Source organism: Methylobacterium sp. SD274, from assembly GCF_017355285.1.
Lineage (GTDB): Bacteria > Pseudomonadota > Alphaproteobacteria > Rhizobiales > Beijerinckiaceae > Methylobacterium.
The window spans coordinates 54,115-106,058 of sequence record NZ_JADIJP010000018.1 but is presented as its reverse complement, the minus strand read 5'-3'; the positions used below and the strand labels follow the sequence as shown (position 1 = coordinate 106,058).

Below are 51,944 nucleotides of genomic sequence, written 5' to 3'. Positions count from 1 at the left end.
GTGATGTCGAACGTTGTCGCCCTGCCCTCTCCCTCACAGTCCTACGACGCGAAGACGCTCGCGCTTATCCGCCGGACTGTCGCCGCCGATACCAACGACGACGAGTTCAACCTCTTCGCGCACACCGCGCGCCATTTGAGGCTCGATCCCCTTCGTCGGCAGGTGTTCGCGATCGTCCATAACAAGAGCAACCCGGAGAAAAGGAAGCTCACGATCATCACGGCGATCGATGGTCTGCGTTCGATCGCGGATCGCACGGGCGCATATCGGCCCGATGAGGAAGAGCCGACCTACGATACCGATCCGGCCCTCAAGAGCACGAACAACCCGGCCGGGCTGATCAAGGCCACGGTGCGCGTCTTTAAGCATTCGCACGGAGCTTGGTTCAAGGTGACCGCCTCGGCCTATTGGGAGGAGTATGCTCCCCTGCGGGACGAATGGGCGGAAAACCGGGAGACCGGCCGGCGCGGGCCTACCGGGAACAAGACCCTGGATACCTCCGGCCAGTGGGGGAAGATGCCAAGGCTCATGCTGGCCAAGGTCGCCGAGGCCCTGGCGATCCGCAAGGCATGGCCGGATGACCTGTCCAACGTCTACGTGGCCGAGGAGATCGACCGCACCCGCGTCGTTGACATGCTGCCCTCCGAAGCTGCCGCCGAGGGCGCCGCTCAGGATCGCCTGGAGCGCATCGGAGCCGGCAAGACCATTCTCACCTCGTGGGAGCCCATGGACGCGCTTGAGCCTGTCCCCGTGGGCGTCTTCGCCGATAAGGCCGTCGCGTTCATCCTGAACCACATCGACGAGCCCTCGGCGATCCGAGGCTGGCAGATCCGCAACCGGGAGGGGCTCAAGCAGTTCTGGGCGCACGCCCCCGGCGATGCCCTGGAGGTCAAGAAGGCGATCGAGAAGGCTCTAGCAGCGGACGCCGCAGCGCCATGAACGGCAGCACCCTCTTCCTCACCGCCGACCATGTCCGCGAGCGCGCCGCGACGTGGATTCGAAATGCTCCGCACGGGACGCGTGTCGAGTTTCGCGAGGCCAAGCGATCGGACGAGCAAAACCGGAAGCTGTGGGCCGCTCTGAGCGACGTGTCCCGTCAGGTGGAGTGGTACGGCGCAAGCCTCTCGCCGGACGACTGGAAGGACATCTTCACCGCCTCGCTCCGCAAGGCCCGCGTGGTGCCCGGCATCGACGCCGGAACGGTCGTCCCCCTCGGCATGCGCACATCGGCCATGACGAAGGCAGAGTTCAGCGACCTGTTGGAGCTGATCCACGCATTCGGCGCCGAGCGTGGCGTCGTGTTCGGTGATGGCGAGGGATGAGCCGCCGGGAATTCTCGAAGAAAGTGAAGCGCGATGCATTCGTTCGCGCCGCCGGCCACTGCGAAGGACCGGGCTGCGGTGCGAAGCTGAGCCTCGGGAAATTCGCCTACGACCACGTCAATCCGGACGGCCTCACCGGAGAGCCGACCCTGGAGAACTGCGCCGTCCTTTGTGACCCCTGCCACAAGGAGAAGACCAAGAACGACGTGGCCGACATCGCCCGCGCGAAACGTCGGGAAGACGCCCACCGGGGCATCCGCCCTCCCCCGCAGATCAAGTCTGCCGGATTCCGCCCTGGATCTCCCCGGCGCCGCGCCACCACCCCCATCGACAAACTGAAGATCGGATACAGACCCCATGGACGAGACTGAGACCGACAAGCGCATCGTGGCCGCGCTTGGCACCATCGACCTTGAGCTCGAGGCGGAGGAGTACGAATTCCGGGCGGACGAGGGCGATCACACGCCCACGGACGCCGAGAAGGCGCTCCTGATCGATTTCGGCGCCGGGCTTATGCACGCCGTTCACGACGCGATCCGACCGCTTCTGGCCTCGACGCCGGCCGCACCAAACAGCGACCTCGCGACGGCTCTCGCGCGGCAAATGGTTTGGTCCCGAGAAACGTTCGGCCCCGCCCCGCGCACGAAGGGAACGGTCGCCCATATCAAAAAGGAGCTGAAGGAAATCGAGGCAGATCCGACCGATCTAGTCGAATGGATCGACGTCCTGATACTCGCTCTCGACGGGTACTGGCGCCACGGCGGCAAGCCCCAGGATCTGCCCCGGATGCTCAAGGAGAAGCAGCTCCGCAATTCGCGCCGCCGCTGGCCCGACTGGAGGAAGGTCGCCGAGGACCAAGCCATCGAGCACACCCGCGACGGAGAAGGCGATGCCCTCGCCGCAGCATGATCCGGTGAACCACCCGAGCCACTACACGTCCCATCCGAGCGGTGTTGAAGCCATCACGATCACCCGGCACATGACATTCTGTGTCGGGAACGCGGTGAAGTACCTTTGGCGTGCGGGGCTAAAATCACCCTCCCCGATCGAGGATCTGAGGAAGGCCAGGTTTTACGTGGACGAGGAGATTCGCCGCCTCTCGGAAGGCGCAGGCGCCAATGCGACGCCCGCGCCGGCCGTGGGTAAGCCGGGCTAGCCGAACTTACCGGAGCGTCGGAGTTCCGGGCATGATTCTCACTCGACGTGCCATGATCGCCTCACGGTGATGGGCCTGCATCGGCAGGATTGAGAGGATGCTACCGCCACCGCCCAGGGACGCAAGATGCTGGAATCGCCTTGGGCTCAGGAGCCCGAATCCAGTTGCCCACGGACAAACCCAAGGGAGACTTTCCCGATCGCGGCATCCAGCTTTCTCTCCAGGGTGAGGATGTCCTCGACAGCGAAGAGAAGCGCGGTGGAGACGTCACCACCAGCGGCCTCTTGGTATGCGATGGCCACGTGCTCGGCGTCCGACAGTTCTGCGACCTGAGCAATCTGGGTGGCTTGCATAATCGGAACCTTCATGAGAACGAAAAAAGAACACCGATACGATTCGGACCACGGGATCAAGCAGGCATGACCATCGTTTGGTCCCGCACCTACCCTGCCACCGCGCGTAGCCACGATTTCCTCGCTCACGATGACGGAGCCCTCGTCGGCCGGATCTACCGGATGGACGGAGGGCCGCAGAGCGGTCGATGGTTGTGGTTCGCTAACGGCATTGAGGCGGCCCCCGGAACGGTCGGATGCGCATTGAATGGCGAGCATGCCACGAAGCAGGAGGCGGTCGACGCGGTGAAGATGGCGTGGACGCGGTGGCGCGAGATCCGAAGCAACCATGGGGGCCTTCAGCCTCCACCACAGGAGCGTTGAGCGCCCGTCAACAGGAAGTCTCGAATGGCCCACGGCGCGACGAAAACGACGGCGCGGATCGTCCTCTCCTCATCCCGCGTGCCTTGGGGCTCTCATACGCACTCGATCGGGGGAGGAACGGCAATGGCAATCGGATTGACGGCCAAGGATAAGAAGCGCGCTAAGGCCCTGAAACGCGCGGTGGTCAGGAAAGGACGACCGAGCGAGCCGCCCCAGAACACATCGTCGGCGGGATTCGCGTTCGTCGTAAAGGTCGGCCGCGATCCGAAAAATGCGGCCTGGAGGTACGTCACCCCCGATTACGGTCGATCACTCGGCACCTCATCGGTACCCAGAGCGGTGTTCCCCTCGATCACCCCTACCCTCCACAGCATCTGGAAAGCTGCCGTGATTGACGGTGCCTTCCAGTGGGACGATCCGTTTGTGCAAAGGGATACGCTACGCCTCGTGGAGGTTCACCTGTCCTCGCGCGACGTGACGGAGAGGCTGTTCCCGGACGACGAAGCGTTCGCAGATTCCGTGAAGATGGCCGCGCTGGCGAAGCTCTCCCCGGCGGAAGCGCGCGTCCTCGGGCTGGAGACCGAGTACACCATGCTCCGGATCGTTCAGAGCAATCCGAGCGAGAACGAAACGGAGGAGCTGACCGGCGAAGGGCGTCAGCAGCTTGAAGAGATCGGATTGACCCGGTTGAATTGAGACTGGCATACCATAAGTGGTGCCCCTCTCCGCCCTTACGGCGGCCGGCAGTGAGGAGAATACGGATGGACACACGGTGAACTCGTACGTGGGGGCGATCATGACCTCGATCGCCGTAGTCTACATCGGCTTACTCCTCTTTGCGTTCCTCAGCGATCTGCCTTGGCTGCTCACCCTGTTGGCTTTGCTGGCCGTCTATGGGTTTACCCCCCGGCACTGGTTCAAGTGAGCGAGATCGTCCTGGGGTCGGCACCTATCCTCTGGCGCGCAAGAACTCCAGGAACGCGGCTGCGTCGACCGACCAACTGTCACCTTCGCCAAGCTGCGGCTCCAGCCAGGCCTGGTAAGCGAGGCCACGTGCGAGACACAAACGAGCATAGTTGAAACGAAGGCTATAAGTACCGTCTTTAATAGGAAGGATTTCGCTTACTTTCGTCCCAGGATTGCAGAGAATAATATGAGATAAGCCGGCCCCATGAGGACCAACGATCTCGCGAGCATTTGAAGCTATGAAAAATTGCTGCCATAGGGGCATCCCAGTAAATGTAACGATGTTGAAACCGTTCTCACTGAGTGCGGACTCGACTTGCTTTTCATTTACCAAAGTTCTCCGTTTTGCGTCAGCCCTTGAAATGTAGATTTTGTCATATGGTTCGAGCGAATGCGTTTTCGCAATCGTGTTGGAAATGTGCTTCAGACGGTTGAAAACCGGCGCGACTTGATCCCAGTACATGAGACCCGCGAACCCGATTCGAGGGATAATCAATTTCTCGACGAACGCGGCATCGCCTACATTTGCAACTTGGTCAGAGAGGCCGAGCAACTTCAAAGTTTCTGCTTCGAATGCGGGGGCTTGATCACTTAGTAGAATGTGAAAATCACGGTGATCACCATCACGCATCCATGCGTAGCTCGAAACCCTATCTACGAGCCAATGATATATTCCACGTGTTGCCTTTATTCCAAAAAACGCTTGGGCATGATGCGGTACATCCTGTCTTTTTACACTAGAAATTGGTTTGCCGGATGTCTTAATAATGGCACCATCTTCGCTCCATATTTGACCATAACGATCAACAAAGACATTGTTGAATTCTCTAAGCGAAGGTCGTCTGGCAGCCATAAGAGCATCGCTGGCCTCTGCCATAGCGCTTTGAAACGCGGCGAGATGACGGGGGTGCGTGCGCGGGCTTAGTGCCGCGATGGCAGTACCAAGAGAGCTGGATTTGGAGTTCTTAGCTGAGAATTCCCACGTTGATACCAAAGGTTCTATCGACAGGCCGCCCTTCATGGCCCGCGAAATTGCCTGCTTCATTTCCCCGCGCAGGCCTTCGTCCCTTGTAATGGCTAAAATCTGCCGGACCTGTTTCACAAATGCCGGATCAGCTGCCGCATCCCCGCCTGCCTGGATTGTTCTCCATGCTAGGTCGCAGCGCTTAACAGCGCCGAAGGTGCGCGCGAATGAATACCGATGCGGTTGTTGCCATCTGGAAGACAAGACCAGTTCAGCCGCCTTCTCTAATCCGGCTTCGAAAGACAGTTCATAAGACGCGGCGATGTAGGCCTTTAGAATGTGGTGACTCTGATATAAAAACTCGTCATTTTCACCCCAACTAAGAATTTGTTGCCAGTTTTCGTTGGATGCCGCTTGCCGAGTATCGGCCAGGGTTGCCAACGAACGCTCGTTAACTTTCGCCATTGGAACTATAATCCCGTCTATCGCTTTGATGTCTACGCTAACGCGACGCAGGCGACAATGCTGTAACGATTATGTCCCACAAAGGTTTGCTTTGAGGCGAATAAGGACGGAGATCGCTTTTGACTTGGCTCAATTCTAATAAAAATTTTTCTGGATTTCCCAACGGTAGATTATGTAGATCGCGCAATTCATAGTTCCACCATTGCGACTCTATCAATGCTTCGCGAAGTTCGGGCGGAAATCTATACTTGATGATTTTTCCTGGATTACCTCCAACAATACTATAAGGCGGTACGTCCTTTGTAATAAGGGAGGCTGAAGCGATTACAGATCCATGCCCAATGACAATTCCTCTATTGAGCTTCACATCCGATCCGATCCAGCAATCATGCCCAATCGTAATATTCGTACCTTTCTGTGGTACTGATACTTTTTGGAATTTATCATGGAAATCTTTACCGTCAGATCTTTCAATGTCTTCTATATAAGCATTGACAAACTCTCGATGCGGATTGAAGACTGCGGACGACATGGAAACCGCTTCAATGGGATGACGGAATCCGCCTATAGAAACGCCTGAAGCGATTGAGCAATACCGGCCTATCGACGCATTCGTGTGAAACTTCGACATTACAGACGAAAATGATCCGACCTGAAATATCTTAGCCCCTGCTCCAAATGTAGCGTAGGGCTCCACTATTGCATGTTTGCCAATTTCTAAGAGGGTTCCGGGCTTCCACCTTGCGATATACGGATTCTTAGTATCATTTCGCGCGACTCTGCGTCTGGATTGAAAAATCCGCATTTGATGGAAGAGCTCATTCAAATCTCGGCTGACTTCTACAACCGCCGTGTTTGAGTTCTCAGACTTTATATTAAGCAAAGCCACGACTCCTAGAATAAAATCTACTGGTGACTAATTCGTCTTAAGTTTTGGGTTATCTATCGCTATTCATTAATTTGAAATATAATTCGTCCTCAGCTTCCCAAAGGTTTTCTGCAACGTCTATTCCACAAGGATCCCATCCGTACTCGAACAGGCCATCAATCTTTGCAATTAAATAGTAAAGGCCCTTAAACAGGTAGCAGTAATTTTCTGAGGAATGAGGTCGAACGAATCCTATTAAGTCTCGAGTTTCCTTGTCACTTAACTGACGTCTGGAGTTTTGAAAATCAATGAATTCCACTACTAAACTCCAAATAGGTTCCTGACGCCAAAACTAGCTCCAATACCTAAATTTGCTGCATTTAGATATTTAGTTGTGTCATAATTCGACCTGGTTGTATCGTCAAGGAGTCTATTCACGATTATGTGAGACGTGGCGCATTCGCAACATATTATCGCAAGCGCCATGCAATTGGCCCGATCTAGTATAGTAATTAGCCCCATCACTGATCAGATAGCTTTAGCTTGTAGAAGTCGGGCGGTAATATAACAATCTCATTCCATGTTTTTACACGAGATCCGCGCCAGATAAATATGAATCCGCAGCTCATTCCGATTGTAACCTCGCTCCCCTTCTCAAGTAAGGCCTCGCCGCCTTTGACGATTCTTCCACGAATTTCTTCTATAACTATTGCTTTGCGATGGGGGGGATACGAAAGTTTGAATAGTTCGGGATCGCATGCTCGATATGATTTGGTCAAGCGTCCGTTCCTTAATCAGAGTTGCTTGAGGAATATCGGTACACTCGCTGCCTGAACGAGCGATATGCTCCTCTCAGATTCCGGTATAAACCTTTTGTGATGCAGTGAGCGAGCGTGAATCCAGTCTAAAATGGAGAGGACGCAGCCCAATAAAGGCAGCGGGGTGTGGTGCATTTGGGATCAGCCCATTAGAATGGGCTCCCCTCGACATTGAACCGGATGACCGTCTCGTCGCGCGTCAGCGGCCATAGGTAATGATGGACGAGGTTGCAAGCGTAGACTGGCACCGCGCGGTAGCTGGCGTCTCCCGCCTTGAAATAGCTCGGCACATCCTCGACGAAGGTGATGACGTGCTCGCCCAAGCCGCGCGGTGGGCGCTCGTAGTCGACGTCGGCCAGCCACTTCCGGTGGGTGTGGGCGTCGTAGAGAACGCGGTCGACATGGCCCCGGCAGTCCCGCGTGTAGCGGATCGTCTGCCGAATGATGAGTTTGCCGCCCGGGCGGGCCACTGGTGTCAGCACCTCCGTATTGGTTACGTCCACCGGGATGTGCCGATCGGAAAGCCAGTAGCAGAGCAGGCCGGCAGGTATGATGATGGCCGTGCAGATGAGGCCGAGGCAGACGTACCCGAAGATGCGCAGACCCATCAGCCACCTCTCACGGTCTTGAAGAGATCAAAGCCGCCCTTCGCCAGGGCAATCGCGCCCAGCACTGCGGCTGTTGCTGTCCCGCACACCCACATCAGCACCTTGGCGGCGGTCCGGGACGACGAAACGAACTCGACGACCCCGTCCATGCTCTCAAGCTCCTTCGCGCTTTTGCCAGAAATCCAGTTGACGGTCTCGGGTCGGAGGGCAGGAGCTTCTCGATGCGCTCCACATCAGCCTCGCTGAGTGCGGAGAAAAGCCGCCGGAGGTGCACCGGGAACCGCATGACGCGACGGTCGTCGTCATCGTCCAGATCGTAGGCTCGGCGTATGCCGTCTTCGCCCAGCCCCCGCTCGGGAAGCGGGAGCCGGTCGCGCATTTCGGCGCCAACGGTCTGTGCTGTTGCGATACGGCTCTCACGGAGTTCCTCACGGCTTGGCCTGCACGACTGGTTCATGATGTCTCCGAAGGCTCCGACCGCGTGCGGCGTTGGCCTATGCGACGTGGGAGGCCGCGCGGATCTCCGACAGGCTTGCGAGGGCAGGCACCACGACTGCGTCGACCGTGATGCCTTGATTAAGCTTCAGCATGCGGAACAGCTTGTGCGCGACCTCTTCCGGGCCGCCGGCTTGGTCCATTGCCCAGCTGCTGACCGCGTTCACATCCGCCCGGTTGACCGCGCGCTGGAGCGCGTTGGCGACGACCTCCGCCCCGACCGGCACGGTCACGGTGTTGTCCTTCATCGCGCCGGCCGTGGCGTTTACACCGAAGTCGAACCACTTCCGAACGGTGCGCTCGACCAACGCTTCCGACACCAGCATGCGGACCATGGGATAGGATTTGCCCAGCAGCCCCATGATGACGGCGACGAGCAAGGGCACGAGGATGTCGCCCAGCAGCTGAGACACCGCTACGACATACTCGCCGTAGGGGATCACGACGGCCGGGGTGACGCTCGGCGTGGTGGTGACCTGCGCGAAAGCGGCCATCGGAATGAGGATCGAAACGGCGAGGCAGGCGAACGCCAGCGCCGCGAGCAGAAGCTTGCGGGTCATGATAAGCTCACGATGTGGGAGGGGTGCGCGGCGGGCCCGGCCGGCTCGGGTTAGACCTACGGGAAAGCGTAGGGGTTCAGCGCTTGGAGCCGAAGGTGTCGTCGAGCCAGACGAGGAAGCGGGCCAGCAAGTTTGGCTGAGCGACGACTGCGGGTTCGGCGAGCGGCTTGGTGGCCGGCACGGGCACGGGCGACGGTGCCGGCGGCGTAAGCACGACGGGCGCAGGCGGCACGGCGATGATCGGTGGCACGTCGATCGGCGTCAGCGTCGAGAGCGGCGCGCTGACGGGCTTCGCGTCAGTACTCCGGGCCTTCGGTGCCGCCTTGCTGTAGGGTGTCAGGAACTGGGCCCGCTCAGCGGTGCGTCGGAAGATGATTTCCTCCGGCTTCTTCCACATCATGATTGCCTCGGCGCAGCCGGCGCGGTCGCCCGCGTTAAGGCGGCGGAGGAACGTCGAGCCGGTGAATCCGCCCACGCCGATGTTGAAGGCGATGGAGATCAGCGCGTCCCGCTCGTGGTCCGCCACCGGAACCTTGATAGCAGACAGGATCGGCAGGGCGTGCGAGGCCAGGTCTTCGAGGAAGAACGCATCGGCCTGGGCCTGCGTGATGACCTGGCCGAGCTTCACACCCTTGATGTGGCCGTAGCCGATCGTCGGCACGCCGACGCTGTCGAGGTAGGCCTTCAGCCGTACACCTTCCCGCGATTTGAGCGCGGCAAGGCCAAACGGCGTCATGATGGCAGACGCGCCCATGTTGGTCTCACGATGTCGGTGGTTGCGCGGCGACCGGCCGGCGCGGAAGTGGTAAGTCGCCAGAATGGACCAGCTTCTAAGACTGACGATCATCCTAAGCCGGTGGACGCGACGGCGCTGGACGAAGACAGAGGCCATCGTGGCGCTGACCGTGATCGCTGTCGGATTGACGTTCGCGCTCGTCGAGTGGGCAGGCTACTGGCCTGAGGCTCTGACGGCCACGAAAGTGCGGCGGGCACCGATGCGGTTCTAAGTATTTCTCCACGACAGCGCGCAATGCTATACAAAGCCTGCGGTATTGTGTCGAACCGCACAGGCTTTGTAGGGGAGCATACTAAGGGCGGAGGCTGGGCTGCGGCGATGGATGAAGACGACGAGATTCCATCGGATTTCAGGCTCACATGCTTCGAGATACTTATGCCGGCGGGCGACACAGTCACGGCCTCGATATGGCCCGCCCGCGAAGGCGGTTGGCGATATGCGGCCTACCTCGACGAGTTCGTCATACGGGAAGGGTGGTGCCCGACGATCGAAGCTGCACGGGCGGAGTGTTGGGCCGCAGTTTGAACACTGCTGCTGGCCCGCTCAAGACGGGCTGGCAGTTGACGCCGTAATGCCGCGCTGCCTTAGCTTCTGATGCCGCTCCGCTGTAATCAATCAGCCGGTGAAGAGGCAGCGGGTTGGGCATCCTCCCCCGGCTGCTCAGCCCGCTTTCTCGCCCTCCCGCCGGCCTTGAGGTTCGACTGGGGTGCGTGTTGTCTAGGGAGTCACTATCGGAGGCAGACGGTTGATCTACCATCGCGGCATTCTTTGAACCAATATCTTTGCGTGAGCATCGAATTACTAGGGATCTCCAGGCTATAGTCTTGAAGAACAACCTCATTAAGTTGCTCTGTCGCAAAAGTACGCAGCGCCATTTAGTCGCTGAGCACTTGCGGGTTGGTCCTCGAAATAATGGCAAAGGCGGCTATGGCATGGGCTGAAAGTTTGCATGGACTAGGTATTGTGTTGACGGGCGTGAAAAAAACGGCGATCATTAGTCTAAAAATACAATCAGCAATAATTCAGCCTGATGAATCAAAAGGTTTATTCATGTCAGTAAATTCACAAGACAACGCAATCCAGTCGGGCAACCAAACGGTAAAAGTTTTAGATATAATTTCTTATAGCATAATTCGTCTTCCGGACGTAAACTCTATTTGGTTCCTAGAAATCGAAACAAGTGACGCGTCGATCCATTATATGTTAACAAAATCGAAAGCGGAAGAAATCGGTCAAGCATTGTTGCAATCATCGAAGATGATGGTGGACAGAAGCGAAATGTCATGAGTTCGGCGGCTGCTTGCTGTTAGCGTTGGTCATAGTCTCCTCTCGATGGGGGTTTGCGCGGCGACCAGCCGGCTCGGGAGGGGATTCTTCAGGACGCGATGCGTGCTATCGATCGCGGATCAGTGCGGCGGCGGGGTTAGGCCCGACGTGGAAGACGAGAAACTTCCTCGCCTCACGCCTTGGGCTTGATGTGGTTCAGTGCCCATTTCGGCATGCCCCAGACGGACACTTCGAAGGTGGTCGCGCCCCGGACGACGGGTTGATACCAGAGAGCAACCGGGCGACGGAGATCGTGGAAGCACTCCACGCGCTTGCCCCGGTTCCCACCAAGGCCGCCGATGACCGTCGTCGGGATCAAAGCGGCAGCGTCGGCCCAGACGCCATTGACCGGCGGAGCAGCGTAGATCGCGCCTGAGAGGTTGGCCGGAGAGAGCGAGCCGTCAGTGCCCGTCACGAAGCGTTGGAAGCTCACGTGCGTCCACTGGACCTCGTCCATGCCGCCCATGATCTTTATAAGCGTCGGTGTGGTCGCGTTGCCGTTGATCGTCGCCACCGCGAGCTTCGTGATGGTCGGCTCGGTGTACCAGATCGGTGACTGCGTCTTGCCGTTGGCGTGGATCGCACGCAACCCGCCCTCGAAAATGATGTCGCGCGGCACCGCACCGGCAGCGGACCCGAACAGCATGCCGAAGCCGGCCGAGACGGGATAGGACGCGCCGCCCTGAACGATGATGGTCGTGGTTCCGCCGACGCTGTCATCGGCCAGGATATCGAAGCCAGCCATTATGCAGCCCTCGGAAGCGAGATGATTGCGCCTTCGGCCAGAAGCGCAGGCTTGAGCTGCGTCTGGTAATCGAGGTCGCCCGTGAAACAGTCGTTGTCGTTGGCCACAGACGCTGCGATGCCGACCGCGTTCGCGATCTTCATCCAGCACATCTCCAGGCGGACCGTGATCCAGCCCATCTTCGTGCCCGAGATGCAGCGGACGACCGTAAGGTTGCGCGCTTCACCGACGCGCGCCTTGACCGCCCCCCACTTCATGAAGGTGGCGACGATTTCCTGTCTGTTATCGAGGCCGGAGCCGCCTTCGAACGCGACGTTGCCGTCATCGTTGGCGACACGCATCACCCAATGCGCATCGGCATGCGGGTAGCCATAGGCCGTGATCGGCTCGGCGATGTCCTGCTCGGGAGCGACGCAGTCGTCCCAAATCATGTCTTCCTGCCCGACGATGCGGAAGCTCTCGCGGACGTACATGGCCGGGCTCATGCCGGGAATGATGCTGTCCGGGAACAGCCCAGGCACCAGCCCCCACTGCTTCGTCACTTCGACGATCTGAGTGTCGGAGATCAGGACCCCGTTCTCGTCGTACTTTTTAGTGCGCGGGATCGTGAGCCAACGAGGGTTGGTGCAGATGTCGTAAAACAGGCCGATGGTGCGAAGGGTGTACTTGTTCTTGTACGCCTCCCGCTCGGCAAAGGTCATGTACGGCCAGTCAAGCCATTTGCCGATCCAGTTCGAGCCGATCTGTAATAGACCGCCATTGTTCATGTCGAACTGTGCATACGTCCCAGGCGGACGAAGCGGCGCGTTGCTGATCGAGCCGGGGATAACGCCATAAAGCTTTTCCAGAGCGATACGGAATTCGTTGTCGTAGTCGGACGGTTTGTAGAAAGCGGCGAAGGTTGGGTTGTTGATATGGCTCGCCCACGGAATGCGGTTGGCGTCGTCCGTGACGATGATGCGTTGGTTGAACGCCATCGTCCGCGCGTCGGCATCGCCGATGTTCTGATAGGGGCGCGCGTCGAGGTCGGGCCACCGCTCGCCGGTAGCGGGGTCGTATGCCAAAGCCGTGTTGGCGGTGACGGGCCGGACACCGTTCGTCGGCTCACCCACGAGGGCAGAGCTTTCACGGCCGATCCGCATGGTGGCGCCAGCCAGACGCGCGAGATCGCCCTCGTCCGAGCAATCTGTGTAGTTCTGGCACTCGAAAGTTTTGCCACCACAGGTGACGGACATGATCGTGTCGCCCTTGCGGTTCTTCGTGACCGCTTGCAGTGGCGCGTTCTTGACGACCGTGATCTTGCCGGTGCGCTTGCCGTTGACGACCTTCGCCTCGGCATACTTGGCGAGTTCGTCTTGGAAGACGGCCAGGACCACTTCCATGGTCGGGAACAGGACTTCCGGAGGCTCCTTGTTCGGATTGACCTCCACGCCCGCGCGCACGGCAAATTCTCGCGTGAACTGGATCAGGATGCCCCAGCGCAGGCTGGTCGTGCTCAAAAGCTTGAACGTGCTTTCCCGATCGGTCTGACCGAGGCCAGCAGCCCACATGGCTCCCAGGACTGAACCGGCGCCCGCAAGGATGGCATCGGTCCCACGCTTGGCGGCAGCGCAAGCGGCTACGATGCCGGAGGAGTTCGGCTCCCAGACGAAGTATGTCATGGCTTAGGCCCCCGCGATCGTGGCCATGACGGCCTGGATGCGCTTGTTCGACTGGATGACATCGACGACAGAGCCATCGAGCAGGCCGAAGCCCGCGACGGCGCCGTGCAGCGGTTGAGGAGAGCAGGCGCCGTAGCCAGGGGAGGCGTTGCCGGCGAGCAGGTTGAGCGTCCGCGTAGGAAGGCCCGTCAGCACGCGAGGGCGGGTGAAGATCTTGGTCTCGTCAACGAAGCCGGTGAGGTTTGCGGCTTCGTTGGAACGAACCATCGCGCACCACCGGTCATTCGGCAGCGGCGTATCGTTCACTTCCAGACCCGAGCCCGAGCGGAAGGCGTACTGGCCATCGTTTCGGCCGGGCTGGAGGAAGTAGTTGATAGAATTGCCGACGACATATCCGTTCGAGTAGAACCCGCCGCCGGGGTAGATCTTGGCGGCCAGGAAGTGCCCATCGACGGTCAGGCCGATATCAGCAGGCAGGCGTTGCGTATCGATGTACTGATCGACACCGTTGCCTTTCATGTACTTGTAAGGCGCGGTCTCGATGCTTCCGCTCGCACCATCATGCGCAATGAACAGCGGCCCATCCGGGTCGGCGAGGTTCACCATGTTGTTGGCGCGCGAGGCGCCGGGCAGGAACCAGACCTTGAGCTTCTGATAGATGCCTTTCTTGAAGAGGAAATCGACTTCGGCGCGGATCGCGTCCCTGAAGCGAATGTCGGAATCGGTCGTCCACCGTGAGAAGATCGCGTCCGCGAGCTTCGACGGCATCGGCGTGTTCACGCGGCGGCGAACGCGAAGGTTGACCCTGGCCGTCAGGGGGCTGGTGTTGCCGTCGCCGGCCACGCGCCGCACGACGCCGGCAACCGCCTTGGTGCCGACATCGCCATGGTTGACCCACTGGCCGGACTTCTGGCCCCAAGTACCCGGCACATCCATCACGGCCGGGTTGCTGGAGAAGTTGAACCCAGCATCGGCCTTGTCGATAATCTGGATCAGTAGATCGCCGGAACGCTGTGGATCTTCCGGCAGGATAATGGAGGAGGTTTCCTTCAGCACCACGTCAGTAAGATCGGTCGGGTATAGGGTGGGCACGGCGATCTCCTGAATGAAGGCGGCGCTGTCGGATGGGGAGAGGACGGTCAGCCGCTTCGTGTCCGGGTCGCGGAAGGCGAGCTGGAGCGCTGTGGCGCGGGTGAGCGGGCTGAGCGGGATCGCGTCGCCGACTTGCGCAGCGGCGGCGGAGGCCGTGGACTGGCCGATACGTTCCCAGCCGATGGGCGCGGTGACGCGGCCAGCGAAGGTGCCGGAGTTCGGAACGGTGCCGCCTACGACCGGATCGGTGTGAGTGCCGGTGTCGCTGTCGAGGACTTCAGCGCGGGCGTTCGCGGTTGGCGTCAGCGCCGCAAGCACGGCCCAGGTATTGGCAATGATAGTGCCCGAGGACTGGCCGGCGGCGATGGCCGCAACCTGCGTCTTGACCCCGGCGACATCGGTGGCAACGGTCGCGGTCGCCGTGCCCACGACCCCGATTTGCTCATCGACGTAGGCTTTCGTGGGCCGGCCATCGAGCGTGATCGCAAGTGGCGCGATTGCCGCGTCAATATCGGCGGGCGTAGCCTTTTGGGCCAGAGCTTCCGCGATGACGCCCTCGGCGACCATCTCGTCTTCGGACTTGTTGGCGACGCGATCGACCTGAAGGAGCGTCCGAGCGGCAATGACCGTCAGATCGGCAAGACCCGCACCGTTATTGCCCTTGATCGTATCGGGAGGAGCGGCGTCGAAATCGTCGTTCTTGACGACCTCCAGCCCCTCCAAGCGCCAGAACGAACCATCCGGATCGTAGAAGACGCGGGCCAGCCGGCCCTTGCGGAGAGCATTGGGGAGAAGAGGAAGCCCGTTCCGGTCCCGGAGAGAAAGCGAGACGTATCCATCGACGGACAAGCTTGCCGGGCCAAGGTTTGCCCGATCCGCGATGAAGGAGAGCGAAGAGCCCCGACGATACGGCGCAGAGCCGCCGAAGGTCTGGACGGTATAGGCGTCGTCGATTCCACCGGAAACAATGGCGCCGCCCACATCGTCAGCGAATCGCCGAATACCCGCCATCACCGCGCGTTGGCCGCGCTGGTAATCGCGCGCCGCAGCGCCATCGGTTGCAGGAATGGTGGGGTCCGCCCGCCCGTTTTCGTCGGGATCTCGGGACCATGCTTGAACACCCATTCTGGGCTTCTCCAGGCGTGCGAAGGCCACCTCGATCGAGCGAGGCGAGCCGGGATGGCGGTCGGGTTGGGGTGGGGGCGGGGGCGCTTAGGTCTTGATCGCGAAGGCGACGACGGCACCCGGAGGCATGTTCGCGTGCGCGGAGCCCAAGCCCGTGTCGTTCAGCGACAGGGGGTGGGTGTGGTCTGCAGCAGCCGCGATCGAATGCGTGTGATCGGCAGCAGCACTGATCGTGTGGGTGTGGCCGCCAACCGGATCGGTCGAGAATCCGTGCTGGTGCTCGCCGCCCGCGCTGATGTTTAGAGCGTGGGTATGGGCACCGGCAGCATCAGTTGTCCCGTTCCCGCCCGGCTGGCCGATGCTGATTGCCGCGTAGATGTCGGGGCCGCCGGACAGCACGGTTTGAGAGAACTTGACGTTGTGCGCGTGAGTGCCGTCCGACGCGGCCGACCCAGCATGCGTGTGCGACCCGCCAGCATTGGTCGTTCCGGAATGCGCGTGACCGCCGGCCGACGCCGTTGCGGCCCCATGGTCATGGTCGCCTGCCGACCCTGTCGAGCCGCCGTGGTTGTGTCCGCCCGCCGCCGCCGCAGTACCCGTGTGCGAATGGCTCGGCATCTGCGCGGTCGTCAGAGCAACCGTCTGGGCACCGCCCGAGCTGCCGAGCGCACCAGCCAGACGCGTCGCACCGCCCGCACCGGTCAGAACATTGGCCGCCGTGCCGCCGAGGTTGTCGGCCCCGAACATGGACCGCCCGCGTAGGTCGGGGACGTTGAAGGTCGTTGAGTTGTCGCCGTTGCCCCAGGTCGTGCCGATGATCGAGAACAGGGCCGAGTAGACGGTGCGGGAGAGCGCGCGACCATCACAGGGAAGCCAGCCCGGCTCCATCGCAACGTCAGCCTGAGCGACGATCCGCCCAGGGCGATCGATCGTCGGCGAGACGATGAGATAGGCGTCTTCGGTCGGCACGTAAGCCACCGAGTAGATGATGCCCGAAGTGATATCGCCGGGACCGCACTGCCGAAGCTTGTTGCGAAGGATCGGCTTTGCGGCCTGTCCATCGAGCGAGAGCGTGGCTGGACCGGTATTGCTGGACGCGACGCGGAAGGAGATCGTGTGGCCCATCGCAGCCGCAGCCGCAGAGAAGCCCTGAACGGTGGAGACCTGATAGGCGTCGCCGGCCGCACGCGAAGCGGATTGAATGCCGATATTGTCGTCGCGCCAGTTGGCAACCGACGCCATCATGGCTCGCATGGAGTTGTTGACCGCAGCAGCGGCCATGCCCTCGTTCAAGAGGATCGGAGGATCGGAGACATCGTTGGACGATGCATTCCGGGACCAGTTGTTTAGACCGGGCATCGCGGCTCCAGGCACAGGCGAGCGACGGCGCACGCTGGAGCGTGGGCGACCGAGGCAGGCATCAGGGATTGAGGGTGGTTAGAGGCGTTTGCGCTTGAGCAGGGCGTAGAAGGCCGCCGGGTCGAACGGTTGTGCCGGACGCTGCAAAGGCTGAGTCATCGGAGGTGGAGCCGCAGGAGCAGCCGGAGCCGCCTGTTGCCCGCCCTGGCCCATGAGCGTCTGTAGAAGCTTGTTCGTATCGAGCGGCGCGTCGGGCTCGGAAGCGGGCGTCGCCATTACCGGGGCCGCGTTGGTCGAGGCTTCAACCCCGGAGATGCCGAACCGACCGGACTGGCTCGTGTCACCCGGCATGGTCATTACCGGACCGGAACCATCGAATTTCCCGGTCCAGCGGGCCGCGAACTCCGCCGCTGTCATCCCTGGAGAGCCGCCGTTCAACGCCACCGCCTTGGCCCCGACCAGCGACGCGGCAGGCGCATCGGGGTTCGAGAGGATCTTGGCTGCTCCACCCGCGCCCTGCTGGTGAGCGAGGTAGAGTTCTCCGGCCGAAGGAGTGCGTCCGAGCGTCTTCGTCAGATGCGCGCCGTTATCTCGGGCCAGACGTGCCGCTGCGTCCGAGGCCGCGACGGGATCGAACTTATCGGTCAGTCCATATCGGCTCGCGGTACTATCGATGAACTGATAGAGACCGCCCGCCGAAGAACTAGGGTTTTTCGCGTTGGGGTTGCCCCCGCTTTCGATCTCGGCCTGACGGACCATGTACGAGGGGTCTTGCCCATACTGCTTGGCCTTCGCCACGATGATGGCGGCAATGTCAGGACTCATGGCCATTGACGCGTGATCCCGTGATCTGTTGCCGTGCAGTCATCGACTTCAGTGCCCCCCCATGGCCATTGTCTGACCGCAACGGTGGGGTGCTCGGCGATGAAGAAGCTTGTTGTGGGAGCCATGTTCGCAAACAGGCACATCGTTGGACGTCGTCCGCGCCTAGTCGCTGCCCTTTTGCTGCTTCCGTTCACGGGGACGGCATGGGCGCAGGGCACTACCCCTGAAGGTATCGTTCGTGCCGCAAGCGTTCAGGCGGCGATCCTACAATTCTGCGGTCCGTACCATCCTTTGGATGGCCCCAAAGCACTTCAGATCGGCAAGGCGTTCAACGATATGGCGTATAGTGTCTTCCCGAAAGGGAAGGCGAAACCTGCTATCGATCGCGAGTTCAAGCGTCGTTTTCAGGAGGTAAAAATCACTGGACCGCAGATGTGGTGCCGATATCAGCGCGAGACTCAGAAATCGATCGGGAGCGGAGTGTTCCTGGATTGATTCAGCCCCAGCGCCAACGCCCGCTTAACGACGTCTAGTGGTCAAAGATCTAACGAATGGTACCCGCCCTGAGTGTCCGATATGGGTGGGGATCGAACTCTACCCCTCCGGCCTAAAGCGGACGTTCTAGATACGATCCTGCTCGGCCATTCGTCCTGCCCATTGGCGATATCTAAGAAATGAGGTGTTCAAGGCTCACACGCAGGAACGATTGATAAGCACGCTCAGGGTGGATCCACCTTGCAGAACGGCCTTGGCGATGCCGCCGAGATGCCCTGTGGTGTCCGTTAGCCCACTTGCCACCTTTCGAGCGAGGCTGAGATCGATCTCCGAGATCGCAAGAAGCGCATCGCCCCTGAAGTATTCCAACTCCGCGCTGTTCCTAGCGATCATCTCAAGTACAGGTAGGGCTTCCCGGTAACCCCCCTCTCCAAGGAACTCGATGGCGTAGCGGCGGCGGGGCATCGCACGGTTTGGCAGTTCCGCGATGATCAGAGGTGCCACCGCCTTTCCCGCTCGGTGCAGGGGGGCGGTGAGCATGCATTCCGCATCGGGTTCGCTGCCATAGAAAACCGCAAGAGCCTCGTTGGGGCGGTCGAACGGTTTGCGGGTCAAAGCCCATGTACCCCCTGCAAGGAACACGAGAGTGAGAGCCAGCCCCGCCCATGTGCCCCAGCGTACCATCGTCAGCTCGTTTTCATCGTCCAACGCGGCTTCGCCAAGTAGGTTTAGTGGACGTTTCTAGCGCCCGCAAAGGGCGGATACCAGACATGCGTATGTCAGAGGCTCAAAGCGATGCACTCGGACGTGCTGCACTTCATGCCGCCGATCAGCGGCGCATTCCGCCAGTATTTCACTGTTCCGATACCGCAGATGGGACATGGCGCTTGGGAGGCGAACGGTTGACGATCCCGCTCCTGCTCGAAAGCCTTCATCAAGTCGTAAGCCGGTGCCATCGCCTTCTCGACGCGATCGCCAAACCCTGGATGGGGCTCGCCGGAGCGGTTCGATAGTTCGGCCTTGAGGTCGTCCCAGAGGGCTTTCGCATCGGTCGTCATTGTTCACTCATAGCGCACGGCCGCTATGGGTCGAAAGCGGCCCCGGCATCGGCCCACCAACCCGGCAACCTGTTTCTGATCTACCGCATCGGGGCGGGGAGGCGCGGACGCTCACCGGTCTGAGATCCGGCCGAACCGAGAGCTAGAAGCCGCGTCAGCAGCATCTGAGCGCCAGGACCGGAGCCGCCCTGGAGCATTGCTCGAAGCTCCTCGATCGATACGTTCTTATCGGTCAGAGCCCGTGCGATGTCCGAGGAGTTGCGCTGAACCCGCCGCTTAAGAAGCTCCTCACCCGCAGCCCGTTTCAGGCCGAGGAACGTGCCGCCGACCGCACCGCCGACGCCGCCCGCCGCTCCACCGGCCGCGCCGAGCGCGACGGCTTCTGTGATGGCCGAGGAAAGCGGTCCGTCACCGTTGGCGAGAGCTTTCGTGATGACCTGATTGAACGCGGTGTCCGAGCCCTTTTGCGGCTTGTATCCGGTCGCTTCAAGCGCGGTCAGCAGACGATCCACGGCCGAGGCTTTGACGTCGCCAGCAGGCAGCATACGCAGAGCCGCGTCGAGGTTCTTCTCCTGTTGAGCCTGCCCACGAACGGCCGAGGCGAATCCAGCACCACCGTACTGCGCCGGGCCGCCCTTCAGATCCCGTGTGGCGGAGTTGAAGGTGCCCTCAAGGTACTGACGGGCGAGCTGTTGCGCCGTGGTCGGATCGTTGCGCGCGATGGCGCCCATGCCGGCCGCGACCTCGCCTTCAGATCCAGCCAGGGCCTCGCGATCAAACAGAGCCCGCTGAGCGGCCTTCGTGTCGTCGGTCAGAGCGAGCTGGCCAAGGGGCGTCTTATCGAGGCGAGCCAGCCCGTCACGGGCGCGAACGATGCCTTCGAGCTTCTGGTACACACCGGGCATCTGCCCGACGATGTCCGAATGGTCCCGGAGCAATTCATTCAGCCGGTCGGCATTGACGTTGCCGCGCGCATCCGTGGCGCCATCCAGCAGCTTCGAGACCCAGAACTGTTCGTTTGCTTGCCGTGCTTGCGGGGTGACGTTAGCAAGCATTTCCCGCGTGGCAGACGGACCTTGCACAAGGCCCGGTACCTGCTCCGAAGGGTATGCCATGCGCTTCGTCAGCGGATCTTGCTGAACGACGAGGCCGAGGGGCGTGTTGCCGGCGAACGGCTCCAGCGGCTTCGAATTCGCGGCGAAACGCGCGTCAGCGGCGGCCACCTCGGGCACCTGCTTGAGCTGATTGTCCAGCGCCGTGCGGGAGATCGTGAGGTCACGGACCTTCGTGCCATCACCGATCGCATTGGCCTGCTGGATCTGGAAGTCCAGACGCTCACGCGCCTTCAGCAGACCTTCCACGGACATGTCGGTTTGAGCGCCGCCCGGCTCGAAAAGGTCTTTGCGCGCGGCTCCGAGAGCACCACGAACATCACCCTTGGCAAAGCGGGCCTGATCGTCGATCGCGGCCAGCGCGGGCTCGGGATTGACCTGACCGAACCGCACGTCGGGAATCTCTTCCGTGACGGTCGTTGATTTCACATACGGGTCGAGAGGCCCCTTCATCGCGTTGACGGTGCGCTCGTAAGCGGTCAGCGGGTCGGTTTCTTCGCCGCGCATCAGGGCGCCGACGACACGCTCGCGGATGTCCGGATGAAGGCTCATCGGATCGACCTCGACCCGCGTCAGATCCTCGTCGAGGCGGCTCTTGGCCAGCGACCGGGCGTTGGCGTATTCGTCCGCCGCCTGTCCGCCCGCCGCACGGCCCTTTGATCGGCCGGCACTATCGAGCGGGTACGAGGGGAAGCCGCGCTGCTCATTCTGGAGCTTGCGCAGGAGTTCGGACGAGATGTCCCGCGCCATGCCACCATCGGCGTCGGGCCGGAAATACCCTTCTTCGATCAGCCGCTCGCGCCAGAAATTATCGATGCCCTTGCCGTCAGATCGCGCGACCTTGCCGACACCGGGCACCATGAAGCGCTGAAGGTCGGTTGCCGCCGCGTCACCGTCCAGGCGAATGCCGCCATTCTTCGCAATGAACCGGGCGAGGCTTTCTGCACCGGGCTCAGCCGCACCGGCAGTCGCGCGCTCGAAGGATTCGGCCGGACGCGGCGCATCGGCCTCGAATTGCGGGCGTGCATAGGCCGGCTGTGTGACGATCGGATCGCCAGGGCGTTCGACCTGAATCGTGCGCTCGATGCCGACGTTCTCAGGCACCTCACGGGCGAGCCGGTAATCGCGGGCAGCATGACCCTGACGGACCGCCTCGCGGAGATCCGCAGTGGCACGCAGCGCCGGCTGAATCACCTGACCGGCCATATCCGCGGTCATTCGTGGGCCGGCAGCTTCCCGAGCTTTCGCCAGGGCAATTCCTTCGGGGGTCTGATCCAAGCCGCGACGTGCCGCGCTCTGGACGTCCAGGCCGAGCGCCGAGGGCGACGGAGCCAAAGGGCCGAACATACTGAAGGTGCCGCGAGCCGCCGCGTCCATCTGGGCAGGACGCTGCGCATAGAGGTTGGTCAGCGTGTTGCCGCCCTCCCCGCCCGAATTGGCGACCACGCGCGAGAGCTGCGATAGGCGACCCGCCCGGCCATCCGTGACCTTGTTTAGGGCTTCGTCCAGAGGGAGATCGATACCGCCGTTCGGAAGACCACGGGCCTCCGCACGCAGCGCCTGAGCCGCAGCCAGATCCTCGGGAGAGAGGCCGCTCATTGCCTCCTTCATCAAGACGCTGCCACCGCGCGGAGCCTGAGCGACCGCCGCGCCGACGCCACCCAGAAGCGCCCCGGTGAACCGAGCGACAGGCTCGGCCTCGGGAAGCAGCTTGCGGGAACCCTGCCCAAGCCCTTCGGAGACCACGGCCGGAGCCACGACCTGTCCGATACGCTGAGCGGCAGACCCACCACCGAGCGCGGCGTTGGGGGCGAATTCGATGAGGGTGTTCGCAAGCTCACCCGGCATGGTCTGGGGCTTGTACAGCTCCGGCAGACCACCCTTGCGAAGAGCCGCGTCGGTGCCCTCCTTCAGGAGATCCGACGACGGGAACAGCCCGCGCATCCGGGTTTCGTTCGGCCCGTCGAGACCGGGGACCGGTTCTTTGAGTTTCGCGACCTGTGCCGGGGTGAGCGCGCCTGTCTTTTCCAGAAGGTAGCCCGTGGCATGTTGCCAGCCGCGATCGATAAGGTTCATCGCGTCGGCGGGCAGACCCACCAAGCTCATCGCCCCACGGGCCAGCCCGCTCGGAATCGTCTTGACGACGTCCGATGCGATTCCGGGTCCGGCAGAGGACGGCACGTCCTCGATCAGCGTGCCCCCGAAGCGAGGGCCGACCGGAGCATTGGCCTGTACCGGCTCGTCAACTGGCGTGCCGGAGAAGCGTGGCGGCATCGTTATTTCCGATACTTCTTGCCGTCAGCCGGATCGACATAGACGGAGCCACGGGGCAGCGCGTCGAACTCGGCCTGTGTGGTCGGAGCGGCGAGGCCGCCGGCACCGGTCGCCCCCGTCTGCCCAACAGGACGCGCGGTGGAGGCAGCGGACGCGGCAGGGAAGAGCGGGCTCTTGTTGGAGAAGTCCGTGAGCACGTCGTCGAAACCGGAATCGATCCGGCCATTGTTTTTTGCGGCGTAATCGCGGGCGAGCTTGGCGACGTCCTGTTGACGCTGCGCAAGGGACCGGGCGATGCCGATAAGTTCGAGGTTGCCCTCTTTCGTGCGCGACAGACCGGGAGCCACGCGGCCCAGGTAATCACGGTCAGTGTTCGAGATGCCGGGGCCGAGCGACCCGCCGAGGCTATCGAGAACGACCTTGTTGGACAGGGCCTCGAAGACCTCAGTCGGCTTCGTGAAGCTGGCATCCTTCACGCCCAGGGCGACCATGAGCTGATTCGCCGTCTTCAGCCCCTCGGCACCGACACCGGAATAGAAGTTCGGATCGCGTGCAGCCTGCTCCATCAGGGACAGGGTGTTGAGGGTCGAGCCCGCATTGCGGCCCTTGCTGGCAAGATCGAGCTGATACTCGCCGTAGCCCTTGCCAACGGTCGAATCCTGAGCCTTTTCGGCGCCCATGTTGATCGTCGTGCCGGCCGGATTGACCGCCGAGAGCTTGCCCTTGGAATCCCGCTGATACGCGCCCGCCGGCAGGCCGAGGGAGACACGCTCCGCCTCCGGGATCTGCGTATAGGTTTCGTCCGGCTTGCCCGCTGCGGTACCTTCCGCCTGCGCCTGGGCCTTCGCCCTGACTACCTCCGGGCTCACCTCGGCAGGACCGAGCATGTTCGATGCGGCCGGCTTCTCACCGGGCTTCAGCTCGTAGATGTTGCCGCCGATGGTGACGCGGGACGGATCTTTGTTGAGCTGAGCCAGCGTCGCCGACAGGACGGTCGGATTGGACATCGCCGCCTCGGAAAGGCTGGCATCCATGCCCTTGCTGCGAAGGTAATCGCCCGTCGCGTTCTCCCCGCGCATCTCTCGGGCAAGCTTTTGCTGCTTGAGGAGCATTTCGGTGTTGGCGAGCCCCGTGGCGGTCGAGGCCGCACCGGCTCGTTGCATGTTCTCGAAACCCTTGGCCCACCCGGCACCGCCACGTGCGAAGAGCAGGCCGGACGACAGGGCGAGGAGCTGATCGCCAAGGCCGGAATCTGCAACCGCCTTCCACTTCTCCATGAAGCCGAGGCCATCGCTCGCCTTCGTCGCGGCAGTCGGCACCGTTCCCGACGCAGGTACGGCGTCGGCGGCCGGCATGTCCGCAGCAGGGGTCGGAGGCGTGAGCGAACCGAATGACAACGGGCGCGCAGGCGGGGTCGGAGTGTCCGCAGGCAGAGGCGCGGGCTGGAAATCGGGTAGGACCGGACCGCCCGCAGCCGCCGGCTCGGGAGCCGCGACGACGGGAGCGCGAGCGCCGCCCACCTTGCCGGGCAAAGCACCGAAGCCCAGAGGCGAAGCCACCGGGGGCTGAAGAGGAGCGACCGGAACCTGGAGCTGATCGGCCGGCGGGACGGCACCGGTCGAGGAGCCTGAGAAGCCCTGCCCCGCCCCCATGGGAATCCGGCTGAAAAGACGCGCGATATCCTCCGGCGACAAGCCAGCCGACGCGCCAGGAAGGGGGCCGAACCCGAAGCTCATGAGCGCGATCCCATATTGGCTGAGCGCTCTGTGGCGCGACCGTAATCGACGCCGAGCAGACCGTTGGAGAACTGGCCCACCGCATGCGGCGCGGCGCGGGCTACTTCCTGAGCGAGCAGGCCGATCTGCGGGGTGCTGTCACCCTTGTAGGTGTAGGAGTAGACAGTCTGACCGTCGTTCAGCGCGCCCACGGGCGTGACGTTGTCTTTGGCCCGCTCATCGGAGAGCATCGCCAGCATGGGCGCGGCCTTCCCGATATTGGCGAGAGCACCAGCACCACCCGTGATGCCGCCCAGAATCTGCTGAAACATGCTCGGCTGCGGGATCTGCTGTGTCGTCGTGCCGATCTGGGTGCCGCCAAGGCCCGCAATCGGACTGGCGAGCCCGGAGAGCAGGCCGAGCTGCTTCCACTGCTGCTGCTGTTGCTCGTTGAAGAGCTGCTGCTGAGCGTCAAGCTGATCCTGTCGTGCCGCGTCCTGAATCGCGCCGACCTGAGCGAGCGTCCGGCCGGGAGACAGGAGATTCTCTTGGACGCCGCCCACCTGACCAAGGCCAGCCTGAGCGGACGCACGATCGCCCTGAGCGGACTGAAGCGCCGTACCGTACTGTGACAGGCGCTGTTGATTGTTCTGAGCCTGGAGCGCGGCCAGTGCGCTCGCGCCGGTCAGCGCGGCGGTATCGGCGCCGGACGAGAGATTCGCCCCCGTAACGGCCTGATTGGCATTGGCCGTCCGCACGTCGTTCTGAGCGCCGAGGAGGCCGGAGAGAACGCCCGTGCGCGCGTTGGCCTGGCTATCGATGGCATTTGCCGCCGCCGCCTGCCGTTCACGCTCGTTCGAATAGTCATTGTAGCGGAGATTGGTACCAACCCGATCGGCGGCATCCGCTACCGCGCCCGCGAAGCGTCCCGAACCGTACCGGCCGGAAGCTGCGAACTGCTGAGCAACCTTGCTAGCCGCGTCCCCTGCCCCCTGATCGATCATGGCCGAGGTGTAGGGATTCGACGCGTCGAGGAACTTGCCCGAGGCGACGTCCTGCAATGAGCGTTGGGTCTGGGTGCCCTGGCCAAGGCCGTTCGCAAGGTTCGAGTAGCCCGAGCCGTCAAGATTGTACTGACCGCCGACCAGACCCTTGCCCACCGACGACGCGGCGTTGTTCGGATCGGCCATGCGGTCGGCTGCGGACTGGACGCCTGCCGTGTTGACCGTGCCGACGCCGAGGACGTTGTTCAGGGCCGACTGAGTGCCAGCGGTCGTGCCGCCGTTGCTCAGCAGTCCGTTGAGGAAGGTGTTTCCGGCCTGTGCCGTGGCCGCCGCGCCATTGGCGTTCGCAGCCATGCTGTTGAGGCCGGCTTGCGTCGTGTCCCCGAGCCCGGCCAGCCGAGGGCCGGTATAGACCTGAGAGTCCACGCCCGAATTGTACGCATCGGTCGCGCCCTTTAGGATCGTCTGAAGCGCGGGCTGAGCCGGAGCCCAGGGGTCGGACTTCTGTTCCTGCGTCGTGGTCTGCGTCTTCGATCCGCCGCCCATCGCTACAACCTCTTCGAGTAGTGGGTGCCGGTGGCGCAGGCTTCGGCGAAGTAGGAGGGGAGCAACCGCTCCCACGCCCGTCGCCCCACGAATTCGACCGTCTCACACCCGACATGGCGGGCACCGGCCTCGACGTGCTCCAGCGTGTGGAGCCATGCATTCGAGCGATGACCGCCGAGGGCCAAGATCCAGCAGGACCGGGCGCCGTTGGCCTGTTCCCGCACTTGGGTGACGCCGGCCGCGACGGGCCTGCCATCGTTGTCGAGGATCGCGATCAGCGCGGCTTCGCCGGCAAGGCAGGCCGCACGCAATGTCGTTTCGGTATGGTCGCAACCGGGTCGTTCGCAGGCCCTGGCAATCATCCCGCCGAGGTCCGGCCATGCCCGAAGGATGGCGCTCGGGGGAATCATCGCGAGGCGCATTAGTTTCGGCGTAGCTCGTACCGGAACAGCGCTCCGGGGATGTTGGCGGAGTGCCCGATCTCGAATGCGCTCTTCCGAACCGTGCGAACGTACCAACCCGAGATAGCAGCCGCCGCGTTCACCGGAACCAGAACCGGCATCGAGCGCTCCGAACACAGTGCGTCGTTGACCACCGTGAACTCCGCACTCGAATCGAGTTCAACGGTACCGACCCGGACCGCATTCGAGTTGCCCACGGCGAGATCCGCGATGGCCTGAATGATCTTAGGCAGATCGGTTTCCGACTTCGCGGGGACGTTCATCGAGCGCCCTCTTCAGTCGCGTCGGGCTCGGCCCCGGACACGTAGCTCCAGGCGGTACCAGCCGGGATTCGGATGCGAGCACGGTGATATCGGCCAGAGGCACGGCACGGGGCCATGCGCTCGGGATTCGGCCGGGTCTCACTCTTCCAGACTACAGGATCAGCCTGCCTTAGCGTTTCCCGCGTGCCGATCTGGATGCGCCAGTCATCGGCATCGGAATCGAGGCGCATGCCCCGGAGGAAAGACCGGTTTGGGCGCGAGAGCATCGCGTCGGGCGTCTCAAGCGTGGCCTGTAGCGGCGATCCGGTGAGAAGCGAGAGCTTGTTGTCGGCGGTGATCAGGCCGAGCGTCGGAGGACCACCGGCATAGCTCGGATCATCCAGCGGCTTCTGGCCGGTATCGTCGAGCGAGCCGGGAATGTCGTCGATGGAGACCGCGAGTGTAGCGCCCACCAGCCCGTACCGAACCGGAACGTTGAGAAACGTCCACCGATCCAGCAGGTAATCGTAGATCAGGCACTCATTGAGCAGCGTCGGGTCATTGGTTGGTGCGGCCAGCGTCCGGTACGCGAAGAGAACACGTGGTCCGGTCGCATCGCGGATGCAGATCGTCGACGTCACGCGGATCGGATCGACCCTGCCGGCGAAGAACCGGTTCACCCGCTCGGCACCGATCGACGCGGAAGCGCCACCAGTGAAGAGGAAGAACCCCTCACGGTCGAGAAAGAAAACCCGCGCGCCGACCTTCACCAGCGACCAGGGAGCGACCGCGCCACGATTCTCTTCGAGCGTCGAGAAGTCGAACACCGTCACCGAACCCGGCGAAAACACCATGCGGCGAATCTTGCCCTCTTGGAACACAAGGCCGAACTCGCCGCCTGCGAATCCCGTGACGGGACCGCCTTCGGGAAAGATCTGAAGGTCCGAGGTGTGGCCGCCTGACTGAACGCCCGGCTCCCAATAGGTGATGTCGCCGAGGTCCGACCAATGCACCGCGTTGGGATCAGAACCGAGGCCGGCGAGCACGAGGAACTCACTCACCACGCCCATATGCCGGGCACGCGGAGGGTCGCCGCCGAGGTCTGCGAAGGCTTTGCCCGCGTCGATGTCGATGACCTGAACGACTGTTCCGAGGCACGTCGCGAGAAGCTTCGTCCCGTAGACCGCGAACGACCAGTAGTCGCCCGGCGGGATGCTATAGGTCGAGCCCGGCTTCGAGACGTTCAGCCACCGGCCATTCGCGAACTTGAACAGCCCGGTCGCAGTGCCGGCGAAGTAGATGGGAAACCCGTAGGCGGGAGACGGAACCTCAATCGCCCCGAGGCACGGCGCAGGAAGGGCCGTGGAGAGCGCGACCGGCGAGCGAATCGGCGCGTATCCATCCTTACGGGGGATCACATTCGTGGCGACCGAACACACCGCCGCATCGACAGCCGCGACGTCGGGCTCCCAAGGAGGCAGGGCGATCCGGGCCATGGATTAGTTCGGGGCCTTGGCCGCGATGACCTCGGCCTCGATCTCGGCATTGCGCTCGGCACGGCGACCAACCTTGGCAGCACTGGATTCTTCGATGAAGAGCTTGAGCCGTTCGTCCGCAGCCTTGCCCCATTCGGCCGAGCGGGCTTCGTCCTTCTGGAACGAGTAGGCTTCGGCCAGCACACCATACAGGTAGAGCTGTGGGGCCTTCGTAATCAGCCAGTTCGTCGGATCGGCCGAGGTGAGAGGCGGAACGCGCTGATAGAACACCGTCTCGATCGTACCCGTGCGGGCGGGAGCCAGACGGATCTTATTGCCGGCGACCGTGTAGTACTGAGCTGAGCCGTTCGGCCGGTGGCGATGCGTGAACTCTGGTGAATTCGCCTCGACGTACCGCAGTCGCTGAGCGCGCGCGGTCGGAGTAGAGCGCCAGGACACTAAGATCCACTCGACATAGGCGGAGGGGGTGGAGACGGTCCCATCGGCGCTGAGCGTCAGCGTGGTTTCCGTCTCCATACCCGGCACCTTGAGCGCCGAGTTCAAACGGTTTTCCGTGAGCTGAATGAAGGTCGGGTAATAGTCCTCAAGATCGTTCCGAGCGATGTAGTCGGACACGTTGAGGACGAGGCTATCGTAATCGGTGATCGGGGGCAGTGCCATCGTGCAGCTCCAGCTTAAGGCGTCGGTTCAAAGGAGCGCATGCGAGCGCGGCCCCAGCGGGATTCGCGGTCGAGGGACGTCACGTCACTGATCGCCGTCTCAAGCATCGACTGCCAGAGCGAGACGCGACGGTCGTTCTCAAGGAACGGTTCGGCTTCGAGCAGGGAAGCGTACAGGTAGAGGTCGGGATTGCGGGCCAGCAGCCAATTCGAGGCGCGGGTCGGGCCAAGCGATGGAATGCCTTGGCGGTAGAGCAGGCTGATCTGTCCGGTGCCGGCCGGGGCGGTGAGCAGGAACGGCTGATTCAGTCCATTCGGCCAGACCGACACGTCCACGTCTATATCGTCCAGCGGGATCGAGCCGAGGATCGTGTACCAGCGCGGACGGCCACCCCCGTCGATCCCGCCCACGCCATCACGGACGTCGTCGTATCCGTCAGCCTGACCGAGCCGGCGCAGACCGAATCCGCGCCCGTAGGCACCTAGGAAGACATGTGGCGGGACGTATTCGAGATCCCAGCCCCGAGCACCGGTCACGCCACGGACAGCGGCATAATCATCCGGGAGAGGAGCGCGGCCGGCGACGAGATCCAGACGGGCCTGAACCTCGTTTTCCGCAAGGCCGAGGCGACGCGACAAACGAAGCTCGGCGAGCCGAACGAAGGTGCCGATACGGTCGAGTAAATCCGCCCGTTCGAGGTAATCCTCGATCGATGCGACGAGATCCTGATAGGTGTCGAGCATCACTCGAGTTCGCTCTGGGCATCAAGGATCGTGTGATCGACGAAGCCGACCGCGAAGACGTCAGTGGCCTGCCGGATGTGCTGGACAGGCGGAGCGTTCAGCCGTGGCGTGCGGAAGAAACCGGGCTCATTCGGACCCTGCGCATAGGCCCATCCTCGACGCTCAGGCTCGCGCAGGGGACGCCCGGACGGATGGGGGATGCGTGCGAGGGGAGTGAACCGAGGCAGCATCAAATGCGCCCGCCACGAACGCGGAATTTGCTGTGGTCGGGGTCGTTGAGCCACCGATCGAGGTACGCGTCGTCGCCCTGTCTGAGCGCTTCCATCAGCCGGTTGTGCATGATGTGCTCGGGGATGCGTGCCACCAGACTAAGCCCGTCAGCGTGACGAGAGCCAGCCAGATCCGCGCGCAGGACCGCGTTGTCTTCGAGGAGTTCGTCGACCGGCGCGAATTCACGCACGGTCATTTTGTTACCGTCGATCTTGACCCACACCTCCCGCCCCGTCTCCGGGTCCGAAGCCATCTGGCGGAACCCGTCCGAGGCGAGAGATGCAGAATCGTACATCGATCAGCCCTCGCGCTTGTTCGCGCGCTCGGCGACGTCGTTTTCCATGAGATCCATCGCCTCGTTCGACGGCAGCTTGACCGTCTCTCCAGCGCGGACACGCCATTCGGCGCCGTCGTCGAGGCTGGTCGGGCGGTACTTATTCCCGTCGCGGGGCCATAGGTCTCTCTTCGCGACCATCTCGATATACCGAGTGGACGGCTTATCCTCGACCGGCTCAGGGATCGGGGGATTCAGCGGCTCGTTGCTCGTGGGAGCGCGGAGCGTGACGCCGTCCTCGGCGGTGAGGCTATCGTCGCGATTCGTCACCGGATTGACGCCGGGCGTGCCGGGCTGATCGGTGAGTACGCCGGGATTGATGTCGCCGCGCGGATCGGGACGCGCGCCGGTCAGCTTGGTCGTGTCAATGACGGGCGGGACCGCCGTCTTCGCGGCAGGGAGGTTGGACTGTGCCATGGGAGTGTCCTCGCATAGGCAAGCGACCGGCCTCGCGGACCGGTGCTCACGTTGATTTCGGGATCGGTGGAAGGGTTACCGCTTACGAGAGGTCAGCGATCAGGCCGTGCGCGGCTTCGTTCGAGACTTCGAGCGTGTACTCGACGATCATCGCGCGCTTCTCGGCATCGCCGGTCTTCGCGGGTTTGTCGACGAACAGCGGACGAAGCGTGCGCAGCTTGACCATGTCCGGGTCGATCACGAGGACGTTGCCGTTGGCCATCTGACGGTTCGGGACGGCAGCGAGGCGACCGAAGTCACCCACGTAGACGTCAGCCGCAGCGACGATGGTCGCGGCCTTGTCGCCGGTATCACGACGCTGCTGAGCGAGGCCGGCGAAGCTGGAGAACACGCGCTTCTGCTGGACGGGCATCATCAGCATGCCGGGGTTGCCACCGGACTGATACGCGGCCTGCTGGACGTCCTTGAGCATGTTCTCCGTCCACGCACGGGCGGTGCCTGCGGTGGGAGCCGTCACGAGGCCGGAGGTGGCGTTGTAGCCGCCGTTAGCGCCGCCGGCACCACGGGAGACGTTCGAGGTCAGCCACGCGGTGAAGCCGCCGAGACGACGGGCAGCGGCACCAGCGGCGCCGCCAGCGTTCGACGCCTGAGCGGAGAGGAGGATGCCCTCCATGTCCTTCTTTAGTTCCAGACCGCGCTTGACGGACTGGTACTTGACCTCATCCTTGCGTCCGGCCTTGTCCACGACCTGTGCGGTACCGGAGACGAGGACGGTCTCACGCGAGATCTGGCAGTAGTTGCCCGCGCGGACGGTCGGCGTTACGTCGGCGTAAGCGTATTCGTCGCCTTCGAGCACCGCGTTATTCAGGTTGGCAGGCGCGAGGGTATCGGTCTGCCACTCGTGCTTCACGGCAGATGCCTTGCCACGACCAATATTGGCCATGAATGGCGTGTCCGCCTTGTTGAGGAGGAAGATCTTGTCCTGAAGGTCTTCGCGACCCCCACGGATGTCATAGGTATCGGTAGTGCCGGCAAGCTGTGCCATGTGGTCCTCGGATGGGGCTGGACCGTTCAGGGGCCGCTATGCGGGAAGCCTGACCTGGTCATGATCAATCGATCCCGAACAGAGAGTCCGGGAGAGCTGCCACGGCGCCATCGATGGTCGGGTTACGACTGAACGCGTCACGTGCTTGTCTGGAGGCTTGGCCCTGCCGTGTGCCCGGTGACTGCCTGACGGCGGCCCGGATCGGAGGGGCGTTGCGGAGTTTCTGGAGAGCTTCCGGCTTCTTCGCCTGGAGCTTCTGGTACGCGATGGCGTCCTTGAGCACGCGCAGGGCGCGGTGATCCTGAATGCCCATCACATCATTTGCGGAGAGGTTGTAGCGCTCCCCGAATTTCGTGGCGTCCGCGAAGAACGCCTGTTGCCCCTCGGGTGTGCGAAGCTCCGGCATGGTCTCGGCCATAAGCTGGGCTTCGCGCTGAAGGGCCTCGGCGGTCTGAGCCTGCCGGGCGCGCTCGGACTGTTCCTGCGCGGCCTTCTGCTCTTCGGTCTGACGCTGGCCGGCGCTCTGTTGCGCGGAGAGGAGCTTGTTCACCTCCTCGACCGCTTCCTGATACGCCTGCTGCTGCTCCATGAAGCCCATCGGATCGGTCCGGATCATGTTGCGATCCGGTGGCGAGGGCATGCGGGTCCGAAGCACCTCGACCGCGATGTTCAGGATGTTGCCGAGTTCACCGCGCTCGGCCTCGGTCTGTTGCCGAATCGTCTGAAACTGTCGGACTTCCTCGGCGTGGGCCTGCGTCTTCCGCGTGTAGTCGGCCTGCCGCATGAATCCGCGACGGACTTCGTCGATCGGGACTTGGTGGCCATCGATCTCGACGACCTTGGCGGTGTCCTTGGCCTCGCCGTCCTTGCCCTTGCCATGCTTGTCGGGCTCGCCGTCAGCATTGGCTTCCGGGCCATCCGCATCGGTGCCATCGTCTTCCGGCTCGACGTCGGATTCGTCACCGTCCTCGCCGTCCTCGTCGTCCTGCGTCGGAGGCTGCGGATTGCGCGGTGCGAACCGACCCTTCTCCCCGCGAGGCTGCTCGATCACGCGCTCGGCGTGGTCATAAGCCGGGTCTCCGGGATTCGGATCGCCGTCGTCCTCGTCGAAGTCGAAGTCGTTGTCGGCCAGCGTCAGGGCGACGTCATGGGCGCTCGGCTCGCGATCGTAATCGCGCACGGGGGCGGTCTCAGCCGGAGCCGAGGTATCGCGTTCAGACATGTGGGGCTCGTTCGGTTGGCGTGCCCGTGCCGTCAGGCGACGGTGGGCGGAACGCGTTGTGCGGCCATGCCGGTGGTCACGATGGATTCGGCGGCTTCACGAACGCGGCGGGCGGCTTGCAGATCGGCGGTCGCGCGGATCAGGGAAGCCGGGTTGGAAACGTCAGCGGCGGCGAGGGCATCGACAGCGTCGGCCTCGATCTTGGCGAGGAGGGCGAGGAAGGTCTCGTTGTCGAGGAGCTGTTGGGCGGCAATGGCCTGAGCGACGCGGTCGGCCATCACTGCCTCGGGATATTCGTGGAGACGCCCTGGACGCCGGTCGCCATCGAGACGGCCCGGAGCTGCGCCTCGTTCTCCATCTCAGCGCGACGAAGTTCGAAGTCACGGTTCATTTGCTCGACCTTGAGCGCGTGTTCCTGCTCAAGCCGTTCGCGGGCCATCTGTAGCTCCGCAGCCTGCTTGGCCTGATCCATGGCGACATCGGCCTGGATGCGCTGTTGATCGCCCTGAGCGCGGGCCTGGAGCGTCTGTTGATCCATCTGCGCCTTGGCCTGGATCGCCTGGAGCTTCGGATCGGGCGGAGCCGGCGGCTTCGATGCCTGCCACTGCGAAAATTCCTCGGCGGTGATCGGCCGGAAGAACTGTTCCGGATCTTTGACGCCAGCCGCCTCGACCATCTTATGCTCGGCCGCGACGACCATGGATGGAGTGACCACCGGGTTTTCGAGCCCGAGTTGTTCGATGATAGCGTTCTGACGAGCGCGGATACCGGACAGCATCGTCAGGTCGCGTTCACGGGAGCCCGTGCCGAGGCCGACGTTGATCGAGACGTCCATCGCGGCATTCCAACCGACCGGATCGAACGCCACCCACTCATCGCGCAGGCGAACGGTGCGAGGCCGATCCTGATTGCGGACGATGATGCGCAGGAGCTTCGAGAAGAGAGGCTTGAAGCCCATCTCGGCCATGTTTCGCGCGATCAGCTCGACGCGGGCATACGAGGCATCGTGTTCGAGGGACGCGGCGGTTGCGGTCTGCGGCTCCAGGGCCGTGGAATCCAGTGACGCGGTGGCGGTGGAGACGCCGGTCCGACGCTGGATCACGCTATCGATGTACTGAATGCCGGCGAGGATGTTGCCCGAGATGTTGGGCGCCACGAGATCCTGAATCGCGCCTTGAGCCGTGTGGCCCTTCTTGATCCGGATGACGCCGCCATAGGTCGGGTTGAGCACCTCGTCAGGGTTGATGATCGCTTCGTCGACCACGCAGCGCTGCGGGCGATTCTGTGAATAGATGTTATCGAGAACGCCGCGCAGGAGGGCGGTCTTGACCCGCTGTAGGTCGCCGACGTTGTCGAAGGTCGACCGGCCCATCCACCGATGCGGCACCGGCTGGCCTGTCATTGAGACGAACGGGACTTCCTCCGTCCACGGCTCATTCGAGAGCGGCTCGCGACCACCGGACGAGCCAGCGACCACGACCTTGCGCATCTCGGCGATGCCGTCGTCGTCATAGTCGAAGCGCACATACGCCTCGATCACCTCGACCTCGGCGGTGGCGCCGGTCTCACCCGCGAGCGAGCTTCGCGTATCGTCGTCCTCGTATCGATCCGCGTCGCTCCGGGACTTGCGGGAGCCATACGCGGGCAGATCCTCGACGACGTCGCGGGGATAGCCCTGCTTCACGAGGTCCGAGCGCGTGACCCTGGAGCGATGCCAGACAGCGCGGGCCGTCTCGATCGAACTCGCGCCCTTCGAGATGCCGAAATCGTCCGGAGGGACGTTCTCGACCACGAGCTTGCCGTTGGTGGTCGCCCGGTTGATTCGAACGTCATAGACCGTCAGCGGAACCATCTGGCCCGAGGCGGGATCGTGGATGATCTGATCGCGCCCATCAGCGCCGATAAGCTTGACCTCCGGGTCTTCGAGCAGCGCGACGATCTGGTCCTCATCGAGGCCGCGTAGATCCTCGCTCTCGTATTCCGGGGTTGAATCCCAATACGCTTTGACGATGCCGTTGCGGACGTCGAGGGCGTCTTTGATCCACGTGTGGGTGATCTGGTACCCGTTGATCTCGTTGGCCCAGACATAATTGATGTAGTCGGTGGCCTGCGATGCGGCCTCTTCGTCGCCGGGCTTATTCGGCGCGTAGACGGCGACTTTGTCCGCGCCTGCGAACACACGCATCAGGCCGGGGAGCATCGTGTCCGTGACGTCGGCCACATCGCGAGAAACCGCAGAGGAGCGACCTTGCTCGGATGGCAGATCCTCCATCACGCCGTCATAGTAGTCGAGTGCCGCGTCGCGTTCGCCCTTGCGACCACGGATCGACTTGTCGCCAACGAGGTCGTCGTTTTCGAACGTGATGCCGTTCGACACCTCATCGTCGATCAGGCGCAGCAAAGCACGGTCAGCATCGCGGCGTGAGGAATCACCCCCCCTCGCGGCGAGCTTCGGCGATGCGGCCATGTGGTTTCCTTGTGCCCGCAGCGACGGGTTTCCGAGCAAGCAGGGCTTAATGGGCACGATCGGCCGCTAAGAGATTGATCTTCATGCCAAAGTCATCACCGTTGGCAGAACAGCGGTTCAGTCCAAAATCTAGCTATCTCGACCCAGCCTTGGAGCAGGCAGGCTCTCGTGGCATGGTCGGACTATGGTGAGGTGCGATATGGTAGACGGCTGGGCAATTGAGGTAACGATGGGACGGCTTGGTGGCGGCCCTCCATTCACGGAGGTATGGTATGCTGCCATCGAGGACAAACAGACTGCAGTCGACGCGATTATGCAGGTTGCTCAGCGGACGCCCGATGTGAAGGTGGAGGCGAAAGAGCGGCTTTCAGCTAGTGCGCTGGCAGGCGTCGGCCTTGAGGCTGGCAAAGTTGGTAGATGGCTTTGACCAACTCGACGCACGATCGATCAGCCCATCACACGCGGGTGGTACGGTATCGCCCTCGGAAACGGAGCGTGTAGGCCGTGCCCGAGGTGAACGCGGTGATCTGAGCGCCCTGACCTCCCGCGCTTGTCTTCTGGCCCAGGATAATTGCGGTGCTGGTGCCGGACTGAGGCGCGAGCGCGATTTGCGTGGCCGTATTGGGCCAGGGAAACGCACTTCCGATCGCCATCGGGATCAAGTTCGAGGCGGTGTCGCCGTCAGCGGGAAGCGGTAATCCGGTGAGGATGAAGTTGCCGGCGGCAGTCGTGTAGGTCGGCGTAAACGCGAACCCCATCGAGACGTCCACGAAGTCACCGAGCTTATCGTACCGGCATGTCTGGGAGGAGATGGATACGGACAGGTCGCCGGGCGTGGCCGACGTGATTCCGATGGTGAAAGGCTGGTTGACGATTCGGTCGATCGCCGCGCCGCCCGAGACGACCGGGAAGTAGTCGCTCATTTGGAATACTCGACGTTGAGGATCGCGCCGGCCGATTGCTGAATGAACCGGGCCGCCGAGATCTCCGCCCCGTAGAGCTTCACGCCACCACCGACAGGGATCGGCATACCGACCGCAGTCGTGGGAGCCGTCCCATCCTTGCGCATGCGGACGCCGGCACCATCGGGGATGACCGTCGCGACCGTCGCGTCGCCGGGGATGTTGGGGAGCGCAGTCGACGTCGAAACGTCAGTGACTTGGCGGTAGGTGAGCGGTGTAGAGCCGGCCGCCGCAGCAGAACCGGTCGGGATCGGATTCGAGGCGCCGTAAGGCAGGCCGGTCGCGGGATCGCTCAGGAAGACCCGCTGCGATCCGGGAATGTCGGCGGGATAGGGCATCGTTCAGTCCTGTCGGGTTACACGACCCAGCGCCTGTCCGGCGGCTTCCATTCGGTCTTCTTTGGCTCGACGATGGCGTGACGGCGCATCATCACGGCGTACCGTGTGGCCGAGAGCAGATCGTCGTTGAGCTTCACCACGCGTCCGTTGTCGCGGTGGTACATTCTGAATTCTTCGAACCACTCGTCGAGGTGAGCAAAGACGCGGAATCGGCCGGTTTGCATCCGGTCCAGCATTTCCATCAGGCCGGCTTCGACGCCGTTGCCGCCATCCTCGTGCGTGGCGTGTTCGGCCAGCATCTCCAGGCCCTGCGAACGGTACTGCTCAGCGAGGGCGAGGCCGCTCCCCTTGTCGTGTTGCAGCCCGTCATGGGGCCAAGCGCACGGAATCCAGCTTCCCCACGACTTGATCGCAGCGGAATGCAGGACCGGAGTGGCTTCCTTCTTCCTGTAGCAGGCCGTCAGGTACCAGACGTCATTGTCGCGATCCCAAGCGCAGCGCACGGCGGCGAACGGGTGATCGTATCCGAAGTCCACCCCGACGATCTGAACCCAGCTTGGCGGGATCGGGAAGGCTTTGACCCGGATCTCTTCCTCGGCGATCGGGAAGATGCGACCGGACCCGAGGGCGGGAATTCCTTTCGTGCGAGCGTCCCGCATGTGCGCCGGAATCGCGTCCCAAAGTTTCTGCTTCTGATCGGCGGTGAGGTGCGGAACGTCGTCCCACGTCGCCTGAACACAGAAGGTCACGGCGTCTTCACTGTCCCGAGATAGCGCATCGTCACTTCCGTCATGCCGCTGAGCGGGGTGAAGGTGCAGAGCATCAGGCCGTCCGTGGTCATCAGACGGAGCATGCATTCGTCGAACACGTCGGAAGGCGGCTCTTCGTCGAGCCAGACCCCGTGCTTGGCGGTGCCCTGAAACTTCTTCCGGCCCTGGTCGAAGCTCTTGAAGCCGAGGAGCGAGGCCCCGCCGGTCACATGGCGGACATGGACCTGATCGAATGCACCGGTCACACCGGAGCGTCGCGATGGACTGCCGATGATGTCCGCTTCTTGAATCAGCCCCGTGCCAACGCTCTCCAGCGGACCCATCAGAATCGCCTGGACGATGTCGCGGGTCGTCTCCGAGGTATCGCCGGCCGCCCACCATTCAACAGGGTGAGCGAAGCGCCGGCCGTCCCACCATTCGGGATAACGGCCGGTCAGGTGCAGCGCGGTTTCGTATCCACCCACACCGAACGATTTGCCGACACGATTCGCGGCAAGCATGCAGCGATCATATTCCGTCGCGCCGGCCCGGAAGAACGCTATGTGCTTCGGGTAAAGCTCTCGGCGGAGCGGGCCTTCGTCGGGGTAGAGGCGGAGGAGCTTCGTGCGCTCGCGGCGCCGTGCCTTCTCGGCCAATAGGACCGCGAGTTGCCGCTTCGCATCGAGACGCCCGAGGGACGCGGCGTCAGTGCTCAGTAGCTCCATCGCCGGCCAATCCTGCCGCAACGGCCATCATGCGGATCTGGGCGTCGAGGTCGTCCTCGGACACGTCCTGAATCGTCGCGGTGACCTTGGCCTCGACACTGGAGAGCGCCGGCTTCTCGTATTGAATCGCCTTGGACGCGGCCTGGACCCGAAGCTGCCATTCCTGAGCAGGATCGCGGTACACGGCCATGAGGAGCGCATGAGCGTCGCCGTCGAACGCGCCAGGGATCACCGCTGCAATCGTCTGGGCCGCGCGCTGCATCGCCTCTTCGCGCTCAGCGGTACGGCGATTGACCGAGCCTTTCTGCCGGCCGCCCGTCTTGCGCCCTTGTGCCATCTATGTTCGTCTATTCTGGGTTGAGCGTCAGGAAATAGACGCGCCCTTTGCGCATCACTCCCCGGATCGAATTCGAAACATGAACACCGCGATCGCGATATTCTCACTCATCGTAGCGGGATTCTGGATCGCGTCGGTACTCGGGTCGTTTTCTAGGCAGGGAATGGTGAAGCCGTAATGTCCGGGCGCCCCAGAATTTCCAGTGCTGTGAACTCGCTTCGCAGCCAGATCCTAGATCACGGATTCGAGCCTGAATTGATCGAGGACGTGTGCCGGGAATGGCGGGTGCGCCGGGAGATTCTGATCGACAATTTCGTCCGCACGTACGGGAAGGAACCGGCGATGCTGGAGAAGGCCGATCGACCGCGAGCCATTGTTGACCTGAAGACACTTATCGCCAAGGCTGTGGAAGATGCCAAGAACGTTTCCATGGACGAGCGTGGAAAGTCGCTTATCGGTCAGGTTTTTGTCTTCAGCGGCCACAAGTTCGTGTACTCGCACTACAACAAGTATCGGAACGTCGCATACGTTTATCGGTGTGATACCGGGCTACGCGTCTACGTGAAGGGGGCGACCCTGGCACGGATGAACCTTACCCTCGATACAATACGTCAGACGCGGCGGGACGCCTGAGTGTCTGGCGAAAGTCCTTCGCTTCGCCCTTTAGCTGAGGCGACGAGGCTCACGCCTTCAAGTCGCAGCTCTCGCTACTCTATTCGCCTGACATATACGCAACGTTATAACGTGTCAATCACTATCGACGCGAACGGCGGTCGTTCCACAGATTGCTCAAGGCATTCAGGGCGACGCGGAGAGATCCGAGAACCGCATCGTCGCCGGGCTCCCTATCAAGGACACACACGTGCATGAGGGCTGAGGAGCAGGCTTGCCATTCGCACGTATCGGCCAGCGCCGTCTGAGCCTCGTTCCACGAACGCTTCAGCGCCACGGCTTCCTCGTATGACATCTCGGCCGCACAGGAGATTCCGGACGCGACGTCGTTGATGGCCGCCGATGGGAAGCGGGGCAAAACGCCCACAATGTGGAAGCCGTGCCGCAGAAACAGGCTCGTATACTTCTGGCCCGCTTCGAGCTGGTCGCGGCTCAGCGTGCTGTGCAGGAAGAGGCGGCCGAGGGCGAAGCTAGCGAGCGGGTCGCGAGGGTCCACGTCCTGCCGGCGCCCATCGTCTCGAATCCGCGTTTTGGGCAAGCTTCTGCGATGAGGCTGGGCCAACGCGACCGCCATGATCTGATCCTCAGATTCTTTCCGGCGGCTTTCGAGGTCCGCCTTCGTCGAGGATCGCTTATGCCGGCCATTGGCCTCACGATGCACCAAGTTCACGGCGGCACGCATGCGAGCGAGTTGGTTGCTGGTCTTGGCGAAGGCCATCAGGTGAACCGCATCCGGAAGTGAAGGGCATCGTCCTCGCACTGAAAGGACACGAAGGCAGGCGCGTTCAGCCAGGGCGTGCTGACCATCGACGTTCCGGCCGGACAGTTTTCGTCGCGCCAAGCCATCACGTCCCTGAGCACATCGTGCCATGCAGACGCGTGGATCATCACGGTATGAGGAAACCCGAGGTCGACCGCTTCGCGCGTCATCTGCGAGCACAGAACGTCATACGGATACGGGTCTATGGTGAAGCTGTGAGTGTGGTGCTTGCTCATGCCACCCCGCCGAACCTGATCCGGTACGCGAAAGCCTGGACGGCCTGATCGGGACGAAAGGAGACGTATTGCGTGCCGAGGCCGGCAATGGAGTGCCGGACGTCCTCGATCCCTTGCTCGGCCAGCCAATCGGCGACCGCCCGCTCCTGAACCCGAGCGACCGCAAACGTCCAAGGGAAGCCCATTTCGGCCGCAGAGTCCGCCACGAGGTCGTCGAGGAATCGGGTCGTGAACCCTTCGTCCGGAGCGTCCTCGCGCATCAGCTCCACCGCATCCGGAATGCGAAGGCGCCATCGCCATCATCAGGCAGGGAGACGAAGACCACCGGGTAGAACTCGTGGATCAGCGGCGGACCGAGATCATGGTCGGCGATCCAGGCCATCACCTCTTCACTTTGTCCGGCCTTCCACCGCCAGTGCCAGAAACCGAACGTGATCGGATAGCCGTGCGCCTTGGCGGAGGCCGCGATCGCCTCCCCCGTCGCGGTGGCGACCTCTTCCTCGATATAGTCCGGCAGGCTCATCTGGCGGGTCATGACCACACCATCTTGAACTCGATCGCGAGGTCGCTGTTGGAGCGGAATCCCACGTTCAGCACGGCGCCTTCGGGATGCGGGAAGCTGGCCCATGCCAGCCCACGTCCGACCTTCCAGCTCTTCGCTTGGCCCCGATCGGCGAGCCAAGCCTCGACCTCGACAGCAGCCTCGCTGACCGTTCTGTTCGGGATTCGACACGTGAACACAACAACCGGAAAGCCGGCCGCCCACATACGACGCGACGCCGTTTTGCGTTCGTCCGCGTCCCACGGCGGGAGCGTAAAGGGCTGTGAGCGTGGAATGATCGGCAACGCGGCACCTCAGTACCATCGTATATCCGCGAACCGGCCGATAATATCAAGCTTGGCGAACGTATCCGCCCCGGATCTAGGCGGAATAATCGAGAATAGCAGGTTTTATCACCACTAAATCATCAAGACTGAGCTTGAATCATCCCCAGCGCAACTTGAACGCGAACGCATCATTCGGACTTTTGAACCCCACGAAACGAACGCCCATCAGTCCGTCATGCCGGTCGATCCAGTCATCTACGTTCCGAAGCCATTCACGGATCTGTTCAGCACGCTCGAATGCTTGTGCCATAGGCTGATTGAGCTTGGCCTCGACGCAGTGCGGGTACCCTTCGCAGGCGAACCACCACCGGAAGTGCTCGGTTTCATCCATTGGGATCATCATCCGAAGTGGATTTTAAACTCGGTCGCGAGGATCTGATCACGGAATCCGACGCAATAGATGCCGGCCGAGCAGTATCGGAGGTTCCAGCCTCGCTGGGCAAACGGCTTCGGGTCTCTTTCCGTCAGCCACACCCGCATCTCTTTCGTCCGCGCATACGAATGCGGCTGGCCCGGCTGCGTCAAGACGATGAACGGGAAACCCTGCCGAGGCAGATATTCTCTGTACCACGCGATCTCGTCGTCTAGCGATGGCTTGAGCCGCGGGGTGATCACCCGAACCTCATCTTGAATTCAAGCGCTAGATCAGGATTAGCGAAAGCAGCGGCAACAACACCGTGAACCGATGGCGCGAGAAGGAAACACGAATTTGGCCCAAGAACGAAAGGGGCGGGCTGGGGTGCACTGGCTAAAACGGCGCCCTGAACGGTCAACCAATCCTCAGCTTCTGAGTGCAGTTGCTTCGCCTCTTTGAATCCCGGTGTCGGAACTTCAACGATATGGACTAGGCCAAGCCCCACTGCTTGCAAGCGTGTATCAGCCCACATCGTAGCGCACTCATCCTGTATCTTAGCGCGGTTTACCGCTTTCTTACGCTCGCGTTTGAAAATAGCCGCGACCGTATCGATTTTACACGTGAGATCGTCCCGGTCCGCCTCGGGCAGGTACTTCACCTCCCGTCGCAGTCGATCGATGATGCTTCTGTGTTGCCGTTGAAGCTCCGTCCTCATGTCACCCGAACCTCATCTTAAAGGCTAGCGCAATATCGGGATTGGAGAAGGCAAAGTTGAACGGCGGCACGACAACCCTGCATGCTTGCTCGCCGCCGTTCGACACATGCAGATCTAACCAATCAGCAACCTCGACTGATAGTTGGCGGAAATTGCGACCGTCGTGGCCTGGCACTCGCGCCGCGACATTGAACATTCGACAGTCAGGCCCAGCACGAAGAAGTGCCGCTGCCTCAACCCTCGCGCGGTGCTCTTCCACCAACGGGCGTGCAAGTACCTCTGCCGTCGCTCTATCTGGAGTGCCAAGCGACCGCGTCTCTGTTTTGCCCGTTCTTCCCCCTGCATCAGGTGGATGGACAAACCGCACGCACCAGTTGTCCGAGCCGGCGCGCTTGAAAAGGTAGTCGCCCTTGCGTCCAGCCATGTGATCAAACCTCAATTCGACCAGCAGCGCTCGAAACGTCTGCATACTCGCCGATGGTCTTGGTTGGCTTGAAGTAGCGGTCTCGCTCAAGGCCGACCCCGCGCTTGTTTTCAAGATTTTTACTGAGGTTCTCTAGATCCTTTAAGCTTACATCTCCAAGCTCAGCCTCTCCAAAGCCAAGATCGCAAAGACCAAAAGCTAGACCGCGATCATGCGGGTAGATCTCACTAAGCAGCCAACGCCCACCGCCAAATGGATCGAAGATATGCGCCACTGGAACGAGATCCAGTTCACTAACGGTGCCGCGAACGGGCTCCTGTCTTCGACCATTCGCGAGAAGCTTTGCCTTAATTTCTTTGGTGATCAATTTCATAGACGCTCTCCATCACGAGCTTGCGGGCCATTCATGAACTAGTTTTTTTACTAGCTCAATGGAGTCAAACTACGTAGATGCTTATCCGAACCGCATCTTGAACTCGAAGGCCGCGTCCGGATCGGCGAATCCGACGACGCAGATGCCGCGATCCCCGTCGTGGATACAGTCGCACCAGACGCGGCCGGACAATATTTCCAGATCTCCAGAGCACGCCCGTAGGAGGCCGTAGCGACCTCGAGGCGGACCGATACGACATGGGGGAAGCCCGAGCCGGCGAGATGGGCCGCAGCGTCCGTGGAGGCCATCTCACCGGCAGAGGTCGTGGTCACTCAGAAGGTTCGAGCGGCAGCACGGCGAAGCGTCGCGCAATGCTCTCGTTGAGGAAGCGGGTCTTGCTGTCCGCGCTCTCGAAGCTATCGGCAGCGCACGAATCGATGTCGTCGTACTGGTAGGTCTTGCCGCCGATGAACGACACCTTGAGGGTCTTGGCGCCGCTGTCGTACTCGACCCGCTCGATGTTCGTGCTGTTGAAATCGACGCCGTTCGTTTTGACGAAGCTCATGACCCCTCCCCTATGATCTTGTCGATCCACGGCTTCAAAACGCTCATCGGCGAACCGTGGCCGTAGCCGGCCGCCACGGTTTTTTCCTCATGTCCAAACAGCTCATATTGCACTGCAATAGGACATTGCTCCGCGCGCATCCGGTCCTTTGCGCGATGACGAAGCGAATGGAGTACTTTGCCCTTTCCATCCGCGCCGGCCTTCCTGACAAGGCGCTGAAGCACGCGGCCCAGGTTCTTCGCGTTCGATGCGAATATCGGTCCGATGATCCTTTCGGGCAGCAGCGGCAGCACCACCTCTGGCAATGGGAGCCGGCGCTTAGACTGCTCGTTCTTGGAACCGATCTCGACGTAGCGGATGCCCTTCTCGACCCTCTCAGAGGTAATGTGGAATGCCTCGCCGAGCCGCATGCCGGTGGACGCCAGGAGCACCCAGAGCAGACGGGATTCCGGGTCGAAGCTCGGGAGGGCCAGGGCGACCCTCTCCATATCGTCATCCTCGTACGGCACGCGGCGCGTCGCATCGTCGATCGGCGGCGCGATTTTAGCGAACGGGTTGAAGGACAGGACACCTTCGCCGATCGCATGGTTCACCGCAGCCGAAAGATAATTTAGCTTTTTGACGATGGTGGCGGCCTTATCGCCCTCCCCCTGGAGGTGAGCGATCAGCTTGCGCCCATCCTCGCGGGTGCAGCTCTTCAGGGCCTTGCCCTCGACCAGACGCTTGAACAGCGCCCACGTATCCCGCGCCTCGCGCTCGTAATATATATTCCGCTTCTTCAAGGCGAGGTACGCTTCGAGGATTGCCGTGTCGTCGCCGGTCTCAATCTTCCTCGAATCACGAATGGCTTCGTCGCGGAACGCCACTGGATCGAATCGGGGGTTCAGATCGGTATCCCACTGATCCCTCGTTTCCCCGATCAACGTGCCGTCCTTCAGCATCAGGGCGGACCACTCCGTCGAGATGATTCGCGTCCCGTCCGCCAGAACGGACTCACCGAGCGGCCACTTCCGTCGCGCCGTCAGTTTGAAGGTTTCCGCACGCTTATTCTTCGCTTCATAGACGTCGAGCTTATGCGCCTGGATCATCGGCAGGGCGCGGATCTCCGCCTCGTACCGATCCTGCGTCCGCAGGCTCTTCTGGAGCGGTCTGCGGGCCATCACCGAAGGGTACTGAAGCCGGAGCCACCAGTTGTCCGAGCCCGGCCGTTTGAACAGATAATCGGCTTTCCGGCGGTACACGGGAATCCCCATAGCTACATGCGACAAACACAGCAATAGCTACAGTCTTAGCTACAGTCCAGGCCATTGAAATATAACGACTTTTGCCCGAAAACGACCCTAACGATTCCCCTCCCTCTTGCGGCACCAACATTTAGCTTACTGGTCAGCGCCTCCGGTAAGCACCGCACCGAGATCGACATCGGCTGGCAGCGGTCTCGGAAATTCCGTGACACGGCATGCGGCATCCAAGAGATAGCGACCGGGCTCGCTCTCTCCTATATCGTGGCGATGTCAGCTTAGCCCGCCTTCAAAATCGAACCGAACACCCTTCAGTATGGCCTGAAGCCTCCCTCAGCATGAAGCCAAGCGTCGCTCCCTGCTCCGGCCTGACGCCCGTCAGCAAGCAGGCCATTCACGCGGCTTCCTTGGACTTCCTCGACAAGTGCGCCGAGTAGGCTGGCCGGCTTGGTTGGACCACGCTACATCTCTTCCGTGTGTACCCCGACCTGGGCGTGATCCGCTCCTACTTCTGCGGAGCCATGGTCCTTAGCGGCAACCTCGTTTCTGAGGTCCATGCGGACCTCGTCCGTTTCGCACGGACGCGGTACTTTTTGAAACGTGCCTGGCCGGTCGATTGGTGCTGTGAGGCGATAGGCGGCTTAAAAGCCTGCCTCCTGTCATGCGGCTCGCTCGGTGTGGCGCCAGCACGCCAGTGTTCGGCAGCTTCACACCCGTCTCGTCGATGATCGCATCGTGTCCGTCGGTGCAGTAAAATCGATATGTCTGGCACGCCATCCACAGCCCTTCACAGACTTGGACAATTCGCCTCCGGTTAGGACTGACTTGGAATCACCGGACTAGTTGTTCTTTTTTCGTTCTATGTGCTGATATGGACCTAAGCGGTTGGGAATCTAAATGAGGAGGCATGACCTCTTCGCGCCAAGCCTACTCGTCCGATGTTTCCGACGATGAATGGGCGCTGGTTGCGCCCTAGATCGGTTTCCGAGCGCGTTGCGACGGGTTTGGGGCTGGAGCGTTGACGAGCAAAGGAGGTGCCGATGCCGTCACCGTTATCCATGGATCTGCGTGAACGTGTCGTGGCCGCTGTGGCCGAGGGTGCGTCCTGCCATCAGGCCGCCGCTCGGTTCGGGGTCAGCGTGTCGAGTGCCAGCCGTGGTCGGAGCGTTTCCAGCACGAAGGCCAGGTTGCAGCCAAGCCGTTGGGTGGCGACCATGCCTCTCACCGCATTGAGGCGCACGCCGACCTGGTCCTGGGCCTCTACGAGGCGCGGCCGGAGATCTTTCTGCGTGAGTTGCGCGATGCCCTGTCTGGGCACGGCGTGCAGACCAGCACCAGCGGCTTGTGGCGCTTCTTCCGGCGGCATCGGATCACCCGTAAAAAGGGGCGGTTCACGCAGCTGAGCAAGAACGGCCGGATGTGAGACAAGCGATTCAACCCGCCAGGGCACGGCTCTAGAACGCGGAAAAGCCTTTTTGGCCCTGACGGCAGTCGGGCTCGAGGAGAAGGATGGAACCGACAAGGGGAGTTGCACCCCTAGTTCAGGTTTCTTAGGCTCGCGTTCTAACCGTTAAACTAAGTGAGCAGCCGGATGAAACGGTGACCGGATGTCTCGTGGCAAGGCTGCAAACGAAAAACCCGCCGCGGCGTCAGCCGGGTGGGTTAATGTCTGCGAGGCTTATGAGCCGGCTTTCTCAGAGTGGAGATCAGAGCCCGCCGTTGCCCCCACCGCCGCCGCCAGCGCTACCGTTTGGCACGGCACGCGAAGGCTGATTGGCATTGCCGCCCGCGGCCGAGTCGCTCGTAGCCGTTTCGGCACCAGTCGCCCCACGCGAAACTGTCACGTCGCGGTCATTGCCGGTCGTGTTCGGCTGGTTTTCGATGACCGTTCCTGACCCGCTTGGCTGGCTTGGGGCAACACCCTGAGCGAGAGCAGGACCAGCGAGCAGAATCGTAGCGGTAACAAGGATCAATTTATTCATGGATGTATCCAAATTGAGGCAGCAGTGTTTCGCTTGAGCTAAATAAGTACTGAGATCCCAATAAGGTTTCAGCTTGGCTGGTGCCGTTGCAACCGATCCGTTACAAAAAACCGCTCTGGTTCTCACTGGGCGGGTCATATCGTGCTCTGAGGACGACAAACAGGCGCGGTAGCGCGTCGGACTAATTGGGACGGAGGAGCGCGCATAGCATGCGCGTCGCGTCCGTGCGTCCGGTTCTCGGTGGCCTGCTCTCATTCGATTGCAGCCAGCAAGCTTGTGTACTGCTTCGCCTCATCCCGCATGGTCCGCACGCACTCGGCGATGCTGTTGATGTCCACGGTCTGCCGCCGGGCGAAGTCGCGCAACTCCTCCATCACGCCGGTGACCTCGCGCTGCACCTGTTGGAACGGCGCCGGCACATCGGCCGGCGTTGCGGGCACCGGCGGCGGAAGGTGCTCCTTGTCGCCCCGCACGCGGGTCACCATCCAACCGATTGGCGGGCGATGGTGGTATCCAGAAAATCCAGTCATCCCATTACCCGTCGACCCTTTCCAGCTTGTCGAGAACCGCACCAAGCCGGCTCTTGCGTGAAACGCCGTCCAGGACGGCAATGTAGACCGACAGGGCCTCGAACCCTGCAAGCGTGCCGAAGACGGGAATGTTGATGCGGGAGAATGGGCGACGGTGAAAACGTCATAGGTCAGCGCGAACGTGAATTGCACCACGATGAAGCAGCCCACCGCCGCGCCGAAGGCTCGGGAGCAGGCCCCCTTCGGACCCACCATCTGGTTGTTGATGAAGCCGTTGAGGAACATGACCAGCATGCTCGGCTAAGAGACTACTGTGGGCTCGTCAGTGGCATCGCTGCCGGCGAAGGCACCGGAATAGCCGGCGGGATCATTAAGGAAGCGGCCGGCGCCGGCACGACGGGTGGAACGTCCAGCGGCACCGATGCCGTGAGCGGCGCGCTGACCGGCTTCGCGTCGGTGCTACGGGCCTTCGGCGCCGCCTTGGTGCAGGGCGTCAGGAACTGGTCCCGCTCGGCAGTCGGGGGGCAGCTACTTGTTCTTAATCCACAGCATGATCGCCTCGGCGCAGCCCTTCCGTTCGCCGGCGCTCAAGCGGTGAAGGAACGTCGAGCCGGTAAAGCCGCCCACGCCGAAGTTGAAGGCGATGGAGATCAGGGCGTCTCGCTCGTGTTCGGCCACCGGGACCTTGATGGCCGACAGGATCGGCAGCGCGTGCGAGGCGAGGTCACCGAGGAAAAACGCGTCGGCATGGGCCTGGTGATGACCTGTCCGAGCTTGACGCCCCTGGTGTGGCCGTAGCCGTTCGTCGACACCCCGACGCCGTCGAGCTAGGCTTCCAGCTGCACGCCTTCCCGTAATTTAAGCGCGGCAATGCCCAGCTGCGTCATGATGGCGAACGCGCCCATGCGTCGTCTCCCGAATAGTGAATACAAAATTATCTTCCTACGATCGGCTTTCCGGACCGGGGTCGGATTTTGGAATGCAGCACTTCGACAACGAGCACTTGCCGGAGCCGGAAGAACATTTTGCTGAAGGATTTGCGCCGGACGCGATCCTGACTTGTCTCGTTGCCGTGGAAGCAGTCGGGCTTGTTCTTATGGCCCTTGGCGCCGTGCATCCCGGCCGCTGGCTGCTGGCATGAGCATGTGCGGCGACCGGCCGGTTTTGCGGTGATAAACTGCCCGGATGGATCAGCTTCTACGACTGACGATCATCTTAAGCCGGTGGACGCGACGGCGTTGGACGAAGACCGAGGCGATTGTTGCGCTGGCCGTGATCGCTATTGCCTTGGCGATCGCGCTCATCGAATGGGCCGGCTACTGGCCAGAAGCTTTAACCGCTACGAAGGTGCGGCGAGCGCCTATGCGACTATAAATATTACGCTGAAACAGGGCACGAGCGTCCCCCAAAACTTCAGGTATTGCCTGCAGTCCGGCGCCCTTTGCACAGAAATGCATAGATGGCGGATGCTGATCGGCGGCAACGGGTGAAGACGACGGTGTCCTCTCTGATTCGCGGCTCATGTAATTCGAGATCCCGCTGCCAACGGGCGGCACAGTCATCGCCTCTGTGTGGCCCGCTCGGGGGGGGGACGCGATTTACTGCGGTGAGTTTGTCAAAGGAAGAGTGCTGGGGCTAGGCCGCCGGAGCGAAGGAGCATGCCCAAAGGTCCATGCTCTTGGTCGTGCCGCCGAGATACGCGAGAGCCTTCGCGTCGTCGCCAAAGCAGAGGCGGGACACGAGGGCGGTGGTGGCGCAGGTTGCGGTGATGGGGTAGAAGTCCGCCGAAACCTTCTCGATGGAGCCGGCGAGGTTAGTAAAGACGCCGCCCGTGTTCGTGGACAGGGTGACGGTGCCGGCAATCAGATCGAACAGGACGCGCGCCGTACCCACCGGATTGGTGCTTCAGGCGAACAAATCCGGCCGACGAAGCCGCAGTGCGAAGAGAAGCACCAGGGTTTTCATGTCGGTGATCTCGCCCCGATCGCTCATGGCGGCGAGGGTGGCCAGGGGCATCTCGTGAACAGTGATGCTTTCATGTTCCTCGGCCAACCCACCGCCGGGGCCGGAGCGGTCGGCGGCGCTATAGGCACCTAGAAACAGGTCCATCTGTTCGGTAGAAATCCCGGGCATTGACCACCCAGTTGTCAGGCGTTCGAGGGTGCCGAGGCGGACGCCGGTCTCCTCGAAGGCCTCGCGGCGCGCGCCGTCCTCGGGCTCAGATTCGTCGAGGAGTCCAGCCGGGATCTCAAGAAGCGACAGGGTACCGGCCGCAAAGAAGGTGGGTGGCCTGAACTGCTCCACCAGAAGCGCCACGCGGCGCTCGGGATCATAGGGCAGAACCCCCACCGCGCGGCCGTGATCCTCGATCTCGCGGGTCAGGCGCGTGCCGTCCGGCATCGTGACTTCTGCCACGAGAAAGCGGCTCCAGCCATCGTGCAGGATGCGGGTGCCACGGATCACCGGCGCCATATAGTCGTTCCCGTCTTCCGGCCACGGGCGGTCACGCGGCCTTCTTCGGGATCACCTAACCGCGAGTTGCCGCATCATTGAGGCGAAGACGGTGCGGAATGAACGCGTTTTCAGGTGCCGCCCTTCTCAATGGTGAAGCTGAAGACGCCGTCGTCGCGGCCCTGACCGACGAGACGATCGCCCTCCTCGGTGACGAGATGGGGGATGTCGATCACCGAGACCGGATCGGTGCAGAGGATGGTCAGCTGCGCCCCCGGTTCCAGGCCGCGCATGGCCTTGCGGGTGCGTAGCACCGGCAGGGGGCATTTCAGGCCGCTGAGATCGAGGACGAGTGGCGCGTCGGTCATATCTGTCCAACGATACGACAAGCCCCGCCCAAGGCTGGAGCCTCGGGCGGGGCTTGAGCCGAAGACGAGGCTCCGTGGATGATGTTAGTAGCCGTAGGCAGGATAGCCGTAGGCCGGGGCGTAGCCATAGGCGGGCGCGTAGCCATAGGCCGGGGCATACCCATAGGCTGGCGCGTAGCCGCGGTCGTAATAGCCGTAGCGGGGAGCCTGGCTCGCCGCGATGGCGCCGCCGATGATGCCCAGAGCGGCACCCGCCGCGAGGGCTCCACCGATGCCGGGGCCACGGCGATAGCCGCCACCATAATAGCCGCGACGGTAGCCGTAGCCGCCGCCGTAGTAGCGGCCATAGCGAACGGTCTCCACGGCAGAGCCGCCAGCGACCTGTGCCGACGTCAGAGCGGGCATCGGGGCGGCTTGTGCGCCGGAGAGAGGAGCTGCCGCCAGACCGACGGCGGTCGAACCGGCAAGGACCAGGGACATGATGCGCGACATGCGGGCGATCTCCTAATTCGAGTGTACCTGCACCGTTAAAACACCATCTTTGATGAACCGTTCCGGAACAGACGAGGCACTATCGGCCGAACGTGTGCCCCGGCACAATTGTCGTTTCAAGAAGACATGAGTTTATAGTCAATCGCCTCTCTTCAGAAGACGCATTCCGTGAACGCCGGATCGACGGAGCGCCGCCATGGACCCTCGTAATCCGCCAACCTGTCCTCAGCCCGCGAATGACCACTTGCGACGATGGCTTCGAGGGGCTGGAGGAAGTGAGTTTCATCGCGTCCCTGGGCATCACGGCGCCCGCGCGCTTCAAGACCCTTGCGGGCGATGGCCAGGGCTTCCGCTGCCACAGTGCCCAGACTGCGTCCGGCGATCGGTGTCGCGAGGCCGAGACGTGGCACGATGGCGCGAAGGCATTCGCGCTCTGCGGTACTCCAAGCCTTGGCGATGTCCCAGGCCGCCGCGAGCCCGGCATCGTCGTAGAGCAGCCCGACCCAGAACGCCGCCTGCGCGACGATCATGTCCGCGCCGCCCACATCTGAGCCGCGCATCTCGATGTAGCGCTTGAGCCTGACCTCGGGGAAAGCCGTGGAGGCATGGTTCGCCCAGTCCGACATCGTAGCCCTCTCGCCGGGAAGCGCCGCGAGCCGCCCATCCATGAGATCGCGGAACGAGGCGCCGCTGACGTCGTGATAGGTCTCCCCGCGCTTGACGAAATACATCGGCATGTCGAGCAGCCAGTCGGTATACGCTTCATACCCGAAGCCAGCCTCGAAGACGCGGGGCAGCATGCCAGTCCTGTCGCCATCGGTATCGCGCCAGATCTCGGAGCGGCGCGAGAGGAAGCCGTTGGGGCGCCCGTCAGTGAAGGGGGAGTTCGCGAAGAGCGCCGTCGCCACCGGTTGCAGCGCCAGGGCGACCCGCATCTTGGTCGCCATGTCCGCTTCTGAGGAGAAGTCGAGATTCACCTGCACCGTGGCGGTACGCAGCATCATATCGAGGCCGAGGGAGCCGACCTTGGGCATGTAGCCGGCCATGATCTTGTACCGGCTCTTGGGCATGACCGGCGTTCCCTCGCGGGTCCATTTCGGACTCATGCCGAGATCGAGGAAACCGATTCCGAGTGGGTCTGCCGCACGCGCGGTCGCCTCCAGATGGCTGCGCAATTCACGCTCGGTGGCATGGACATCAGCTAGCGGCGCGCCGGACAATTCGAACTGCCCGCCAGGTTCGAGCGAAATCGCTCCCCCGTCATTTCCGGCGAGGCCGATCAGGTTGCCGGCATCCTCGATCGCCTCCCAGCCCGTTTCGCGCGCAACGCCTTCGAGGAGCGCGCGGATTCCA

Annotated in this window: 63 protein-coding genes and 1 pseudogene (1 of these 64 running past the window's edge); 13 read left to right on the top strand and 51 right to left on the bottom strand. The window is 62.2% G+C overall.

Annotation, left to right across the window (positions count from 1 at the left end):
- The 5 genes from bet to IPV08_RS16140 form a co-directional block, all read left to right on the top strand.
- Positions 1-939 (top strand): phage recombination protein Bet (gene bet / locus IPV08_RS16160; protein WP_207412606.1); only part of this gene is annotated, 939 nt, incomplete at its 5' end.
- Positions 936-1,322 carry a recombination protein NinB gene (locus tag IPV08_RS16155; RefSeq protein ID WP_207412605.1) on the top strand — a complete coding sequence of 129 codons (387 nt, stop codon included), beginning with the start codon at positions 936-938 and terminating at the stop codon, positions 1,320-1,322. The genes bet and IPV08_RS16155, both read left to right, overlap by 4 nt.
- On the top strand, positions 1,319-1,693 hold the full coding sequence (locus IPV08_RS16150) for an HNH endonuclease signature motif containing protein (protein WP_207412604.1): 375 nt from the start codon (positions 1,319-1,321) through the stop codon (positions 1,691-1,693). Before IPV08_RS16155 ends, IPV08_RS16150 begins: the two co-directional genes overlap by 4 nt.
- 16 nt (positions 1,694-1,709) lie before the next feature.
- Complete coding sequence (locus tag IPV08_RS25095; protein ID WP_207412603.1) at positions 1,710-2,231, top strand: dATP/dGTP pyrophosphohydrolase domain-containing protein; 522 nt, start codon at positions 1,710-1,712, stop codon at positions 2,229-2,231.
- Complete coding sequence (locus tag IPV08_RS16140; RefSeq protein WP_207412602.1) at positions 2,212-2,478, top strand: DUF3310 domain-containing protein; 267 nt, start codon at positions 2,212-2,214, stop codon at positions 2,476-2,478. Before IPV08_RS25095 ends, IPV08_RS16140 begins: the two co-directional genes overlap by 20 nt.
- Before the next feature lie 146 nt (positions 2,479-2,624).
- Here the strand turns inward: IPV08_RS16140 and IPV08_RS16135 are convergent, their stop codons facing one another.
- The gene (locus IPV08_RS16135) at positions 2,625-3,161 is read right to left on the bottom strand and encodes a hypothetical protein (protein ID WP_207412601.1); all 537 of its coding nucleotides are present in this window, start codon (positions 3,159-3,161) and stop codon (positions 2,625-2,627) included.
- 57 nt (positions 3,162-3,218) lie between these two features.
- On the opposite strand from IPV08_RS16135, the gene IPV08_RS16130 reads away from it, so the two are divergent.
- Together IPV08_RS16130 and IPV08_RS24955 are read left to right on the top strand one after the other, a co-directional pair.
- Positions 3,219-3,890 (top strand): hypothetical protein, encoded by a 672-nt coding sequence (locus IPV08_RS16130; RefSeq protein WP_207412600.1) that lies wholly within the window; start codon positions 3,219-3,221, stop codon positions 3,888-3,890.
- Positions 3,891-3,990: 100 nt separating this feature from the next.
- The gene (locus tag IPV08_RS24955) at positions 3,991-4,119 is read left to right on the top strand and encodes a hypothetical protein (RefSeq protein WP_281435348.1); all 129 of its coding nucleotides are present in this window, start codon (positions 3,991-3,993) and stop codon (positions 4,117-4,119) included.
- A gap of 24 nt (positions 4,120-4,143) precedes the next feature.
- Here the strand turns inward: IPV08_RS24955 and IPV08_RS16125 are convergent, their stop codons facing one another.
- From IPV08_RS16125 to IPV08_RS16100, 6 genes are all read right to left on the bottom strand, one after another.
- Complete coding sequence (locus IPV08_RS16125) at positions 4,144-5,565, bottom strand: glycosyltransferase family 61 protein (protein ID WP_207412599.1); 1,422 nt, start codon at positions 5,563-5,565, stop codon at positions 4,144-4,146.
- Between the two features lie 61 nt (positions 5,566-5,626).
- Positions 5,627-6,220 (bottom strand): CatB-related O-acetyltransferase, encoded by a 594-nt coding sequence (locus IPV08_RS16120; RefSeq protein WP_207412598.1) that lies wholly within the window; start codon positions 6,218-6,220, stop codon positions 5,627-5,629.
- Positions 6,221-7,424: 1,204 nt separating this feature from the next.
- Positions 7,425-7,883: a hypothetical protein gene (locus IPV08_RS16115; RefSeq protein WP_246747985.1), complete on the bottom strand. Its 459-nt coding sequence runs from the start codon at positions 7,881-7,883 to the stop codon at positions 7,425-7,427.
- Positions 7,883-8,032 carry a hypothetical protein gene (locus IPV08_RS24685; RefSeq protein WP_246747984.1) on the bottom strand — a complete coding sequence of 50 codons (150 nt, stop codon included), beginning with the start codon at positions 8,030-8,032 and terminating at the stop codon, positions 7,883-7,885. The genes IPV08_RS16115 and IPV08_RS24685 overlap by 1 nt, the downstream gene beginning before the upstream one ends.
- Before the next feature lie 345 nt (positions 8,033-8,377).
- Complete coding sequence (locus IPV08_RS16105) at positions 8,378-8,938, bottom strand: hypothetical protein (RefSeq protein ID WP_207412597.1); 561 nt, start codon at positions 8,936-8,938, stop codon at positions 8,378-8,380.
- A gap of 76 nt (positions 8,939-9,014) precedes the next feature.
- A complete protein-coding gene (locus IPV08_RS16100; RefSeq protein ID WP_207412596.1) occupies positions 9,015-9,692 on the bottom strand; it encodes a lysozyme in 678 nt (225 codons plus the stop codon).
- A 954-nt stretch (positions 9,693-10,646) separates the two neighbouring features.
- On the opposite strand from IPV08_RS16100, the gene IPV08_RS16095 reads away from it, so the two are divergent.
- Positions 10,647-11,021 (top strand): hypothetical protein, encoded by a 375-nt coding sequence (locus IPV08_RS16095; protein WP_207412595.1) that lies wholly within the window; start codon positions 10,647-10,649, stop codon positions 11,019-11,021.
- Positions 11,022-11,193: 172 nt separating this feature from the next.
- On the opposite strand, the gene IPV08_RS16090 is transcribed toward IPV08_RS16095, so the two are convergent.
- The 5 genes from IPV08_RS16090 to IPV08_RS16070 form a co-directional block, all read right to left on the bottom strand.
- Entirely contained in the window at positions 11,194-11,805 is a 612-nt protein-coding gene (locus IPV08_RS16090; protein ID WP_207412594.1) for a hypothetical protein, read from the bottom strand.
- Positions 11,805-13,466 carry an FAD-dependent oxidoreductase gene (locus tag IPV08_RS16085; RefSeq protein WP_207412593.1) on the bottom strand — a complete coding sequence of 554 codons (1,662 nt, stop codon included), beginning with the start codon at positions 13,464-13,466 and terminating at the stop codon, positions 11,805-11,807. Before IPV08_RS16085 ends, IPV08_RS16090 begins: the two co-directional genes overlap by 1 nt.
- Before the next feature lie 3 nt (positions 13,467-13,469).
- Positions 13,470-15,683 (bottom strand): hypothetical protein, encoded by a 2,214-nt coding sequence (locus tag IPV08_RS16080; RefSeq protein WP_207412592.1) that lies wholly within the window; start codon positions 15,681-15,683, stop codon positions 13,470-13,472.
- Positions 15,684-15,770: 87 nt separating this feature from the next.
- Positions 15,771-17,042, bottom strand: a complete 1,272-nt coding sequence (locus IPV08_RS16075; protein WP_207412591.1) for a tail fiber protein — start codon at positions 17,040-17,042, stop codon at positions 15,771-15,773.
- A 78-nt stretch (positions 17,043-17,120) separates the two neighbouring features.
- Positions 17,121-17,840: a transglycosylase SLT domain-containing protein gene (locus IPV08_RS16070; RefSeq protein ID WP_348646140.1), complete on the bottom strand. Its 720-nt coding sequence runs from the start codon at positions 17,838-17,840 to the stop codon at positions 17,121-17,123.
- A 126-nt stretch (positions 17,841-17,966) separates the two neighbouring features.
- Between IPV08_RS16070 and IPV08_RS16065 the strand changes: the two genes are divergently transcribed.
- Positions 17,967-18,362, top strand: a complete 396-nt coding sequence (locus IPV08_RS16065; RefSeq protein ID WP_207412589.1) for a hypothetical protein — start codon at positions 17,967-17,969, stop codon at positions 18,360-18,362.
- A gap of 195 nt (positions 18,363-18,557) precedes the next feature.
- Here IPV08_RS16065 and IPV08_RS16060 read toward each other — a convergent pair whose 3' ends face one another.
- From IPV08_RS16060 to IPV08_RS15960, 22 genes are all read right to left on the bottom strand, one after another.
- Positions 18,558-19,070 (bottom strand): hypothetical protein, encoded by a 513-nt coding sequence (locus tag IPV08_RS16060; RefSeq protein WP_207412588.1) that lies wholly within the window; start codon positions 19,068-19,070, stop codon positions 18,558-18,560.
- Between the two features lie 71 nt (positions 19,071-19,141).
- Positions 19,142-19,420, bottom strand: a complete 279-nt coding sequence (locus IPV08_RS16055; RefSeq protein ID WP_207412587.1) for a hypothetical protein — start codon at positions 19,418-19,420, stop codon at positions 19,142-19,144.
- 80 nt (positions 19,421-19,500) lie between these two features.
- The gene (locus tag IPV08_RS16050; RefSeq protein ID WP_207412586.1) at positions 19,501-22,806 is read right to left on the bottom strand and encodes a hypothetical protein; all 3,306 of its coding nucleotides are present in this window, start codon (positions 22,804-22,806) and stop codon (positions 19,501-19,503) included.
- Positions 22,807-22,808: 2 nt separating this feature from the next.
- Entirely contained in the window at positions 22,809-24,542 is a 1,734-nt protein-coding gene (locus IPV08_RS16045) for a hypothetical protein (RefSeq protein ID WP_207412585.1), read from the bottom strand.
- Positions 24,539-26,071: a tail fiber domain-containing protein gene (locus tag IPV08_RS16040; protein WP_207412584.1), complete on the bottom strand. Its 1,533-nt coding sequence runs from the start codon at positions 26,069-26,071 to the stop codon at positions 24,539-24,541. Before IPV08_RS16040 ends, IPV08_RS16045 begins: the two co-directional genes overlap by 4 nt.
- 2 nt (positions 26,072-26,073) lie before the next feature.
- Positions 26,074-26,493, bottom strand: coding sequence for a hypothetical protein (locus tag IPV08_RS16035; RefSeq protein WP_207412583.1), 420 nt, complete (start codon positions 26,491-26,493; stop codon positions 26,074-26,076).
- Positions 26,493-26,795: a hypothetical protein gene (locus IPV08_RS16030; protein ID WP_207412582.1), complete on the bottom strand. Its 303-nt coding sequence runs from the start codon at positions 26,793-26,795 to the stop codon at positions 26,493-26,495. Before IPV08_RS16030 ends, IPV08_RS16035 begins: the two co-directional genes overlap by 1 nt.
- The gene (locus IPV08_RS16025; RefSeq protein WP_207412581.1) at positions 26,792-28,270 is read right to left on the bottom strand and encodes a hypothetical protein; all 1,479 of its coding nucleotides are present in this window, start codon (positions 28,268-28,270) and stop codon (positions 26,792-26,794) included. The genes IPV08_RS16030 and IPV08_RS16025 overlap by 4 nt, the downstream gene beginning before the upstream one ends.
- 3 nt (positions 28,271-28,273) lie before the next feature.
- Positions 28,274-28,930, bottom strand: coding sequence for a hypothetical protein (locus tag IPV08_RS16020; protein ID WP_207412580.1), 657 nt, complete (start codon positions 28,928-28,930; stop codon positions 28,274-28,276).
- A gap of 14 nt (positions 28,931-28,944) precedes the next feature.
- Positions 28,945-29,673 carry a hypothetical protein gene (locus IPV08_RS16015; RefSeq protein ID WP_207412579.1) on the bottom strand — a complete coding sequence of 243 codons (729 nt, stop codon included), beginning with the start codon at positions 29,671-29,673 and terminating at the stop codon, positions 28,945-28,947.
- On the bottom strand, positions 29,673-29,903 hold the full coding sequence (locus tag IPV08_RS16010; RefSeq protein ID WP_207412578.1) for a hypothetical protein: 231 nt from the start codon (positions 29,901-29,903) through the stop codon (positions 29,673-29,675). Before IPV08_RS16010 ends, IPV08_RS16015 begins: the two co-directional genes overlap by 1 nt.
- Positions 29,903-30,238 (bottom strand): hypothetical protein, encoded by a 336-nt coding sequence (locus IPV08_RS16005; protein WP_207412577.1) that lies wholly within the window; start codon positions 30,236-30,238, stop codon positions 29,903-29,905. Before IPV08_RS16005 ends, IPV08_RS16010 begins: the two co-directional genes overlap by 1 nt.
- Positions 30,239-30,241: 3 nt before the next feature.
- Positions 30,242-30,694 (bottom strand): hypothetical protein, encoded by a 453-nt coding sequence (locus IPV08_RS16000; RefSeq protein ID WP_207412576.1) that lies wholly within the window; start codon positions 30,692-30,694, stop codon positions 30,242-30,244.
- Between the two features lie 82 nt (positions 30,695-30,776).
- Complete coding sequence (locus IPV08_RS15995; RefSeq protein WP_082473274.1) at positions 30,777-31,739, bottom strand: DUF5309 domain-containing protein; 963 nt, start codon at positions 31,737-31,739, stop codon at positions 30,777-30,779.
- A 64-nt stretch (positions 31,740-31,803) separates the two neighbouring features.
- A complete protein-coding gene (locus IPV08_RS15990) occupies positions 31,804-32,961 on the bottom strand; it encodes a hypothetical protein (protein ID WP_207412575.1) in 1,158 nt (385 codons plus the stop codon).
- Positions 32,962-32,993: 32 nt separating this feature from the next.
- The gene (locus IPV08_RS15985; protein ID WP_207412574.1) at positions 32,994-33,239 is read right to left on the bottom strand and encodes a hypothetical protein; all 246 of its coding nucleotides are present in this window, start codon (positions 33,237-33,239) and stop codon (positions 32,994-32,996) included.
- Complete coding sequence (locus tag IPV08_RS15980; RefSeq protein ID WP_207412573.1) at positions 33,239-35,428, bottom strand: hypothetical protein; 2,190 nt, start codon at positions 35,426-35,428, stop codon at positions 33,239-33,241. Before IPV08_RS15980 ends, IPV08_RS15985 begins: the two co-directional genes overlap by 1 nt.
- A gap of 455 nt (positions 35,429-35,883) precedes the next feature.
- Positions 35,884-36,351, bottom strand: a complete 468-nt coding sequence (locus tag IPV08_RS15975) for a hypothetical protein (protein ID WP_207412572.1) — start codon at positions 36,349-36,351, stop codon at positions 35,884-35,886.
- Positions 36,348-36,728: a hypothetical protein gene (locus IPV08_RS15970; RefSeq protein WP_207412571.1), complete on the bottom strand. Its 381-nt coding sequence runs from the start codon at positions 36,726-36,728 to the stop codon at positions 36,348-36,350. The genes IPV08_RS15975 and IPV08_RS15970 overlap by 4 nt, the downstream gene beginning before the upstream one ends.
- A 17-nt stretch (positions 36,729-36,745) precedes the next feature.
- Positions 36,746-37,477 (bottom strand): hypothetical protein, encoded by a 732-nt coding sequence (locus tag IPV08_RS24680; RefSeq protein WP_348646139.1) that lies wholly within the window; start codon positions 37,475-37,477, stop codon positions 36,746-36,748.
- The gene (locus IPV08_RS24675) at positions 37,474-38,202 is read right to left on the bottom strand and encodes a terminase family protein (protein ID WP_246747983.1); all 729 of its coding nucleotides are present in this window, start codon (positions 38,200-38,202) and stop codon (positions 37,474-37,476) included. The genes IPV08_RS24680 and IPV08_RS24675 overlap by 4 nt, the downstream gene beginning before the upstream one ends.
- Entirely contained in the window at positions 38,183-38,539 is a 357-nt protein-coding gene (locus IPV08_RS15960; RefSeq protein WP_207412570.1) for a hypothetical protein, read from the bottom strand. The genes IPV08_RS24675 and IPV08_RS15960 overlap by 20 nt, the downstream gene beginning before the upstream one ends.
- A gap of 255 nt (positions 38,540-38,794) precedes the next feature.
- Here IPV08_RS15960 and IPV08_RS15955 point away from each other — a divergent pair, with 255 nt between their 5' ends.
- Entirely contained in the window at positions 38,795-39,172 is a 378-nt protein-coding gene (locus IPV08_RS15955) for a hypothetical protein (RefSeq protein ID WP_207412569.1), read from the top strand.
- A gap of 121 nt (positions 39,173-39,293) precedes the next feature.
- Here the strand turns inward: IPV08_RS15955 and IPV08_RS15950 are convergent, their stop codons facing one another.
- The 10 genes from IPV08_RS15950 to IPV08_RS25090 all read right to left on the bottom strand — a co-directional run bounded on the left by IPV08_RS15950 (position 39,294) and on the right by IPV08_RS25090 (position 44,768).
- Positions 39,294-39,929, bottom strand: coding sequence for a hypothetical protein (locus IPV08_RS15950; RefSeq protein ID WP_207412568.1), 636 nt, complete (start codon positions 39,927-39,929; stop codon positions 39,294-39,296).
- Positions 39,929-40,207: a hypothetical protein gene (locus IPV08_RS15945; protein ID WP_207412567.1), complete on the bottom strand. Its 279-nt coding sequence runs from the start codon at positions 40,205-40,207 to the stop codon at positions 39,929-39,931. Before IPV08_RS15945 ends, IPV08_RS15950 begins: the two co-directional genes overlap by 1 nt.
- Positions 40,204-40,467, bottom strand: coding sequence for a hypothetical protein (locus IPV08_RS15940; RefSeq protein ID WP_207412566.1), 264 nt, complete (start codon positions 40,465-40,467; stop codon positions 40,204-40,206). Before IPV08_RS15940 ends, IPV08_RS15945 begins: the two co-directional genes overlap by 4 nt.
- Complete coding sequence (locus tag IPV08_RS15935) at positions 40,467-40,742, bottom strand: hypothetical protein (protein WP_207412565.1); 276 nt, start codon at positions 40,740-40,742, stop codon at positions 40,467-40,469. Before IPV08_RS15935 ends, IPV08_RS15940 begins: the two co-directional genes overlap by 1 nt.
- Positions 40,739-41,053 carry a hypothetical protein gene (locus IPV08_RS15930; protein WP_207412564.1) on the bottom strand — a complete coding sequence of 105 codons (315 nt, stop codon included), beginning with the start codon at positions 41,051-41,053 and terminating at the stop codon, positions 40,739-40,741. The genes IPV08_RS15935 and IPV08_RS15930 overlap by 4 nt, the downstream gene beginning before the upstream one ends.
- 139 nt (positions 41,054-41,192) lie before the next feature.
- Positions 41,193-41,426, bottom strand: a complete 234-nt coding sequence (locus tag IPV08_RS15925) for a hypothetical protein (protein WP_207412563.1) — start codon at positions 41,424-41,426, stop codon at positions 41,193-41,195.
- 8 nt (positions 41,427-41,434) lie between these two features.
- Positions 41,435-41,710, bottom strand: coding sequence for a hypothetical protein (locus IPV08_RS15920; RefSeq protein ID WP_207412562.1), 276 nt, complete (start codon positions 41,708-41,710; stop codon positions 41,435-41,437).
- Between the two features lie 883 nt (positions 41,711-42,593).
- Positions 42,594-42,962 (bottom strand): DUF2958 domain-containing protein, encoded by a 369-nt coding sequence (locus tag IPV08_RS15915; protein ID WP_207412561.1) that lies wholly within the window; start codon positions 42,960-42,962, stop codon positions 42,594-42,596.
- Positions 42,963-43,290: 328 nt separating this feature from the next.
- Complete coding sequence (locus IPV08_RS15910) at positions 43,291-43,527, bottom strand: KTSC domain-containing protein (protein WP_207412560.1); 237 nt, start codon at positions 43,525-43,527, stop codon at positions 43,291-43,293.
- On the bottom strand, positions 43,524-44,768 hold the full coding sequence (locus tag IPV08_RS25090) for a tyrosine-type recombinase/integrase (RefSeq protein ID WP_207412559.1): 1,245 nt from the start codon (positions 44,766-44,768) through the stop codon (positions 43,524-43,526). The genes IPV08_RS15910 and IPV08_RS25090 overlap by 4 nt, the downstream gene beginning before the upstream one ends.
- A 1,040-nt stretch (positions 44,769-45,808) precedes the next feature.
- Here IPV08_RS25090 and IPV08_RS15900 point away from each other — a divergent pair.
- Positions 45,809-46,193, top strand: a pseudogene (locus tag IPV08_RS15900) (helix-turn-helix domain-containing protein); the annotation flags it as partial.
- A gap of 281 nt (positions 46,194-46,474) precedes the next feature.
- On the opposite strand, the gene IPV08_RS24665 reads toward IPV08_RS15900, so the two are convergent.
- Both IPV08_RS24665 and IPV08_RS15895 read right to left on the bottom strand, forming a co-directional pair.
- Positions 46,475-46,750 (bottom strand): hypothetical protein, encoded by a 276-nt coding sequence (locus IPV08_RS24665; RefSeq protein ID WP_246747982.1) that lies wholly within the window; start codon positions 46,748-46,750, stop codon positions 46,475-46,477.
- 251 nt (positions 46,751-47,001) lie between these two features.
- On the bottom strand, positions 47,002-47,235 hold the full coding sequence (locus tag IPV08_RS15895) for a hypothetical protein (protein ID WP_207412558.1): 234 nt from the start codon (positions 47,233-47,235) through the stop codon (positions 47,002-47,004).
- Between the two features lie 189 nt (positions 47,236-47,424).
- Between IPV08_RS15895 and IPV08_RS24660 the strand changes: the two genes are divergently transcribed.
- Positions 47,425-48,078, top strand: a complete 654-nt coding sequence (locus IPV08_RS24660) for a hypothetical protein (protein ID WP_246747981.1) — start codon at positions 47,425-47,427, stop codon at positions 48,076-48,078.
- A gap of 181 nt (positions 48,079-48,259) precedes the next feature.
- Positions 48,260-48,421, top strand: a complete 162-nt coding sequence (locus tag IPV08_RS15885) for a hypothetical protein (RefSeq protein WP_207412557.1) — start codon at positions 48,260-48,262, stop codon at positions 48,419-48,421.
- A 494-nt stretch (positions 48,422-48,915) separates the two neighbouring features.
- On the opposite strand, the gene IPV08_RS15880 is transcribed toward IPV08_RS15885, so the two are convergent.
- The 5 genes from IPV08_RS15880 to IPV08_RS15860 form a co-directional block, all read right to left on the bottom strand.
- Positions 48,916-49,173, bottom strand: coding sequence for a hypothetical protein (locus IPV08_RS15880; protein ID WP_207412556.1), 258 nt, complete (start codon positions 49,171-49,173; stop codon positions 48,916-48,918).
- 12 nt (positions 49,174-49,185) lie between these two features.
- Positions 49,186-49,752, bottom strand: coding sequence for an NUDIX hydrolase (locus IPV08_RS15875; RefSeq protein WP_207412555.1), 567 nt, complete (start codon positions 49,750-49,752; stop codon positions 49,186-49,188).
- A 110-nt stretch (positions 49,753-49,862) separates the two neighbouring features.
- Positions 49,863-50,099: a sulfurtransferase TusA family protein gene (locus tag IPV08_RS15870; RefSeq protein WP_207412554.1), complete on the bottom strand. Its 237-nt coding sequence runs from the start codon at positions 50,097-50,099 to the stop codon at positions 49,863-49,865.
- Between the two features lie 84 nt (positions 50,100-50,183).
- On the bottom strand, positions 50,184-50,591 hold the full coding sequence (locus tag IPV08_RS15865) for a hypothetical protein (RefSeq protein ID WP_056428874.1): 408 nt from the start codon (positions 50,589-50,591) through the stop codon (positions 50,184-50,186).
- Between the two features lie 152 nt (positions 50,592-50,743).
- Positions 50,744-51,944 carry the 3' portion of a glutamate--cysteine ligase gene (locus IPV08_RS15860; RefSeq protein ID WP_207412553.1) on the bottom strand. Its footprint extends 167 nt past the window's final position, so 1,201 of the gene's 1,368 nt are visible here — the last part of the coding sequence; its start codon lies beyond the right edge, outside the window; the stop codon is at positions 50,744-50,746.

Coding starts and splice junctions, on each gene's coding strand:
- IPV08_RS16130 (WP_207412600.1), top strand. CDS start 3,219: ATGGCCCACGGCGCGACGAAAACGACGGCGCGGATCGTCCTCTCCTCA.
- IPV08_RS15945 (WP_207412567.1), bottom strand. CDS start 40,207: ATGAGCAAGCACCACACTCACAGCTTCACCATAGACCCGTATCCGTAT.
- IPV08_RS16065 (WP_207412589.1), top strand. CDS start 17,967: ATGAAGAAGCTTGTTGTGGGAGCCATGTTCGCAAACAGGCACATCGTT.
- IPV08_RS16010 (WP_207412578.1), bottom strand. CDS start 29,903: ATGCTGCCTCGGTTCACTCCCCTCGCACGCATCCCCCATCCGTCCGGG.
- IPV08_RS16035 (WP_207412583.1), bottom strand. CDS start 26,493: ATGCGCCTCGCGATGATTCCCCCGAGCGCCATCCTTCGGGCATGGCCG.
- IPV08_RS24685 (WP_246747984.1), bottom strand. CDS start 8,032: ATGGACGGGGTCGTCGAGTTCGTTTCGTCGTCCCGGACCGCCGCCAAG.
- IPV08_RS15865 (WP_056428874.1), bottom strand. CDS start 50,591: ATGTCGCGCATCATGTCCCTGGTCCTTGCCGGTTCGACCGCCGTCGGT.
- IPV08_RS16090 (WP_207412594.1), bottom strand. CDS start 11,805: ATGGCTGGCTTCGATATCCTGGCCGATGACAGCGTCGGCGGAACCACG.
- IPV08_RS15985 (WP_207412574.1), bottom strand. CDS start 33,239: ATGGCCGACCGCGTCGCTCAGGCCATTGCCGCCCAACAGCTCCTCGAC.
- IPV08_RS15960 (WP_207412570.1), bottom strand. CDS start 38,539: ATGGCACAAGGGCGCAAGACGGGCGGCCGGCAGAAAGGCTCGGTCAAT.
- IPV08_RS15885 (WP_207412557.1), top strand. CDS start 48,260: ATGCAGCACTTCGACAACGAGCACTTGCCGGAGCCGGAAGAACATTTT.
- IPV08_RS16080 (WP_207412592.1), bottom strand. CDS start 15,683: ATGGGTGTTCAAGCATGGTCCCGAGATCCCGACGAAAACGGGCGGGCG.
- IPV08_RS24660 (WP_246747981.1), top strand. CDS start 47,425: ATGGGCGACGGTGAAAACGTCATAGGTCAGCGCGAACGTGAATTGCAC.
- IPV08_RS16020 (WP_207412580.1), bottom strand. CDS start 28,930: ATGGCACTGCCCCCGATCACCGATTACGATAGCCTCGTCCTCAACGTG.
- IPV08_RS16155 (WP_207412605.1), top strand. CDS start 936: ATGAACGGCAGCACCCTCTTCCTCACCGCCGACCATGTCCGCGAGCGC.
- IPV08_RS16000 (WP_207412576.1), bottom strand. CDS start 30,694: ATGGCACAGTCCAACCTCCCTGCCGCGAAGACGGCGGTCCCGCCCGTC.
- IPV08_RS24665 (WP_246747982.1), bottom strand. CDS start 46,750: ATGAATAAATTGATCCTTGTTACCGCTACGATTCTGCTCGCTGGTCCT.
- IPV08_RS15970 (WP_207412571.1), bottom strand. CDS start 36,728: ATGCCCTATCCCGCCGACATTCCCGGATCGCAGCGGGTCTTCCTGAGC.
- IPV08_RS15915 (WP_207412561.1), bottom strand. CDS start 42,962: ATGAAATTGATCACCAAAGAAATTAAGGCAAAGCTTCTCGCGAATGGT.
- IPV08_RS16115 (WP_246747985.1), bottom strand. CDS start 7,883: ATGGGTCTGCGCATCTTCGGGTACGTCTGCCTCGGCCTCATCTGCACG.
- IPV08_RS15895 (WP_207412558.1), bottom strand. CDS start 47,235: ATGGTGACCCGCGTGCGGGGCGACAAGGAGCACCTTCCGCCGCCGGTG.
- IPV08_RS16140 (WP_207412602.1), top strand. CDS start 2,212: ATGCCCTCGCCGCAGCATGATCCGGTGAACCACCCGAGCCACTACACG.
- IPV08_RS15990 (WP_207412575.1), bottom strand. CDS start 32,961: ATGTCTGAACGCGATACCTCGGCTCCGGCTGAGACCGCCCCCGTGCGC.
- IPV08_RS16005 (WP_207412577.1), bottom strand. CDS start 30,238: ATGTACGATTCTGCATCTCTCGCCTCGGACGGGTTCCGCCAGATGGCT.
- IPV08_RS16120 (WP_207412598.1), bottom strand. CDS start 6,220: ATGTCGAAGTTTCACACGAATGCGTCGATAGGCCGGTATTGCTCAATC.
- IPV08_RS16100 (WP_207412596.1), bottom strand. CDS start 9,692: ATGGGCGCGTCTGCCATCATGACGCCGTTTGGCCTTGCCGCGCTCAAA.
- IPV08_RS16040 (WP_207412584.1), bottom strand. CDS start 26,071: ATGGGCGGCGGATCGAAGACGCAGACCACGACGCAGGAACAGAAGTCC.
- IPV08_RS16055 (WP_207412587.1), bottom strand. CDS start 19,420: ATGACGACCGATGCGAAAGCCCTCTGGGACGACCTCAAGGCCGAACTA.
- IPV08_RS15940 (WP_207412566.1), bottom strand. CDS start 40,467: ATGCGCGAGGACGCTCCGGACGAAGGGTTCACGACCCGATTCCTCGAC.
- IPV08_RS24675 (WP_246747983.1), bottom strand. CDS start 38,202: ATGGAGCTACTGAGCACTGACGCCGCGTCCCTCGGGCGTCTCGATGCG.
- IPV08_RS16095 (WP_207412595.1), top strand. CDS start 10,647: ATGGCAAAGGCGGCTATGGCATGGGCTGAAAGTTTGCATGGACTAGGT.
- IPV08_RS15935 (WP_207412565.1), bottom strand. CDS start 40,742: ATGACCCGCCAGATGAGCCTGCCGGACTATATCGAGGAAGAGGTCGCC.
- IPV08_RS16015 (WP_207412579.1), bottom strand. CDS start 29,673: ATGCTCGACACCTATCAGGATCTCGTCGCATCGATCGAGGATTACCTC.
- IPV08_RS16150 (WP_207412604.1), top strand. CDS start 1,319: ATGAGCCGCCGGGAATTCTCGAAGAAAGTGAAGCGCGATGCATTCGTT.
- IPV08_RS16075 (WP_207412591.1), bottom strand. CDS start 17,042: ATGCCCGGTCTAAACAACTGGTCCCGGAATGCATCGTCCAACGATGTC.
- IPV08_RS15910 (WP_207412560.1), bottom strand. CDS start 43,527: ATGAGCTTCGTCAAAACGAACGGCGTCGATTTCAACAGCACGAACATC.
- IPV08_RS15980 (WP_207412573.1), bottom strand. CDS start 35,428: ATGGCCGCATCGCCGAAGCTCGCCGCGAGGGGGGGTGATTCCTCACGC.
- IPV08_RS15925 (WP_207412563.1), bottom strand. CDS start 41,426: ATGGATGAAACCGAGCACTTCCGGTGGTGGTTCGCCTGCGAAGGGTAC.
- IPV08_RS16045 (WP_207412585.1), bottom strand. CDS start 24,542: ATGAGCTTCGGGTTCGGCCCCCTTCCTGGCGCGTCGGCTGGCTTGTCG.
- IPV08_RS16135 (WP_207412601.1), bottom strand. CDS start 3,161: ATGGTTGCTTCGGATCTCGCGCCACCGCGTCCACGCCATCTTCACCGC.
- IPV08_RS16085 (WP_207412593.1), bottom strand. CDS start 13,466: ATGACATACTTCGTCTGGGAGCCGAACTCCTCCGGCATCGTAGCCGCT.
- IPV08_RS16025 (WP_207412581.1), bottom strand. CDS start 28,270: ATGGCCCGGATCGCCCTGCCTCCTTGGGAGCCCGACGTCGCGGCTGTC.
- IPV08_RS24955 (WP_281435348.1), top strand. CDS start 3,991: ATGACCTCGATCGCCGTAGTCTACATCGGCTTACTCCTCTTTGCGTTC.
- IPV08_RS16105 (WP_207412597.1), bottom strand. CDS start 8,938: ATGACCCGCAAGCTTCTGCTCGCGGCGCTGGCGTTCGCCTGCCTCGCC.
- IPV08_RS16030 (WP_207412582.1), bottom strand. CDS start 26,795: ATGAACGTCCCCGCGAAGTCGGAAACCGATCTGCCTAAGATCATTCAG.
- IPV08_RS15870 (WP_207412554.1), bottom strand. CDS start 50,099: ATGACCGACGCGCCACTCGTCCTCGATCTCAGCGGCCTGAAATGCCCC.
- IPV08_RS15975 (WP_207412572.1), bottom strand. CDS start 36,351: ATGAGCGACTACTTCCCGGTCGTCTCGGGCGGCGCGGCGATCGACCGA.
- IPV08_RS15875 (WP_207412555.1), bottom strand. CDS start 49,752: ATGGCGCCGGTGATCCGTGGCACCCGCATCCTGCACGATGGCTGGAGC.
- IPV08_RS15995 (WP_082473274.1), bottom strand. CDS start 31,739: ATGGCACAGCTTGCCGGCACTACCGATACCTATGACATCCGTGGGGGT.
- IPV08_RS16050 (WP_207412586.1), bottom strand. CDS start 22,806: ATGCCGCCACGCTTCTCCGGCACGCCAGTTGACGAGCCGGTACAGGCC.
- IPV08_RS15950 (WP_207412568.1), bottom strand. CDS start 39,929: ATGGCCTTCGCCAAGACCAGCAACCAACTCGCTCGCATGCGTGCCGCC.